The following is a 42,622-nucleotide window of genomic DNA, read 5'->3' on the forward strand; positions in this document are numbered from 1 at the left end:
GGGCCGTCTTCTTCTGCAGTTTCCACACGCCGGAGAGACTGTCGGTGAGGGTGAGGTCGGTGCTGGCGGCGGCAAGACCGGGGGCGGTCTTATCGATCTTGATCTCGTCTTCTTTTTTTACCGATACAGCGTTTTCTTTGGAGCTCTCGGCCTGCAGGTACACCGGCTTGCCGGAGAGCTCGTCGGTGTACTGCTGGACCTTGTTCATCTCATCCAGCAGCACCTTGTCGCCGGCATTTTGCCTGTCGGTGATGCCGAACCGGTCGAAGTCGCCGGGGCAGAACTCGATCTTCACGTCCCCGTTGTTCCAGCCGTTTTCGTTGGCTGGGGTGCGGATGTAGTGGTAGTCTTTGCCCGGCTCCAGCTGTTCCTCTTCCGGGGCGGCAGGGTCGTAGGGAATGAGCGGCTGCTCGGGTACCAGTTCGGTGCCAGAGTACTGGCGGGAACCGAAGAAGTCGTCGCTCATGACCTGACCGACGGTGACAGCTTTATTTTGGGGGTTGTTGATCTTTACCCTATAGGTGATGGTATTGCCGGCGGCGGTACAGCCGAACGGTATACCGTCGGCAGCTACATCGATATCTTCGGTGAGGGGCTTGCCGTCTACCACGATCTGCTGGCCCTCGGCCGCGGTGAGGATATCCAGCCCGGCGGTGGGGTATTTTTTGTATTTGTCGTCGCTCTGGGGGACGATGGTGAGATGGTCGTACACTACTTCCTGCCCGGCATCGGGGTGGGTGTTTTTGACGATGGCCTGCACGGTGACTATATCGCCGTCTTTCAGCTGCTTTTTCTGCTCGTCGCTCATTTCGCTGCCGTCGGTGCCAAGCAGCTTGGTACTGACGAATTGCGGCGCATAGTGGGTGTAGCGGGCAGATTTAAAGGCCAGGTCTACTGTTGAATCGGTGGGCAGAGTGCTCGTTTTATTCCAGATAATTGAACCGCTTATGCTCAACCACGCCTTATCCGTATTGGCGATACTGGCCTTCCGCTCAACAGTAATATGGCGGTTATCCAACCCCCAGGTGAGCTTTTTCGTATCATGATCATAAGCCAGCATTATATTTTGTTTCGCTTGCATCTCGGATGCGGTGAGGCCATCGTCGTTTGTATAGCTATCAAATTTGTTTACCCCGTTAACACTGTGAAAATTCCATGAGGATACTGTTTTTTGGTCGCGGTTGCCATCAAGCCCTACCACAAAATACTGGTTAATTTGTTGGTCAGTAGCTGTGACCGGTGGTTTTTCCGGTGTCAAATTCATCGTCGTTATTAAGTAGGTAAGGCTGGGGTGCAGTTTCATCTCGGTCTCGGCCACGATCTCCCAGCTGGCGTTCATAGAGAGGAGGTTTTTACTCGACACGCCTGAACCGGTATAATATCTTGTCTCGGGCTTTTGTGGGTGATCCCAATAAGACTTTACATCAGCCGCGTGCCAGCTGTTGCCGTCAGATAAAAGACCCAGCACACCTGCTGTGTCCTCTTCTGGGTGGCTGTAGTCAAATATCTCTTGCAGGTCAAAGCTTCCCACGAATTCGCTGCTGGAATCGTCTTCGGCTGCGGCCGCTGAAACGGCTGGCAGCCCCGGCGGCAGGCTGCCCACACACAGGGCCACCGCCAGCAGGCCGGCCAGCAGTCGGCCCTTGTTTAATTTTATCGACATGATCGTTCCCTCCTGTTTTTCCACACACAGATATGACACGCTATATTTCTATAATGTCGGGGCGCGGGGAAAAGGGACAACTTTTTTGTAAAATATGGGATACCAGTGTTTTTTGTCGAATCTGCAGGCCGGCAATGTTATAATAGCAGCATATCTGCCATCGGTATGCCGTTTGTGCCGGCGATATATTTCGTTAAGACAGTGGGGGAAGATCGTATGCAATTGACCCATCAGCAATTGGGCGAGCTGCTGGTGCGCGCCAGACGGGGCGACCGGGCCGCCTTTGACGCGCTGTATGCCGCCACCGCCCCCATGCAGGCCGGACAGATACGGCGCTATTTGGGCGACGACAAGGCCACCGATGATATTTTGCAGGGCGTGTACCTGGTGTTATGGCAAAATATTGGGCGGCTGTCGCAGCCGCGGGGGCTGGTGGCCTACCTAAACCGCATCACCTATAACCTGTGCATGAACTACCGCCGCCGACAGGCACGGGAGACCGAGCGCGTGCAGGGGGCAGGAGAGCTGGAGGACATTGCCGACCGCCGCGACCCGGTGGCCGCCTATGACGACCGCGAGGCGGTGCGCACCGCTTTGGGCTGGCTGAGCGAAAACGAGCTGGAGGCGGTGACCCTGCGCTACTTTGAGCAGCTGAAGATCGCCCAGGTGGCAGACAGGATGCACCTTTCGGAGCGGACGGTAAAACGGCTGTTGCGCGCGGCGCTGGACAAGATGCGGCAGGGGCTGCACTTTGTATTCCTCCCCCTCCCTCTGCCCCTGTTGCATTGGGGCGCGGCGCGCCCGGCCGGAGATAAGGGGCGGGCCGCGCGCCGGCTGCTGCCGGCGGGGATAGCGGCGATACTCTGCTGCTTTGGGGCGGCGGCCACGCTGCGGCCGATCGACATACAGGCCACCGTGCAGGACAGCCAGCCGGCGCGGCAGAAAACCGTACAAATACAGCTGCGCGGGCTGACCGGCAACAACCGGGTACAGATGTACGGGCCAAGTGGGAAAGCCGTGGCTTTGACCGAGCGGCGCCGCGGTGCAGTATACACCGCCACCGTGACCGAGGAGGGTGAATACACGGTGCGGGCCCGGTCGCCGGGTGGCACCCAGAGCCAAACGGCGGTGTATGTGCAGGGGGTGGACCGCCGGGGGCCACAGCTGCTGCACTTTATGCAAGACGGCAGCACGCTGACTTTACAGCTGGCGGATGACAGCGACCTGCAGGCGGTGACCTGTGTGGGCAGCGACGGCGGTATATACCCGGGCAAACTGGACCGGGCGGCCAAGAGGGCTGTGTTTTCTATACCGCCGGGCGACTACACGGTGCAGGCGACCGACGTTTTGGGCAACGGATCGACCGGCACGGTGCACATGGACCTGGCCTAAATAAAAAAGAGGGCTGCCCCGCTCTGGCCGGGCGGCCCTCTTTTTATCTGCTGCTGGGTTATGCAGCGGTCATCGATCCTCTTGTTCTGGCGGCGGGGGCGCGACTTTGATGAGCACCTTGAGGATGCGCTGGTCGTCTACCTGGGTGACCTCGACCTCCAGATTCTCGAAGGTGAAGCGCTCGCCTTTTTGGGGGATGTGCTCGAACTCCTCCAGCACCCAACCGCTGACGCTGGTGGCGTCGAAATCGTAGCCGTCGGTGTCAAAGCCCAGCTTCTCGAGCATGTCGTAGACATTTAAGTCGCCGCTGACCTCGTACAGGTCCTCTCCCACCGGGATGATGGAGTAGGTGATCTCCTCGTGTTCGTCCCAGATATCGCCCACCAGCTCTTCGAGCAGGTCTTCGAGGGTGACGATGCCCAGGGTGCCGCCGTACTGGTCGGTGACCACGGCCATGTGCAACTTCTCGCGCTGCAGCTCGCGCAGCAGCTGCGAGATATTTTTGGTGGGGGGCACATACAGCGCCTTTTGCAGGATATCGGCCACCTTAAAATTCTGGCCTTTACACAGGCGCATGACGAACTCCTGCTGGTTGAGGATGCCGATGATGTTGTCTATGTTTTTTTCGTACACCGGGATGCGGGAGTACCGCTCGGCAAAAAACAGGTCGCGTATCTCGTCGATATCGTCGCCCACCTCGACCCCAACCACGTCGACGCGGGGGGTGAGCACCTCGTTGACGGTGATCTCGTCGAACTCCAGCGCGGAGCGCACCAGCTCGCTCTCCTGGCTCTCGAGCACGCCTTCCTGGCCGATCTCCTCGACGATGACTTTGAGCTCGTCTTCGGTGACCGAGGGCTGGGCGGTGACTTCGCCCATTGAGCCCTGCAGCTTTTTAGAGACCACATTTTTGAGCTTGCTGAACATCCACACAAAGGGGGCAAACACCTTCATGAGCACCCGCAGCGTGCCGGCAGAGAACATGGCAAAGCTCTCGGAGTACTCGTTGGCTACCGACTTGGGCAGCACCTCGCCGAAAATGAGCACCACGATGGTCATGACCAGGGTGGACACACCCGCGCCGCTGGCGCCCAGCAGGGCGGTGAACAGCACGGTGCCGATAGAGGCGGAGGCGATGTTGACGATGTTGTTGCCGATGAGGATGGTGGAGATCGCCTTGTCGAACTGCTCGGCCACGTCGAGCGCGCGCGACGCCTTTTTTGAGCCGCCTTTAGCCAGCTTTTTGAGCCGGATGCGGTTGACGGTGGACAGCGCGGTCTCGGACGCCGAGAAAAATGCCGACAGTGCAACTAAAACGACGATGAGCATGATAAACAGGCCTATACTGCCATCTTCCAATGTAGGTAACACTCCTTTTTTATGATGACGGTTGGTGGCGGGCGTGCAAATAGCCCTTACTTGAGATTTGTTCGTATCATTTCTACTATAGCAAAAACCCGCTTATGCTGCAAGAGAAACTACAGGATAGACCGCGTCCAAAAAATATTGGAAAACGGTCGGGCGGCCGGGCGGCGAGAAACGGCCGGGCAGGTTGTGTTTGGCGGCGTTTCATCGTATACTGGGACTGTATGTTTTTTACATCTGCAAAGAGAGGTCTCTATCTATGAACAGAAAAAGAGTCTCGCACATCTTTTACCGGGCGCTGCCGGGCGTGGTGGTGGTGTGCACCGGTGTTTTGCTGTTTGTGCTGTGCATCAACTTTAAGGGCATCGCCCAGTCGATACAGCAGTTCAGCGGTATTTTGACGCCATTTTTTGCCGCCTTTGCCATCGCCTACGTGCTGAGCACCCCGCTCAATTACCTGGAGCGCAAATGGCTCAAGGGCATACGCAGCCCCCGGCTGCGGCGGCTGGTGGCGGCGCTGCTGGTGTACACGATGGCCCTGCTGATCGTGGCCGCATTTATTGCGGTGGTGCTGCCCCAGGTGGTGCTGAGCGTGCGCACGCTGCTGGAGTACATACCCGGCTGGTACAAACAGCTGGAGTCGCTGGTGCGCACCACGCTGGCCGAGCACTCGTTTGACCCGGCCAAGGTCACCGACCTGTTCGCCTCGTGGGAGGTGTACCTGGTACAGGCGCTGGATATCGCCAAGCAGACGCTGCCCAAGCTGCTGGACTTTTCGCTCTCGATCGGGTCGTTCGTGCTCAACATTTTGGTGGCGCTGGTGGCCAGCATCTACCTGCTGTTTAATAAGGAGCGCTTTTGCTCGCAGGCCAAGCGGCTGCTGTACGCCACGGTGCGCCGCAGTACTGCCGACAAGACCATATCGGTGGTGGACCTGAGCCACCGCACCTTTGGCGGCTTTTTATCGGGCAAGCTGATCGACTCGCTGATCATCGGCATCATCTGTTTTGTGGGCTGCAGCCTGATGAAGATGCCGTTTGCCCTGCTGGTGAGCGTGGTCATTGGGGTGACCAACATCATCCCCTTTTTTGGGCCGATCATCGGCGCGGTACCGGCGGCGTTCATCATCCTCATCGCCGAGCCCATCAAGGCACTGTGGTTCGTGCTGTTCGTCATCGCGCTGCAGCAGTTCGACGGCAACTTTTTGGGGCCCAAGATCCTGGGGCAATCCACCGGTCTCTCGGCTTTTTGGGTGATGTTCTCCATCCTTATCGCCGGGCACTTTTTGGGGGTGCTGGGCATGGTCGTGGGGGTGCCCATGTTCTCGGTCATCTATGTGCTCACCAAATCGCTGGTGGAGGAGCGGCTTAAAAAGCGCGGCATGCCCACCGACGCCGAGACCTACAAAGCGGCAGGGCCGGTGGCCCCGGTAGAGGAGGACGTACCCGTCAGGCCGCCGGTGGCCGAGACGTTTGAGCGCTGAGCGGTCGCGGATCGAGACCGGGATGTGGAATTATGTACCGGCCCTGCCGCTTGCCGGTACGCCGGGGCTTTGTTTGGGGCCTTGATCGAGGCTTTTACAAAAAAGAGCACGGCGAAACGCCGTGCTCTTTTTTGCTCTCTATTGCCGCGGGTAGGGCGGCGATGGGCGGCACCTGTTCACTGCCTTGTGAGCAGTACCGCCAGCGTTGGGCTGCTCTGCCGATACGGGGCGCCGGATACGTCGCCGTAGCAGGCACACACCGCAAACCCGGCGGCCTGCACTTCGGCGGCGAGACTCTCGCGGGTAAAGTAGGTATCCCACAGGTAAAAGCGGCGGATCTCGGTTTCGGTGATGACGGCCGTTTGGCGCAGGGTGAGATCGTCGGCAAAGTAGCCGGCACTGTTTACTTCCAGGTGTGCAGCGGGGCTCCAAAATCCACCGGCGGGGTGGTCTTCCCAGCTGCGGCCGCAGGTAAAGTCGCTGTACTGCCGCATGGAGAATACATCCAGCAGCAGTTTTCCACCGGGTCTTAGTGCGCGGTGAATCTTTTGCAGTACGGTTTTTCTATCCTCGCCCGACAGAGCACCGTAGTCGCAGTAGATGAGTGTAGCCAGATCAAAAGCGGCACGGGACGACAGCTGGAGGTAGTTTTGACAGACATAGCGAATATCCAGCCGCTGTTTTTGGGCCGCAGCAGTCGCATAGTTTATGGAGCGGGATGAAAAATCGACACCTGTGACCCGGTATCCCGCCCGGCAGAACCGCTCGGCGTACAGGCCGGGGCCGCAGCCGACATCCAACAGCGACCGGTACTCCTGTGGGGGCAATATTTCTTTGATCCACGCCACCGAGCGGTCGATAAACCGATGGGGACGGCTGGCGCCATCAAATGCAGGGTCGAGATGGGCGGCCAGCATCTGGCTGGATATGTGCGCGTCGGTCCAGATGCTGACATCGCTGGGGGCGTAGGCGGTGGCCGGGGGCTGCAGGCAGGCGGCTAGTTGATGATACATCGCAGTTTTTCCTCTCTAGATAAAAAGGGGTATGAAGATCGTTTTTTGACAATGTGTACCGTTTCGCTCTTTTAAAAAGCGGCCATATTTTACAGGCATGCAGAAGTGTTTTTGCAGTGTGACTTGAAGGGACGAGCATATGCCAGACCTGATGAAAAACAAATACTATCATGTTGATGCGCTCCACGAATTGGCTCTGCGCATAAAGGCCGTATATCCCACATTCGAAGCGGCTGCTTTTATTGCCGACATCATAGATGACACTTGGGACGCACGAAAGCTAAAAGAGCGCATGCGGCGTGTCACCATTTACCTGGGCAGGTATCTACCGGCAGATTATGGCCGGGCGCTCGCTATTATAGATCAGGTCATCGTGCGTTATCCCATCGGGTTTCACCAAAATGCCTGTGCATGTTTTCCTGATTATGTTGAGGTATATGGGCAGGATGTGTGTAACTGGGACCTGTCGATGGCGGCTTTAGAGCGGTATACCCCTTACGCTACTGCCGAATTTGCTGTAAGGCCGTTTATCATACATCACGAAGAACGCATGATGCGGCAGATGTCCATCTGGGCCAGTCATGAAGATGCATTTGTGCGGCGGCTGGCCAGCGAGGGCTGCCGCCCACAACTGCCCTGGGGCCAGGCGCTGCCCAGCTTTAAAAAAGATCCGTCGCCAGTGCTCGGCATCCTGGAACAGCTGAAGACCGATCCATCGGTCCATGTCCGCAAAAGCGTGGCCAACAATCTCAATGATATATCTAAAACACATCCCGACCTGGTCGTAACGATCGCCAGAGAGTGGTACGGAAAGCACCCATATACCGATTGGATCGTAAAACGCGGGTGCCGATCTCTCCTTAAAAAAGGTGATCGGGGCGCGCTGGATATCTTTGGCCTTTCTGCTGTCGACTGTGTAGACATTATCGACTTTTCACTGGGGGCATCGGCCGTCTCGATCGGAGAGAGCCTGCCTTTTTCCGTTTGTATAGAGGCCAAAAGAACAGCTCGGTTACGGCTGGAATACAGCATCGATTATGTAAAGTCGGGCGGCAAAAAGAGCCGCAAAATATTTTTTATATCCGAGATATCCCTAAAGGCGGGACAGAGAAAGCGCTACGACAAAACGCATTCTTTCGCCGATCTAAGCACGAGAAACCACTATCCAGGAACGCATTCTATTGCGCTCATCATCGGCGGCACCCAGCAGGATGTACTGCATTTTGAGGTATTGGCAGCAAAATAGCCTGATCGGCAGGCAGATACGATGTACCGCCGATATTCGGGCCCGCTTTTACCCGATAAAAAGAAAACAGCCACAGATACCTCTCTGCAGCTGCTCGAGACGATGGACAAAATGATAGCAGCAGTAGATCAAGAGGTAAGGCACAAAAACAGAACTGCCAACGCAGTCTGTTTTACCTGTGCTACTGATCTTTGCCGCTCTTTTCCGGCCGGCACCGCTGATCGCTCGGTGCCGGGCACGCCGGATACACATCACCTGTTTCTCCCGTATTTTATAGGGTCTAATCGAAACATTTTGGGAAGGCCACCGGTAAAGATCGGGGGCACGGTGCGGACCCTGTACCGCACCGGTGCTCCCCGACAGCGCTGCGGACCCGGCCGCTCGAGGAACGGTGCCGCCCGAAAGCTCTACACGTCCATGAGGTTGAGGCCGATAGATGCGTCGTGGCGGCGGCCGATCGTCCCGTCCAGACGGCGGAGAAATATCTCGGCGGTGGCACTGATGGTGGCCTCGTTCAGGTGGCCGCCAAATACGCGGCCGGTGTCGTCGGCAAAGGTGGCGTGGATGTGCAGGTAGACCTTGCCATTCATCTGCGAGATATTGCCGATGAGCGAGGTGATCTCCATATCCCGGTCCAGTTCGGTGGGGAAATACTTCTTCTCCCCCACCCGGTAAAGCCCGACCACCGCGTGGTCAGCGGCACCCAGGCCGCTGATGGTACCGGCGGTGATATGCTCTTTTTCGCAGACCGCGGTGATAGAAGTGATGATCTCCTCGCCGATCTGCAGCCGCAGAGCGATGGTATCGCCCAGCACTTGATAAGTCATTTGATCTCCCCCTTATTTTACTTTTAGTAATATTTTTTTGAATTACGCCTTATTGTATCTTGTCTTTTATATCTCGAACCGCAGGACCGTGCCCACGCCGATATGCTGGCTGTGGGGGCAGTGATCGGCAAAGGCGGCCAGACCCAACTCACCGGTACAGTGGCAGACCCCCACAGTCTCGATACCGGAGCGGTTAAAGTACTCGATGGTCTTGGCAGCTCGCTCCTCGTCGGCGGCAATGAGATGGGTGCCGCCCACAAAGGCCTTGACCGGCTTGCCAAAACGGCGGGCAGCAGTTTGACAGATGTTGACCGGCCCGCTGTGACTGCACCCGCTGAGCACCACCAGGCCATCTGCCCCCTCGATGACCAGAGCCATCTCTTCGCGGAAGTCGTCGAGGCAGTACTCGCCGCCGCGGGATTGCAGCTGGCAGCTGTCCAGCGGCTCGAAGGGACAGGTGCGGTCGAAGGCGGATATGAGGTAGGTGTGCCCCTCCTCCCACACCGGGTGTGTCTGGTGGGAGATCATGGCGCAGGCAATGTGGTGGCGGGTGATATACTCCTGTCCGAATGCATTGCCCACATACAGGTAGCTGTGCTCCTGATCCCAGTATTTGGGGGTAAAAAAGTAGCGGTGCACCAGCAGTTTATAATCGTAGCCCATGCCGGCAAAGGCCAAAAAACCACGGGTGTGGTCGTAGTGGGCGTGGGAGAGCGCCACGTACTCGACCGCCGAGAGGTCGAGCCCCAGCTGCGCCGCATTTTGCAAAAAGCGGCCGCTGTCACCGGTATCGAACAGCAGCTTATGCTGCCGGCCATTCTCGGTCACGGTGACCAGGCAGCTAAAGCCGTTTTCGCAGACCAGGCCTTCCTCTTCCCGGCCGGGGGCGGGCTGGTTATCCATGAGGATATGCAGGGTGACTTGGATAGACATGGGAGCTCCTCTCTTTACCGGGCCAGCCGGCGGGCGACGACGATATCGCGGCGGATGGCCTGCGAGACCGGGTGTTCAAAGCTGTCGTACAGCTGGCCGGTGCAGGGTTCGAAACCGCTCTCGGCAAACAGCTGCCGCATCTGGTCGCGGCCGAGCAAAAAGCTGTTCCAGGACAGGGCGATGGCCCCGCCGGGCCTGAGCAGCTGGCGCCAGCCGGGCAGGCAGGTCCTGAGCAGTTGGGTGGGATTGCGGGTCTTGCCGCCGTTCTGCGGGCCGGACACGTTGCCGTGGGCCACGCCGTAGGGCAGATCGCCCACGATGAGGTGGAACTGGCCCTTTTTGTAAATCTGCGGGGCAACGGTGCTGTCGCCGGCGGCAAATATGCACTGCCGGCCGCCCTGTTTTTGCTGCTGCTTATCAGCGGCATAGGTAAACTGGTGCAGCGTGGCGGTAAAGCTGGCGCCTTTGGCGTCTTTTCCACCGCGGCGCTCTTTTTTATAGGTGTGTTTAAAGCGCTCGGTCTGCAGGTATTTTTTTAAGTAGGCCACCGACTCCTGCACCGATTTCGAGGTGATCTCGATGCCGCAGCAGTCCATGCCCTGACGCATCCCCTCGAACAGCGTGGTCCCTTTACCGGCAATAGGATCGAGCAGCCAGAGGTCGGGGGCGTCGGCGTAATCGCTGGAGAGGCGGGCCACATTTATGAGCATACGGGTAAAGAGTTCGTTTGTCTTGCCGGTGTATTTTAAGATGGTGCTGATCCCCTCGTCGAACACCGGCTGCCAGCTGGGCTGTATGGGGCGCAGCAAGCCGTCCGGCGCCCCTGAAAACAGGGCGTAAATATCGGATAGCCGCCACAGTGCATCCAGCGCCGGTGGGGGCAGCGGCTCATCGGCTATAAAGCTGTCGCACACGCCGCCGGCCAGCTGGATGCGCGCAAAGTCGCGGCAAGGCACCGCAAAACGGCTGCAGAGCAGCTGGAGTTCGGCCAGGGCCATCTGCTGGGAATTTTTGAGGTAGACCCGGTTGTGACCGGGGTTGACCAGAATATAGTAGGTGACGGGCGGCACGGCTCGCTCCCCCTCTTTTACACAGATTTGGCGCGCCGCACAGCGCGCGGCGTCCACCGCCATTATAACACATTCGGCCCCGGGCGCACAGGGGCTGCTGCACAATGACCCGCTGTTTATACGGGTGACGACCACGGCGCACATATTTTAGCAGAGGATAAGCCATCTCTGCGTTGCGCTGCGGCGACTAAGCGCTACCGTAAAGGTGCAGGTGCATGGAGGTGATCTTTATGGGTATATCGGTAGCCGCACACGCCAGCTGCGGCCGCAGCAGAGCCTGATCCCGGCAGCGCTGGGGGGCTTGTTGCACATTGCCCGACAGACCGTCTTCAGCTGGCAGCGCGGCAACGGCCGACCGGACCTGAAGGTGATCGGCCGTATCACCACTGCACTGCAAGTCGGCGCCGGCGACCCGTTGGCCTAAGCGGAGCGCGATACCTCTGCGCCAAGGCGGCCGCGGCGCATAAAGAGCGCAGCCATGCCGGGTACCGCGGTGGCACTGGGGCACTGGGGCACTGCGGTGCTTTTTGGCAGGGCGGCCCGGTGACGGCACTTTTCCGGCAGCACCGGCCGCTGTTGGGCCGGATATACGGCTCGGCACCGCCGGTGGCGATATACACTGCCGGCTGCAGCCGGGACAGGTGTGCCCAGGGCTGTGGGTACCGGGCACCGCTTACGGCTATCTGCTGCCGCGGCCGCTATGTTACACGGTACTGGGGGCACCGCTTACTTGGGCGTTTTTTTGCCCAGGACGCAGCAGGGCCCGGCACGGGATACGTGCCGGGCCTTGCTCTATGGTGGCCGCAGCGGCGGCTACCTATATGCAGTTAGATGCTGAGATCGGGAACGGTGGGGTCTACTGTGTTATACACCTCAACGAGTTTGTTCCAGGTGTTGCGGCCGACGATGCCGTCAGCCGGCAGGCCGAAGGCCTCTTGGAACAGCTGCACCGAGTACTTGGTGGAGTTGCCGAAGGTGCCGTCGACCGACTCTCTCTGCACGATGGGATAGCGGGTGGCGACGACGCTGAGGTAGTGCTGGATATCGCGTACCGGGTTGCCGGTGCTGCCGAGGGAGTAGCTGCGGCCGGGGTAGGGTTTGGCCACCGGCTTTACGGGGTTGACGCAGAGCTCCTGACAGAAGGCCTTCCAGGTGGCCCAGCCGACTTTGCCGTCTACGCCCAGGCCCTTGATCTGCTGGAAGATACGCACCGAGTTTTGAGTGGCCGAGCCGTACTGGCCGTCGACGGTTACCGCCGGGATCTGTGCATAGCGGGTCTTGATGGCATTGAGATAGTACTGTACATCGGCCACGTTAGAACCGGAGGAGCCGACGGTGAGTACGTACCCGGGATAGGATTTGCATACGCAACTAGACATGATTGTTCACCTCATAAAAAATTGTGACGAAGATAGGATATGTCTTGTGTACAGGGCCGGCAGCACAGGCGTACCGCGCTACCGGCGGGTTGGCGGCGCTTTTTATTCTCTTTACACCGCTGGTCGCGGGAACCGGCCCCTCGTTTTGCACCGGCACTCAGGGACTTTTACTCGGGGCAGACCATTCTGCTCACCCGCGTTTTGGTGAGGTCCGCGCCACCGCCAAGGCGGTGCGAAGGGCTGTGCCCTGAGAGTGGTCCTCACGCTTTTTGCGCCGCTTTTGGGTGGGATGGATTTTCAGTCCCGATGATGCTCTTAGCTGGCTTTGCGCAAAAAGTTAGATGGTATTATACACCCGGCACATACTGTTCCAAGTTGCCTGGCCGACGATACCGTCGACGGTGAGGCCGAAGTTCTGCTGGAACAGCCGCACCGACTGGGTGGTGGCGGGGCCAAAGATGCCGTCGACGGTGACCCGCGGGATCTGTGGGTAGCCCAGCGAGATGATGTTGAGCATCGACTGGATGTTGCGCACCGCATTTCCGGTAGAGCCCTGGCGATAGGTCCCGCCCGGGTAGGCCGGGCAGGGAGGTTTCACCGGCAGGCCGCAGAACTGCTCACAGATAGAGGCCCAGGTAGCCGGGCCGACGATACCGTCTTGGGTGAGCCCGAACAGCCGCTGGAATACCATGACCGCCTCTTGGGTGCCGGTGCCGAAGATGCCGTCGACCGTGAGCCGCGGGATGAGGATATTGACGGTGCCGATGGCGTTGAGGTAGAACTGCACGTCGCTGACGTTGGTGCCGCGGCTGCCCAGCCGCAGCGGGGTGCCGGGGTAAGTCTTACAGGGACAGTTGACGTCGGGCACCTCGGGCGATACTTCTTTGTAGACCTGGATGAGCTTGTTCCAGGTCTCCTGGCCGACGATACCGTCGGTAGGCAGGCCGAAGTACTGCTGGAAGGCCTTGACGCTGGTGGTGGTGCCGGGGCCAAAAATGCCGTCGACGGCCAGGTCGGGGATCTCGTCGTAGAACTGAGCTACCGACTTGAGCACGTACTGGACCACCTTGACCCCGTCGCCGGTATCCCCCTCCCGCAGGACGGAGGACGGCGGGCTGTCGGGCACGTCGATATCTTCGCCTTCACTGCCCAGCTCGGCCAGCTTTTTGACCGCCACATAGATGTAGGAGATCTTGTACCAGGTGCCTTTGCCGACGATGCCGTCCTGCGTCATGTTGAACGCCTTTTGGAAAGCGCGGACGGCGGCCTCGGTGCCCGAACCGAACTGCCCATCGACCGGGTTGATGACCGGGATAGAGGGGTAGTTGCGGCGGATGCGGTTGAGCTGGTTTTGAATGACGGTGACATCGTAGCCGGAACTGCCCAGCCGCAGCGGCGTGCCGGGGTAGGACTGCTGGATATCCTGGATGCGGTCGCTCTCGTAGAGATAGACCTCGTTTCCGTAGTAGCGGCGCAGGATCTGCAGCGGCGTGAGGCCCTGGTTGGCCAGCGTGACCGTGCCCCACTGTTTGAGACCGGGACAGTTGGTCACCTGGCGGCCGTCACAGTACTCGGCATAAAACGGCTCCTCGCGGCCGGTCTTGCGGATAAAGACGTTGAAGATCTCGTCCACGATGCGGCTGATGTTCTCGAAGATGTTGCGGTTTTTGACGAAGTACTGGTCGTACTGGGTGGAGTTGGTGATCTGGAAATTGTAGCCGCGGCTGGGGTACCACTCGGTATACACCCGGTTGAGGGCCAGCGAGATCTGGCAGTAGATGTTGGCCCGCAAGGCATTTTCGGGCCAGGTGGGATAGATCTCGCTGGAGGCCACATTTTTGATATAGTCGCGGAAGCTGACAGTCACGTTTTCAGCTGAGGCGTTAGTGGGACGGCCCAGGTGGACGGTGATGTTGGTGGGGATGATGGGCTGCACCAGGATACGGCTCTCCGGCGGGGCCGTAGAGTAGCAGGGACAGGGCAGCGCCTGTTGGTTGGGTGGGATATTATAATACTGGGCGGGCGCCGCGTGGCTGCCCGTGTCGTCGGGGATCATCTGCACTTCCTGTAGGGCGGTGCGCTGATCGAATATCTGTAGGTTTTTGATGGTGAAAGGCAGGTACCTGTCGGCCTCGATCACCACGTCGTAGGTCTCGTACGCTGCGCCCCGATAGCTCTCGTCGAGAGAGAGGGCCATATCCGGCGCAGTGAGCGATATGGGTTGGGTGTTGCCGTCGGCATCGGTCACCAGCTCCCGGTCAAAGACGATCTCGCCGTTTTCCTCACGGGTAACGGTGACCCGTACACTCTGTACCGGCAGGGCGTTCTGTGCTGTCTTGATGCTAAAAATCAGTTGTCCTGTGCCCAAAACAATTCCTCCTGTTCGGTTTGCATTTCGCCACAGCGGCTGCCCGCCTGCCGCCAGGGTCATCACATTCTATGCCCGCCGGGCAGAGAGGGTTCACCGTTTTGACAAGGGCCATAGGCACATGGTATGATAGCTGCGATGTGGCCGCCCCCAAGGTGCGGCCCGCTTTGCCCACAAAGGAGGGACCGACTATGCTGCGGGTAGACAAGACAGCAGTGATGAATATGGAAAATGCCCTGCGGGGCGCGCGCAATCCGCTCAACAGCTGGGCGCGGTCGGACAGCGCTTACGGCGACGACGGCCAATACCTACTGGGGGAAAATGACCTGTCGCTGGCTATGCGGCTGGCCCGGGCCGGCTCGGATCACCGCAAATTTATGCGGCAGATCTTCGTGTCGGTAGACATTACCGCCCCGCTGTACTGGTGGAAAGAATTTGATACCTACAAGGTAGGCACGGTGGCCAACTCCACCTCTACCATGCACAAGATACACGCTAAGCCCTTTTCGGCCGACGATTTTAGCTGCGACCGGATGAATGACGCCGCCCGCGCCTGTTTAGACGGGGTGATCGCCTGCCTGGAGCAGCTGCGCCAGCAGTACTTGCAGACCAAGGATAAAGAGATCTGGTACTCGATGATCCAGCTGCTGCCCACCAGCTATGAGCAGATGCGCACCGTGACCATGAATTACGAAAATCTGGTGAGCATGTACTACGCGCGCAAGGACCACAAGCTGGCCGAGTGGCATGTGTTTTGCGACTGGATCGGCTCCCTGCCCTACGCCAGAGAGCTGATCACCGATATCCGCAATGAAAAATAGAGAACTCATCCATCACGTATCACGTACAAAGAGAACTGCCGGCTTCTTTGCCGGCAGTTCTCTTTGTATTTTTTGATGGACGATCAGGTGCGGCGGGCGCGAGCAAACGCCCGCCCGATAAGCCTGGTGAGCTCGGCCAGCAGCAGCACCGAGCCCGCCAGCGCTACAATTTTTACCCACATGTACAGCGGCAGCGGGACTGTGCCGAAAAAGGAGCCGCCAAACTGGGTGATGATCACCTGCAGCAAAAAGGTGCCGGCAAACGCCCCCAGCATGAGCCGGTTGGCGCCCAGGTTTTTAAAGATGCTGTCGCTGCCCAGCTCGCGGCTGTTAAAGGCGTTGAGCAGCTGAAAGACCACGAAAAGAGTAAACAGTATCGTTGGCTGTTGGCGCGGCGTGCCGCCCAAAAAGCCTGTCCAGTGCTGGGCCATGAACACCGCCGAGATGAAGATGCCGTTTACCGCGATACGCGCCAGCATGCCGCCGGAGACGATACTGGCGCTGCGGCTGGTGGGCCGACGACGCATCAGATCGCCGCGCATCGGCTCGAGCCCCAGTGTCAGGGCCGGCGGGCCGTCCATGATGATATTGATCCACAGCAGTTGCAGGGCAGTAAACGGGGCGGCGAACCCCGACAGGATGGAGCAGAGCACCACGATGACCGAGGAGAGGTTGACGGTGAGCTGAAACTGAATGAAGCGCTGAAAATTTTCGTAGATGCCGCGGCCCCACTGCACCGCCTTGACGATGGTGGAAAAGCTGTCGTCGAGCAGCACGATGTCGCTGGCCTCTTTTGAGACCTCGGTGCCGGAGATGCCCATAGCTACCCCCACGTCGGCATTTTTGATAGCCGGCGCGTCGTTGATACCGTCGCCGGTGACAGCCACCACATCGCCCTGCGCCTTGAGGGCGTCGACCACCCGCATTTTGACCACCGGCGTGCTGCGGGCGATGACCCGGATGCGGGGCAGCTCTCGGGCAAGCTGCGCATCGGTCATGTTTTCGATCTGACGGGCCTCGACGGCGACGTGATCACCGTCTAAAAGGCCCAGCTCGTCGGCGATGGCCCGGGCGGTGACGATGTTGTCGCCGGTGAGCATCTTCAGCTCGATGCCGGCGCTGCGGCAGCGCTCCACCGCCGCATACACATCCCGCCGCAGCGGGTCGGTGATGGCGACGAAGCCGTCAAATATCATCCCCTGCTCGATCTCGCCGCGCTCGGCGTCAAAGTCGGGACGGCTCTGCAGCTCCTTATGGGCAAAGCCCAGCACGCGGCAGGCCTTTGCCTGAAAACGGGCTATCTGGGCCTGCGCCTCCTGCCGCTCGCTGTCGTCTATGGCGCACATCGAGAGGATCTTCTCTGGGCTTCCCTTACTGTAGGCCAGGTACCTCTCCGCCGCCGCCAGCACGGTGGTCATGTTTTTGCGCTCGGAGGTAAAGGGGTAGACATGTACCGGGCTGCCGCTGTTGCGCAGGTCACAGTAGCGGCAGCCGGCTTTTTGTGCCGCCACCAGCAGCGCACATTCGGTGGGGTTGCCGATAAACTGGGCGCGGCCGTCCTCGACACGGATATCGGCGGTGGAATTGACACAGAAGTTTTCCAGCAGGTATGTATCGTGCAGGTCCTGGGGCCTTACCAGCCGGCGGTGCGCGTACACGTCGGTGACGGTCATACGGTTTTCGGTGAGGGTACCGGTCTTATCTGAGCAGATGACACTTATGCAGCCCACCGTCTCACAGGCGATCATTTTTTTGACCAGCGCGTTTTGCCGGGACATTTTGATGACGTTGATGGCCAGCGACACCGCCACGATGGTGGGCAGGCCCTCGGGGACCGCGGCGACGATGAGCACGATGCTGGTGATAAATGCCTCGGACACGGTATCCAGCGTGGCGGTGCCCTGAGAGAGAAAGATGAGCAGCTGGATGATGAACACCACCGCCGCTGCCACCGAACCCATGACGGTGATGCGCTTACCCAGCGCCGCCATCTTCTCCTGCAGCGGGGTGCTGCTCTTGTCGACCGACGCCAGCTGCCGGGCGATCTGGCCGAATTCAGTGGCATCCCCCACCCCGGTGACCACCAGTTTGCCGCTGCCGCCGGTGATAAAACAGCCGGAATAGAGCATGTTGCCGCGCTCGGCGACCGGGGTGTTTTCGTCAGTGATAACAGTCTGGGCGCTCTTTTTGACCGGGGCGCTCTCGCCGGTGAGCGGCGACTCGTCGGCCATGAGAGCGACACTCTCGAGCAGGCGGCCGTCGGCGGGCAGCTTGTCCCCGGTCTCGACCAGCAGGATATCGCCCACCACGATGTCTTTTTGCGGGCAGAGCAGCACCTCGCCGCCGCGCAGCACCCGCACCCGGGTATCTGCCCCGATGCGGCCCAGCGCCTCGAACGCCTTGGCGCTGCGCCCCTCCATCACCACGGTGATGACGGTGGACAGAGAGATGGCGGCAAAAATGCCGATACACTCTAAAAAGTCGGCCTGGCCGCCGGTAAAATACCGCACCAGATTGACCCCCAGCGTGATACAGGCGGCTAAGATGAGCATGACGATCATCGGCTCGGTGGCGGCGGCGAAGATGCGGCGAGCCAGCGTGGGCGGTTTTTCGCGGGTAAAGCTGTTGGCGCCGTGACGGCGGCGGTTCTCCTCCACCGCGGCGGAAGTGAGACCGGTAGATGGATCGACCTGCAAGCGGGCCAGCAGATCGGCAGTAGTGGCGGTATGAGCGGTCATAAAAGTTTCCTCCCATAAAACTTTTACAATAGAAAAGACCCAGGTACAGCCGCAGTGACTGTACCTGGGTCTTGACGCTAAACTAAAAAAGACGCATGTACTACCGGTAACGGCCATACATGAGTCTCGTACATTAAGGCAAGCCAGACCGGACAGACCGGTCAGTATGTTGACTTGCCACGCAAATCGCGCCTACTACTCCCCCATGGGTGTTTTCTGTTTTCAATTGTTTTGTCATCATACCAGTATTTCTCAGCTGTGTCAACACCAAACTTTCAGTTTTACCGGTTTTTGGGACGGTCTAGATCGCTTGCAGGCCACTAAATTCGCGCAGGGTGGCCTCCAGCGCCTGCTGCCACAGGCTGTCGTCGAAAATGAGGTCTTGCCGGCCGGCGATGAGCTGGGCAAAGTGGCGGGCCAGACCGGGATTTTTGACCAGCAGTGGGCCCAGCTGCCAGGTGGCCAGCAGATTATTGCAGATGGCCCCCTCGGTGCGAAAGCCGGCGGCAGAGTCTGCCTGCGGGTCGCAGTCGAGCGGGCGGCTGGTGTAGAGCAGCTGGCAAAAACGGCGGTCAGCACTGGCGGCAGACCACTGCTGTGCGGCGGTGCGGTTTACAAAGCCGTAGGTGCGCAGATCGAGGCCGGTAAAGCGCTCGATAGCGGTGACATCGCTGACGAATACCTCGCCGCTGTCAGCGGTAGTGTAGGCAAACAGGCCCAGCCCCTCCTCGGGCGGGCGGCCGGCGGCAAACTGCGCGCTTTGGCCCAGCGCCATGACGGCGCCCCCGCAAAACAGCATGGGCACCCCGCGCTGCACCGCCTGCATGAACTGCGGCCGGTACTGCCGCAGGTGCTGTGTAGCCGCCTGCAGATTGCGGGCTTTGCCCGGACCCATGTACACGAAGTCGCAGCTGTCAAAGTCGAGCGCGTCGCCCAGGCTCTGGCAGCGCAGTACGCAGTTTATCTGGTTTTGTGCAAAGATATACTGCAGAGCCATCATGTTGCCGCGGTCGCCGTACAGATCGAGCAGGTCGTCGTACAGCCAGAGCAGGGTGACTTCTCTTTTATCGCTCACGGGCAGATCACCTCCAGTATCGAGTGGGCATCGTAAATCTCGGTGAGGATAAACAGGTCGCCGGTGGTATCGGCCACCACCGGGGCCAGCTGGCGCACCTCGGGCTGGATGCGCACCTGATCGGGACGAAGGCCGGCCACCTGCAGCCGCACGGCCAGATCGAGAGCTCGCGGCCCGGTGCAGACCACCTGCTCCACCTGGCCCACCAGCCGCTCAAAGCTGATATCGTACAGCCAGGTCGTGTCTTTATGGCCGGTGTGGTTGATGTTGTTGACCAGAATAATGGCCGTTTTGCCGCCGGGACAGTCGCGCTCGAGCAGGTAGGAGATAGACTGGTCGAACGAGACGGGGTTTTGGTTTTTTGACAGGATCATAGTGGCCTGCCGGTCGCCTACGGCAAAGGTCTCCAGTCGCTCTTTGCTCACCGTAAAGGTGGAGGCGGCAGCGACGGCGCGATCGAGCGGCAGCCCGACACTGCAGCACAGGGCAATCGCCCCGGTGATATTGAGCACGTGAAACAAACTGGGGTAGCTGGTGTGTACCCGCTGGCCACCTACCGCAAAGTCGCCGGTGGCGGGGTCAAAGTCTGTGGCCAGATACTGGGGCTTGGGGCTCTGGTAACCGCAGCTGGGGCACCGGTACTGGCCGATGTGGTTATAGTGGTAGTAGCTGTACTGCATGCGGCCCAGACAGCGGGGACAGACCCGGGCGTCGTGGGTGAGGTTGGGGCTCTCATCGGTCGACAGGGGGGTCTTGGCCAGCCCGTAGTACACGCGGCTGTTGTGGGGGGCCAGATCGCCGCTGATGGGATCGCAGCTGTTGAGCACCAGCTGCACATCGGGGCCGATGGCCTGATGCAGTTTATCTACGATCACATCGACATTGCCGTTGCGGGTGAGCTGGTCGCGAAACAGGTTGGTGACCAGCGGGTAGTCGGGGGAAAACCAACGAAAGATCAGCCGGGAGTAGCGCTCGTCCACCTCGAGCACGATAAAATCTTGTCGGGCGCGGCCGTGCAGATCGCTGGCGCACAGCAGCGTGGTGGCGACGCCGCCGGTGAGGTTGGAGCCCTTGGCGTTGCCGGCCACCGAGTAGCCATTTTGGGTGAGGATATGAGCCACCAGATTGGCGGTGGTGGTCTTGCCGTTAGAGCCGGTGACGGCCAGCACCTTGCCGTTAAACCGGATGCGGGCCATCAGGTCGGGGCAGATCTTCAGGGCGACCTGCCCGGGCAGGTTGGTGGCTTTGCCCAGCAGCCCGCCCAGTTTGGCCAGCAGTTTGCCCACCAGTAGAGCCAGTGTAAATCTCATGTGTTTAGATCCCTCTTTTTTTGCCGGGCACGCGGCCCGGCCACACTTCCTTGCGTTTACCGTACCGTATATTTTTACAGCCCAATGTGATGGGTGTTTGACGGCGAGTCATCTTTGGTAACTGCACTATTTTTTTGCAGTATACCAGCTGCCGCGTGTAAAAACATGCACAAAATGGGGAGGGTAATCGCTTTAGGCGGGGCGGCGATCAAAAAAGCCGGGCCCGCGACAGCTGTCGCGGGCCCGGCAGGGCACAGTGTGGACGGATATGACACGGGTGGGGGTATTTTTAACTCGAGGGAGGGGCGGCGGGGAACAGAAAGACATTTTGGCGTTTTAGCGGGCGGGCATCACAAAGCCAGCCAGAGCGGTGTTGAGAAAATCGTGAAAGGGTCGCATTTTTAAATAGATCTCGACAGCATCGTCGAGAAACGACCCGCTCTGCAGCTGGCTGTCGGTGAGCTGGCACTCGATATACCAGCTCTTATTTTTGAGGTATGCGGCCTGAGGATGGCCGGGGTCGTAGCCGCGGGGCACGTTTTTGAGAGCGGTGCCGCCGACGGTAAAGTGCCGCCGAAAATCGGGGTCGGCAATGATCTGCTGCCAGTCGTCGCCGTGGGCGGCGATGTGGTCGCGCACCATAGAAGTGGCGCCTTTTAGCATGTCGGCAAACAGGCCGCCGCCGAGAAAAGAGCGGCCGCCCGGGCGGAGGTAGAGAAAGTACCCCACCGGGATGGGCTGTTTGCCGGACGGGCCGATATGGGCGCGAAAGGCGGGATTATAGGGGGATTTATCGCGGCTAAAACGGGTGTCGCGCATGAGCTTAAAGGTGAGCGCTTTGGCCGGCATAAGGGGGATCGCGCTGTCGGCGCGATGCAGGCGGCACACCAGCTTTGCCACCAGCTGCTCGAAACACTGCTTGGCCTGCATGTACTGCGGGCGGTGCTGCAAAAACCAGTCGCGGCAGTTATTTTGTTCGAGTTGGGCGAGAAAGTCGAGCATCTGCTGCATGTTCACGCATCTCCCCCCTGCCCGTTTACAGCGGTGCGAAAGCTCTTGCTGCGCACCAGCTGGTGCACCCAGTCAGACACCTGCTGCGGCGAGCGGTAATGGGGCAGGTCGGCAAAGACCTGGGAGAGAGCGTCGAGCTCTTCCATGGCGCCGGTGTGGACGGTTGCTTGTGGGCTGGCCGGATGCAGGGCACAAAAACCCGGGTCCTGCGGGTCGATGCGGTGGCTGGCGACAGCGTAATCGACCCGGTCGGCACAGCGGCAGGGCCCGCCGCCCAGGCCGCAGTAGGCGCCCAGAAAGGCGGCCATTTTTTTGCGGGTGCGGGAGAGATTTTGCCGGTAGGCCTGGGGGGTGGTGCCGAGTATTTGGGCGGCGGTGCGGCTGTCGAGGCCGAACATGGTGCCCAGTATGTACACCGCGCGGCTGGGTGCATCGAGACACTGCAGCATGACGCAGGTACAGGAGAGCTTGAGCTCGCGCGCCAGCAGCGCCCGGTCGACGCCGCCGCTGAGGTCGGGCAGGCCGTGCGCGCGGTCGGACAGGATATCGGCGCCGTACTCCTCAAAGCTCAGGGGATGGTCTTTAAACATGCCTTTTTGGCAGCTTGTCAGGTGGTTGACGGCGATGCGGTACACCCAGGTGGACAGCGCGCTGTCGCCGCGGAAAGAGGACAGGTGGGTCATGACCTTGATGAGGATCTCCTGCGCGGCATCCTCGGCGTCGGGGATGGTGCCCAGCATGCGCAGCGAGAGGTTAAAGACCATATCCTGTACGCTGTGCAGCACCTGTTCCAGCGCCTGTTCGTCGCCGGCGACGGCGGCGGCGAGCAGCTGTTTTTCGTGTGTTGTAGACATCATTATTTATACACCTCCTTTTTATTAGACTGGGCGGCAGCACATTTGTGACAGAATAGAAATTGTTAATTTTTTGTAAATACGGCCACTTTTTTCGCTATTTACAGCAAAAAGCCGCAGCGCGCAGAACACTGCGCGCTGCGGCGGCAGCCGGGCTATGATCTGGAGCCGACGGCTGGTAAGTTTTTACTGGCAGAGGGGAGCCGGCTGGTCGGGGTACTCGGCCCGCAGCTTTTTGGCCAGGGCGGTCATCTCGTCGCGCAGCTCATGGGACATATCGAACACCGGGCCGTACTGGCGCACGTTGTAGTGGGCGGTGATGTTGGCCATGATGCCGGCCATGATGGGGTCTTCCCCCTCACACAGGGCCACCAGCGCGGTGGCGGTGGAGGAATTGCCGCAGCCGGTGGGGTCGACGATGTCGCCGTCCCAGCGCAGGCAGGGCACGAACCAGTGCTGATCGCCGGCGATGCTGTAGAGCCCCTTCTCGCCTACCCGGAACAGGGTGAACTCCACATCCAGCTCTTTTAATTTGGCCAGGCACTCCTCCTCGGTCTCGACGCCGAAAAGGCTTTTGGTCTCGGGGAGGTTGATGGAGAAGTAGTCGACATACTGCAGCGTGTCGAGGATGCGCTCCAGATTTTCGGGCACGCAGCAGCTGGTGCCGATCTCCCACATGACTTTAAAGCAGTGGCTGTTTTTGAGCTTGCCGATCTCGGACCAGAAGAAGTGGTCGAGACCGCGGCAGATGTTGAGGCCTACGATGCCGCCGCACACCCGCTCTACATCGGCGGCGGTGGGGGTGAGATAGCCGAAGTTGTTCCAGCCGTACACCTTGGTGCCGACAATGCTGTTTTCGTAATAGGTGCCGTCGGGCCGGTACTGGACGTAGTTGTAGGTGGTGTGGTCGGTGAGCAGGCGGATCCCCTCACGGGAGAGATGGTTCTTTTCAAACCAGGCGCCGTAGTGTTTGTCCATATCGGTGCCGGCGCCGCAGATGATAGAGCTGTCGTCGTGCCACAGGCGCAGGCCCTCGATGCCGTAGGCGGTGCCGCCCATCACGTCGTTTACCACCCGGCCGTCGACGAATTGCAGGCGGTTGGTGATGAAGTTGCCCACTGCTGCGTATTTCATGGTCATTCCTCCTTATCGGTTTGGCCTTACAGGCCGTAGCGCTCTCTGTACTGCTGGTAGGTCTTTTGGGCCAGCTGCTCGGCCTCCCTGCGCACGGCGGCCAGGTCTTTGCAGGGGCCGTACTGCATGACGTTGTAGCCGGCCGAGATGTTGGCCATGATACCGGCCATGACCGGGTCTTTGGTCTTGTGGTAGGCGTACATGGCCGCCCCGGTGGAGCAGTTGCCGCAGCCGGTGGCGTCGACTTGATCCATGAGAATGGAGTCGATGAGCCAGTGGTTTTGGCCCTCGATGGTGTACATGCCCCGCTTGCCGATGCGCATGATGCTAAAGGGGACCCCCAGGCTCTTCATACCGCGCAGCACCTCCTCCTCGGTGTCGACACCGAAGAGGACCTTGGCCTCGGGGTAGTTGATGGAGAACATCTCGATCTGCGAGCAGATCTGGCGGATGCGCTCCAGATTTTCGGGCACGGCGGAGGTGGCGCCGATCTCCCACATGAAGGTAAACTTCTTTTTGCGCTTGACCTCTAAAAGCTGATCCCAGAAGGTGTGATTTTCCAGGGAAATGGGGAAATACAGCACCGAATCCTGGTCGCAGGCGGCCTCGAACTGGTAGGGGTGCATCTCTAAAAAGCCCATGTTGATGGCGCCTTTATGCGCGCCGTGGACATACTCCCAGTCGTAGGTGCCGTCGTCGTGGTAGGTGAGGTAGTGGTGGGTGCAAAAGTCGCTCATGACGGTGATGCCCTGATAGGTGGCGCTGTTTTGCCGCATCCACTGACCGTAGTATTCATCGTAGTCGCTGCCCACGTTGGTGAGCATTTGACAGTCGTCATCCCACAGCTTGATGCCGGCGTAGGCAAAGATGGCCGGGCCGCCGATATGGGTGCCGCTGGTGGTGCCGTCGGGGTATTTGACGGTATCGAGCATAATGTTGCCAGAACAGATATATTTCATGATACTTCTCTCTTTACAGTGGTCGCCCCGACGGGGCCTACAGATCTTGTTTATTGAGGCCGTGCTGCTGCAGATAGTCAGCGTACATCTGCTGGGCGGTCTCCTCGGCGCGGGTGCGCATCTCGGGGGTGAACTGCTGGGTGAGACCGAACTGGCAGATGTTATAGCCGGAGGAGATATTGGCCATGATGCCGGCCATGACCGGGTCGCGGGTGACGTAATAGGCGTACATGGCCGCGCCGGTGGAACAGTTGCCGCAGCCGGTCTGGTCGATGAATTTGCCCATATCTACGCTGGGGATGAGATAGTGCTTGTCGCCCTTGATGGTGTACATGCCGTTTTTGCCGTCGCGCATGATGATAAACGGCACCCCCAGCGTTTTGAGGGCCGCCAGCGCGTCTTCGCGGGTGTCGACGCCAAAGAGGGACTTGGTCTCGGGGTAGTTGATGGAAAACTGCTCTACTTTGCAGTCGCTGATGATCTTTTTGATGCGGTCGAGGTACTCGGGGGTGCTGGTGACACCGGAGGCCTCCCACATGAACTCGAAACCGTTTTTCTCTTTGATGCGGGCAAACTCCTCCCAGAAGACGGGGTTGTAGGCGTCAAAAAAGAAGTAGACCGCCTTGGCGCCTTTGGTAAACTGCTCAATCTGCTCGGGTTTTACTTCCATGTAGCCCATCTCGGTGGCGTAGTCGTGTGGGGCCAGATTGGAGGCGCCGTAGGTGCCGTCCTCATTATAGGTGAGGATATTGTTGTGGGTGGTCTCGTGCACCACGGTGATGCCGTCGGTGCAGACCTGGTTTTTGCGGATCCAATCGCCGTAGAGGGCATTGTAGTCCTCGCCCACATTGGTGATCATTGAGCAGCTGTCGTTCCAGATGCGGATGCCGGCATAGGCAAACGGGGACGGGCCGCCCATGTGGTACTCGGTGCAGCTGCCGTCCTGGTTCATGATGCTGTCGGTCATGGTGTTGCCAATTGCGATAAAGTCCATTTCATCACCTCAATAGTCGTTTTGCCGGATACCGGCACAGCGTGATCGATGTTTGCTGGGAGCCGCGGTACGGCGGGGCGCCGACCGCATGAAAACCCTGTGCAGGGGCGGCCTGCACAGGGATGAGGGCTATTTTTCAGCTGGACAGAGCGCCTGCCGCCCGCCAGTTGTTTTGCGTAATTTTACTTTACTAGAAATGCATTTTAAAGTCAATAAGCATAAAAGGCATTTTAAATTGCTGTTCATTTTTAGCACTATGTATAGTATTTGCATTCATTTTTTAGAGTTCACGCCAAAACAAATTTAACGGGTCCGCTAGAAATGTGGGCCGAGACCAAAAAGTTTGCACAAAAAAAGGGCAGCTGTTTTGACAGCTGCCCGACCGGGGCAAAAATTGGGCGCAACAGCGGCTGCTGGGCAGCCCATATACAGGGGCAAAGCGGCGGCCGCGCACCGCGGCATCACTCATCACTGCATCGACACGCCCCCACCCCCCCACCCCCCCACGACCGCCGCAGCGCGCCCCAGGCCGGGGCAAAGACCACGCCAATTCCGGCAGCAAAACAGAAAAGAGCCGGGGCGCCGCTGCGGGCGCCCCGGCTCTGGCATGAACACTGGCCGTGCAGAGGCCGCTCAGCTGACGCTGGCGCGGCGGGTGGCCAGGTAGGAAAAAACGGAAAACACGGCGCTGATGGCCAGGAAGAAGAGCACCGGCAGGCCCATTTGCAGGCCGCCCTCTGCAAAGCCCAAGGCCTGCGACAGCACCTTTAGCAACCACCGGGTCGCGGTGCCGCCCAACAGCTGAAAGTCGAGTACCGGAAACAGCACCAGCACCGCCAGCGGCAGGATGAGCATAAACAGCAGCCGCTGCAGGCGGCCCAGGCGCTGGTACAGCGCGGCCATGAAGTAGGTGATGGTGGCGATGGCAAAGTAGAGACTACAGCCCCACAGGAGCTGCCAGATAAGGCCGGGCAGCTGGCTTTGGCCGTAGAGCTGGGTAAAGGTGCTGCGGTAGCCCCAAAGCGGCAACAGCAGGCGGCTGTTGAGCACATCTATCGCCGCCGCCAGCAGCGACACCACCGCGAACTGGCAGAGAAAGCTGCGCAGCATCGATTTGCGGGAGTAGCCGTTTTGGATGAGAAAACGAAAGTCTTCGGAGAAGGTAAAGACCCCCAAAAAGCCCATAAAGACAGCGGTGCTGGTCTCGAGCCCCGCTACGCCGAGCTGCCCGTCGGTGGAGACGGCGACGATGGCGGCCACGGCGATGATCGCGTAGATGACCCCGTAAAAAATGGCCAGCGCCTTGCCGCTGGAGCGCAGCTGGTAGCCGATAGATGCTTTTAGGTTCACTGTTCCCCCTCCTTTTTGGTGAGCTCGACAAAGAGCTTTTGCAGGTTGAGTTTAGAGAGCTCGAGACCGCTGTCGCAGAGCGCCTGCCGGTCGCAGCTGCCCAGAATATAGGCTGTTTTGAGCCCGCCGAGCACATCTTCGCCGATGACCTTTTTGCCGGCGGCATAGGCGTCGACATCGCCGGCCTTACCGGATACACAGTAGCCGCTATCGAGCAGCGACTGCACCGACTGGCTCATGAGCAGACGGCCCTCGTCGATGATGGCGATCTCCTCGATGAGGTTGGCCACCTCCTCGATAAGGTGGGTGGCGATGATGATGGTGCGGGGCTCGTCGGCGTAGTTTTTGAGCAGGAGGTGATAAAACATCTCGCGGTGATTGGCGTCGAGGCCCAGCACCGGCTCGTCTAAAAACAGGTAGGGCACATCCAGACACAGCGCCACGATGAGCTTGAAGATGGAGGTGTAGCCGGTGGACAGCTCTTTGACCCGCTTTTTGATGTTGAGGCCGAACTGCTGGGCCAACACCTGCGCCTGTTGGCGGTCAAAGCTGCCGTAGAACCGCTCGCTCCAGCGAAAGACATCGCGCACCCGCATGTCTTTGGGGTAGAGGTTTTTTTCGCTCATCATGTAGAGCTTTTTTTGGGCGCGGTCGTTTTCACAGGCGGGCTCGCCGTCGATGAGCACCTGACCGCTGTCGGCAAACAGCCGGTTGGCGGCGATGCCCAGCAGGGTGGATTTGCCCGCCCCGTTACGCCCCAGCAGGCCGTAGATCTTGCCCGGCTGGAAGGTGAGCGAGACGTTTTGCAGCGCCACGTTGTCGCCAAATCGCTTAGTCAGCTCCTGTATCTGTATCCCGGTCATCGGTATAACCCCTTTCTATCAGTGCCACGACCTGCTCGCGAGTCAGGTCGAGTTTTTTGGCCTCGGCCACCAAGCTGGCCACGTAGCGGTCGAAAAAACTCTGTTGCCGCTTGGCCCGTATACGCGCGCAGGCGCCTTCTTTTACAAACATGCCCAGACCCCTCTTTTTAAATAAGATCTCCTGCTCGACGAGCAGGTTCATCCCCTTGAGCACGGTGTGGGGGTTTATCTGCCACTGGGCCGATATTTCGGTCGTGGATGGCACCTGCTGCCCCTCGGGGAACACACCGGTGAACACGGCGTCTTCTATTTGATCGGCTATCTGCAAAAAGATGGGCCGGTCACCGCTGGTATCGATCTGCAATCCGCACGCCGCCTTTCTGGTTTGATGGTTTGTTACTCATGTAACTAACTGACTAAACTATACCACGGCCGGGAACTGCTGTCAAGGAAAATATTTTAGACCCAAAACTGCGCCCGGTGACACTTATTATATAGGGGAGCTCTTTTAGGGGGCCTGGGGGGCGGCAGTGCCCCTGCGGCCGGGCGGGGATAAGAGCGCCGTGCTCCCCCCGCTCTTATCCCCGCCCCCCACCTGTAGACGGCAAAAAGAGGAGGATCTCTATGCGACCCATCAACGACTGCGACCTGCCCCCCACCGGCGACCAGACCCTGCACCTTTTGGAGGACTTGGCGGCGGCGGTAAAGCTGCCCTACCTGTCGGATCTGCGGGCCCTGACTGTCTACCCGCTTTTGCTGTGTGCGCTGGACGGGATCTTACCGGCGCAGTACGCGCCGGCCGACTGGCGCGACGCCCTGCACTACTTTGCCGGCAAGCAGGCGCCCCTGTCCGCTACGGCGGCGCAGATAAAAGAGCTGCTGGTGGGCTACCTCTCGCGCGAGCTGGACCGGGCGGCACAGCCGCCGGCGAGCCGGCATTGACCGACCTGTATGATGACTGGCCTCTGCGCGGGCGGCGGGTGCTGTCCGCGCTGTTTTGGGCTCGCCCGGCCACACCCCCACACACAGTGGCCAGACGGGCTATATGCTCCTTCTGCTGTGGTCGGCACAGCAAAAAAAGACACCCCCAGGGGTGTCTTTTTTTATAGCCGTAGACATGCTGTGCATGTATTTGACGCGCCCGGCGGGCACAGAGGAAGCGAATGGTCAGAGGGGGCTGAGACAGCCGGCCGGACATGTGTCAGGGCCGGCCCTGCTGCATGGCATTGGCCAGCTGCCGCAGGGCCGCGACATCGCGCAGGGTATAGCTGTGACCCTGCTTTTCGAGATAGCCGCGGCAAACGAAGTCGCTGAGCGTCTGCTGCAGGTGGCGGTAAGAGACCCCCAGGTACTCCGCCGCGTCGACGTTGCGCTCGCGGTACTGGTCGCCGCAGGCGGCGGTGAGCAAAAACTCGGCCAGCCGGTTGGCCAGCGGATAGCCGTGGGTGCGCACGATGGTGCGCTCCATGCGCCGGCTCTTTTCGCCCAGGTAGGTGCCGAGAAAGCGGAGGAACTTGACATCGTTTAACAGCGCGTGACGGCAGGTATCGAAGGGCAGCACCAGCAGCCAGCAGTTGGTCAGGGCGCGAATACCCAGCGTCTCGCCCGGGACGCCGAGCAGCTCCAGCTCGCCGAAAAAGCAGGTGGCCTGCGGAAAGTCCAGCAGCACCGATTTGCCGTTGGGCAGGCTCTCGGACAGGCGGGCGCGGCCGGAGACCAGATAGATCAGCCGGTCGACCGGGTTTCCCTCACGCAGGATGTGCGCTCCCCGCGCGGCGCGATACAGCCGCACCACCTCCGCCACCGGGAAGGAGAAATAGTCGCCAAAGCCGGAGCGATCGATAAATCGCTGCCGCAGCGGCTCATCAAATACCTCTTTCAAATAAATCGGCCCCCTTTTTGCCAAAACTCGGAGATTTCTCCTATCTGCAGCATACGGCAAAACGTACAATAAAGTCAATGGAAGAGCGCGGTGTTCACGCCGCATGACAAAAAGGAGATCACTATGGAAAAACGCAAGATCATTTTGGACTGTGACCCGGGCCACGACGACGCGATCGCCATTTTGTTGGCAGCCAGCCACCCGGCCATCGACCTGATGGCCATCACTGTGGTGGCGGGCAACCAGACTTTGGACAAGACGCTGCCCAACGCGCTGCACGTGTGCCAGTACCTGGATATCGATGTGCCGGTGTACGGGGGCATGCCGCTGCCGCTGGTGCGAAAACAGGTGGTGGCCGATATGATCCACGGCGAGAGCGGCCTGGACGGCCCCGTGTTTGAGCCGCTGCAGCGCCAGGCGGAGGAGGAGAACGCCGTCAACTACATCATCCGCACGCTGATGGCCTCGGACGGAGACATTACGCTGGTGCCGGTGGGGCCGCTGACCAACATTGCCGTGGCCATGCGTATGGAGCCGCGCATCATCCCCAAGATCCGGGAGATCGTGCTGATGGGCGGCGCCTACGGGCTAGGCAACATCACCCCGGCGGCCGAGTTCAACCTGTATGCCGACCCGGAGGCGGCCGACGTGGTATTTCGCTCGGGCGCGCCCATTGTGATGATGGGGCTGGACCTGACCAACCAGACGGTGTGCACCCCCGACATCATCGAGCGCATGGAGCGGCTGGACAACCGGGCCGCCCACCTGTTCGGCGACATTATGCGCTTTACACTCAAGACCGCCCACGAGTGCTTTGGCCTGGATGCCGGCCCGATGCACGATGTGACCTGTGTGGCCTACCTGATCGCACCGGAGCTGTTTACCATGCGGGACATGTACACCGAGATAGACCTGGAACACGGCCCCAGCTACGGGCGCACCGTGTGCGACTGGTCGGGCTATATGGGCAAGACGCCCAACAGCAAGGTGGGCATCACGCTGGACCTGGACAAATTTTGGGACATGGTGGAGGGGGCCATCTCGAAATTTGCCTGATAGCTGCGCCGCTATGAGCGCACATCAGCTGCTGTCATTTTTTTAAAAAGGAACCGCCGGGCAATGCTCGGCGGCTCCTTTTTGTACGGGCGGCGGTGGGGCGGTGACTCACCGGCCTTAAAGGGCCAGGTGGACCCCCAGCTGGTATGCGGGCGCGGCAGCAGTGGGGCGGGACCCGACAGCCGGTAAAGCGTGCATTTGTGTACTATGGGCAATGCAGCCGCTTTTTTTGCACCACTTTGCGGATAGAATGACCGACAGCGGTGTGTTATGATGTGCATAACCTGTAAGACAGTGGCCTGCCGCGCGTGCCTGACCGGCGGCCACGGCGGCGCGGCACGCGCCACGACCATAAGGAGCGCACAGCTATGAACAGTGTTTTAGACAGCATCTTTACCCATCAAAAGCCCATTATCGGCATGATCCATCTGCGGCCGCTGCCCGGTTCGCCGCTGTATGACCCGGCCAGCATGGGCATGGACCAGATCATCGCCACGGCGGTGGAGGAGGCCAAGATCTTGCAGAGCGCCGGGGTGGACGGCCTGCAGGTGGAGAACATCTGGGACTACCCCTACCTGAAAGACCAGCAGATCGGCCACGAGACCTCTACCGCGCTGGCGGTGGCGGCGCGCAAAGTCATTGAGGCGGTGGACATTCCGGTGGGGCTCAACTGCCATTTAAACGGCGGCGCATCGTCGCTGGCGGCGGCGGTGGCCTGCGGCGCCAAGTGGATACGGGTGTTTGAGTTCGTAAACGCCTATGTGTCGCACGCCGGCATCACCGAGGGGATCGGCGCCCGGCTGGCCCGCATGCGGGTGCAGCTGCAGGCCAAAGAGGTAAAATTTTTCTGCGACGTAAACGTAAAGCACGGCAGCCACTACATGATACACGACCGCACGGTGATGGACCAGGCCAAAGACAACGAGGACGAAGGGGCGGAGGTGCTCATCGTCACCGGGTTCGAGACCGGCAAAGCCCCCACCGCAGACAAGGTGCGGGCCTGTAAGGGGCACGTGCATCTGCCGGTGCTGCTGGGCAGCGGCACCACCACCCAGAATGCCCGTGAGCTGCTTTCGGTAGCCGATGGGGCCATTGTGGGCAGTTGGTTCAAGACCGACAACAACTGGAAAAACCCGGTGGAGTACCAGCGCACCCGTGCCTTTATGGAGCAGGTGGAACTTTTGAGAGAGGAGCTGTAGGCTTTGGCGGCAAAACAGGGCATTTTGGAGATGGGCAGCATCGTGATGGACCACACCATGTATGTGGACCGGCTGCCCACCGTGGGCCAGTCGCTGATGACCGACAACTTCCACCGCTTTCCCGGCGGTAAGGGCAGCAATCAGGCCATTACCGCCGCCCGATTTGGCGGACAGGTGCGCTTTATCGGCCGCATCGGCACCGACGCCACCAGCCGCGAGATGGACGGTTATCTGCGCCGGGAGCAGGTGGATATGGCGGGGATGATCGTGGACCCGGACACTACGGTGGGCATGGCCATCGTGCTGGTGGATAAGCAGGGCAACAACTACGTGGTGTTTGACCCGGCGGCCACGCTGCGGCTGACGCCCCAGGACATTGAAAACAGCCGACAGCTGTTCGTGCCCGGCGACCTGCTGGCCCTGACTATGGAATTTGAGCGGGAGACGGTGTATGCGGCGATCCGCATGGCGCACCGGCAGGGGATGCGGGTAATGCTGGACCCGCTGGCCATCCCACTGTCGGAGTTTCCAGCCGACATACCGCCCATGGTGGAATTTGTTAAGCCCAACGAGACCGAGGCCAGCGCCCTGACCGGTATAGAAGTCTGCGACCCGGATACGGCGCGCCGGGCCGGCGAGGTGCTGCGGCAAGCTGGCTTTGCCCGGCCCATCGTGTCGTTGGGCGCACAGGGCATACTGGCCTGGGTGGATGGGCAGCCGGTGCATTTGCCGGCCCCGGCGGTATCAGCTATCGACAGCACCGGCGCCGGCGATGTGTTTATCGGCGCCTTCTGCGGCGAGCTCACCCAGCACGGCGACCTGCTGCAGGCGCTGCGAATGGCGGTGGCGGCCGCGGCACTGAGCACCACCAAAATGGGGGCACAGACCTCGATACCCCGGCGGGAGGATGTGCTGAGAGCGCTGCAGGAGCAATAAAAAGAGGCACTTTGTGCCTCTTTTTATTGCTCCTGGGGGATGCTGAAAGCGGATGGCCTCCGGCGCTGGGCACGACGGGCGAAACGTAACCGCCGTTTTTGTGCTTGCAAGGGGCGTGGCAGCAGATCGGCAGGTGGCAGCGAGCCGTATGCCGACTGGCCGCGGCGAGCGGTATCGGCGGCCACCAGTACCCATCTAAGATAACTGATACAGGGCAGCAGAACGAGGAGTTAAAGCCAGGTGGCGCGGTGGCGCCTGCTCCTGCCGTTTTGTCTATCGGGGCATTTGGCAAGGCGGGTGCAATGCAGGGCAGATATTTGCTGCCTGTATCAGGACAAAAAATAAAGCAAGCAGAAACAAAATGTTCCTGCTTGCTTTGGTGCGCCAGAAGGGACTCGAACCCCTGACCTTCTGATTCGTAGTCAGACACTCTATCCAGCTGAGCTACTGGCGCAACTACGGTGCCTATCTATAATACATCGCAGCCCGGGGTTTGTCAAGTAAAATCCCCACTTTTTTTGGTGCGGCTGGGCGGTACACATTTATGGTGCCCGGAGACCGGTATCGGCGTACGCTTTCAGGTAGCGCTATCGGCTCTTGACCATCTCCAGTGCCTTTTGGAAGGTGTTCTTATCATTTTGATAGGTGAGCCGTTTCATGACCTGACCGGGAGTAAAAAAAGAGGCTTCGATGATCTCTTCCTCCTGGATGCGCACCGGGTCGTCGCCGTCGATCTCGCAGAGGAAATACACCACGTCTTTTTTCACGTCGCGCCCTATTTTATAAGAGACCATCTCGCGAAAGCCCTCCAGCATGTGCACGTGTACGCCGGTCTCCTCCCAGATCTCGCGCTTGGCGGTCTGCTCCTCGGTCTCCCCCGCCTCTACATGGCCTTTGGGAAACGCCCAATGCCCGCCTTTGCGGTGCTTTATCAGCAAAAATTGCAGGTTGCGGGGCTCGCGCTTGAAAACGACGCCCCCGCAGGATTTTTCTTTTCTCATCCGCTATCCCTCCGTACTGTAGTGCCCGGGCCGCTGGCTGCCGCAGGGTGGGCGGCGGCCCGGCACCTCTTTAAACGCTCTCAGTAGAGTTATTATACCACAGCGCCGCCCTTAAAACCAGACGGCCGACCCGGCGGCTGCTAAAAAGGCCGACAGCAACCGCGTGCTGTCGGCCTTTTATGTCGTTGCTCGCCGTGCGGGCGGGCTCTAGCTCTTTTTGTGCTGGGTCTTGGCGCGCAGGGAGTTAGAGAGGATCTTTTTGCGCAGGCGGATGGATTTGGGGGTGACCTCCACCAGCTCGTCGTCGCCGATAAACTCCAGCGCCTCTTCCAGACTCATGATGTTGGGCGGGGTAAGGCGCAGCGCGTCGTCGCTGCCGGAGGCGCGGGTGTTGGTCATCTGCTTTTTCTTGCAGACGTTGACCACGATGTCCTCGTCTTTGGGGGTGCTGCCCACGATCATCCCCTCATATACCTCGGTCTGGGCGGGGATGAACAGGGTGCCGCGCTCCTGGGCGTTATACAGGCCGTAGGTCACCGCCGTACCGGCCTCGTAGGCCACCAGACTGCCCGTCTGGCGGATGGGGATATCGCCTTTATACTCCTCGTAGCCCTCGAAGATGGTGTTGAGGATGCCTTCACCTTTGGTATCGGTCAAGAACTCGCTGCGGTAGCCGAACAGACCGCGGGAGGGGATGAGGAACTCCAGCTTCATGCGGCTGCCGGCGGGGCTCATCTCGAGAAGCTGGCCCTTGCGGTAGCCCAGCTTCTCCATCACGCTGCCCACGCATTCCTCCGGCACGTCGATGGACACCCGCTCCACGGGCTCCATGCGCTTGCCGTTCTCCTCGTGGTACAGCACGCGGGGCGGGCTGACTTGCAGCTCGTAACCCTCGCGGCGCATGGTCTCGATGAGGATGGACAGGTGCATCTCGCCGCGGCCGGCCACGTTGAAGCTCTCGGTGGTGTCGGTGTCGGATACCCGCAGCGACACGTCTTTGAGCAGCTCCTTGTACAGCCGGGACCTGATCTGGCGAGAGGTGACGAACTTGCCCTCACGGCCGGCAAAGGGGCCGTTGTTGACCGAGAAGGTCATCTCGACGGTGGGCTCGGAGATCTTGACGAACGGCAGCGCCTCGACGGCGTCGGGCTGGCAGATGGTGTCGCCGATCGAGATGTCCTCGATGCCGGAGAAACAGACGATATCGCCCACCTGGGCCTCATCCACCGCCTCGCGCTGGAGGCCCGAGATCTGGTACAGATTGACGATGCGGCCCTTTTTGGGCTCTTTGTCGCCGTGGTAGTTGCAGACCATCACGTCTTGGCCCTGGCGCAGCGTGCCGCGCTTTACCCGGCCGATGGCGATACGGCCCACATACTCGTTGTAGTCGATGGTGGAGACCAGCGCCTGGGTGGGGGCCTCGGGGTCGCCCTCGGGGGCGGGGACGTCTTTCAGGATCTGCTCGAACAGCGGGGTGAGGTCGGTGCCGGCCTGGCTGTAATCCAGCGAGGCGGTGCCGTCGCGGCCAGAGCAGTAGACAAAAGTGCTGTCGAGCTGCTCCTCGTTGGCGTCGAGCTCCAGCAGCAGTTCTAAGACCTCGTCCTCTATCTCGGATGGGCGGGCGTCGGGGCGGTCGATCTTGTTGACCACCACGATGACCTTATGGCCCAGCGCCAGCGCCTTTTCCAGCACGAAACGGGTCTGGGGCATGGGGCCCTCGAAGGCGTCGACCAGCAGCAGCACACCGTCGACCATCTGCAGCACCCGCTCGACCTCGCCGCCAAAATCGGCATGGCCCGGGGTGTCGATGATGTTGATCTTGACGCCGTTATACACCACTGAGGTGTTTTTAGACAGTATGGTGATGCCGCGCTCGCGCTCGAGGTCGCCGGAATCCATGACGCGGTCCTGCACGACTTGGCCCTCGCGGAATATACCGCCCTGTTTGAGCATCTCGTCTACCAGAGTGGTCTTGCCGTGGTCGACGTGGGCGATGATCGCTATATTTCGTAAGTCTTCTCTAATCAAGCTGGTACTCCTCCTAGCTGTGATGAAACGTCCGCTGCTTTAACTTTGTTATTATACTACATCCGCGCCGATAAAGCAAAATTTTTTACAAAACACAGTGCAGTTTTTTAGACAATATAGCTGTATCTAACGGCGCGGGCAGCGGCTCTGCCGCCCCGCGGGAGGACACCTATGTACCGGCCTGTCAGAAGTCGCGGATCAGCCGCACCACTTTGCCCAAAATGGCCACCGTCTCGGGGTAGATGGGGGACATGCTGTCGTTTTCGGGCTGCAGCCGCACCCGGCCGTCGCGCTCTACATAAAAGGTCTTGACCGTCGCCTCGTCTTCGATAAGGGCCACCACGATCTCGCCGTTTTCGGCGGCGGGGGTCTGGCGCACCAAGATGATGTCGCCGTCGAGGATGCCGGCGTTGATCATGCTCTCGCCCTTGACGCGCAGGGCAAACACCCCTTCGGTGGTGTGCAGGTCGTCGGTGACGATATAGCCCTCGACATTCTGCTGGGCCAGTATGGGGGTACCGGCGGCCACCGTGCCCACCAGCGGCACCTGGCTGGTGCCAAAATCGCGCAGGCGAATGCCGCGGTTGGAGCCGCGCAGGATCTCCACCTGGCCCTCGGTCTCGAGCATCTTGAGGTATTTGTGGGCGGTGCAGGTGGATTTAAAGCCCATCTCGGTGCAGATCTCGCGCACCGAAGGCGGGATGCCCTGACCGATGCGCTGGCGCAAAAAGGCCAGCAGCCGCTGTTTGTTCTGCTCTACTTTTTCCATCTTGCAGTCCTCTCTGTATCTGTTTCTGCCCGCTTTTTAAAGTTCAAAAAATCAGGCAGGTTTCTTCACTTTTTATTTACACATCATTCACAACCCTAAAAATAACACTGCTATAATATAGGCAAGCCTAAAGACAATGCCGCAAATGTTTTTAGGGCTGCACTATCCTCCTCAAAAGCACCCCTCAGGCTTTTGATGCCGCCAACAGCAGCTGCTGTTGGCGGTATTTTTTTAACGGAGCGCCCGAGGGTGGGGTGGTGGTCAGTCGTCGTGCTGATGCACGCCGTTTTTTAGCCGCACGGTACGGCGGCGGGCGCGGCGCCGCAGCTGCCAAAAGAAAAACAGTACTGCCAGCGCGCCCAGACCCAACAGCCCAAATAGGGCCGGTGACTGCAGCCGGGTGAACCAGTTGCTGCCGGCGGCGGGATAGGTGGGCTGCAGCTGCGGGGTACCGGGCACCTGCGGATCTAAAAAGCCCTGCGCGGGGCTGTATACCTGATAGCGCTGGCCGCGGTATTCTAGAAAGGCGCCGCCGTCTTGCAGTGTAAAATCGCACAGCGCCCCGCGGGAGTTGGCAAACACGGTGAGGCAGGCGCTCTGGGCGCTGGCCGCGCCGTCTGGCTCGGTGATCTGCAGCGGCAGCTCGGTGCTGCTGGCGCGGTAGGCGCCCATGTCCACCTGATAACTGCCGCCCTTTTTTTGCAGAGACAGCAGCACCCGGTCACCCGCTGCAAATGCGGACAGCCCCTTTACGGTAATGGTGGCTGCCACCTGCTCGGAGTGCAACGGCGATGCGCCGCGCTGGGACTTGCTGCTGCGCAGCAGCTCCCGCACCTGCACGGTGGCGGTGTCGCCGCTCATTTTGTCGATCTGCCCCAGCACCACCACGTCTTGCCCGTTGTGGGTAAAGGCGTACAGTGCATCATCAGCAGCCGCGGCTGCGAGCAGGCACAGCACCGCCAGGATACAGGCTGTGGCCAGTGCCGACCACCATTTTTGTGCCGTTTTGCTGTGCATGGACGTCTCCCCCATCGAAATGGCCGCTGCAAAGATCGCCGCCAGCCGTGTATGACATATTTAAAAGTAATCTCAGTATACCAAAAACTCGTACCAGGTGCAAACTATCGTTTGCTTTTGCTCGGCTGCCTTTACAAGTATTTGCATATCTGGTGGTAAACATCTGTTTTTCCACAACATATTCCACAGCTGTGGAATACTTGCCAATGGTATAACCACTTTGCGGACCGGTCCCTGTAAAAATTTTGCCCCACTCGGCGTAAAGTTTACTTTTTTTCACACGTTTTACACAGAAATCGTTTATAATAGTAGATACTGCGCAGACGTATCTGCCCATTCTATGTTGTAACAGCATATAAAAATAGGAGTGTTTTATGGCCAAGCATACTTTCACACGCAAACTGGCGGCAATCGCCCTGACGGGGGCGCTGTCCCTGACGCTGCTGAGCGGCTGTGTCAAAAATTCGTACCTGGTAGTCGGTAAGCAGACGGTGAACATGCCGGTCGTCATGAAGGTGGGCAGCCACAACGTGTCGATGGAGGAATACCGCTACTTTTACCTGAACACCAAATACCAGCTGGACGGCGGCGACGACTCGGTGTGGGAACAGGAAGGCGCCGACGACAAGAAAGAGCTGCTGCGGACCCATGTGGAGGATACCATCAAATCCAACTATGCGCTGATGGACCTGGCCAAGGAAAAAGGGGTGAGCCTGACCGCTGACGAGCGCAAATCGATCAGCGACAATCTGGCCTCGATCAAGGAGAACTACGAGAGCGAGGAGGCCTTTGAAGAGGCGCTGGCACAGAATTACCTGACCGAAGAGGTATACCTCTCGATGGGCGAGATGTCTACGCTGCAGCAAAAGCTGACCGAGAAGCTGACCGGCGACGGTGGCGAGATACCGATGGGCGACGATGTGGTGACCCAGTATGTCAAAGACAATTACGTGCGCGCCAAGCATGTGCTGATCACCTCTGCTACCGAGAATGCTGAGCAGGTGGCAAACGAGGTGGCCCAGAAAGCAGCTGCCGGCGAGGATTTTGACAGTCTCATCAGCACCTACGGCGAGGACCCGGGCATGACCCAGAGCCCGGATGGCTACTACTTCACCAAAAATGAGATGGTCGCCGAGTTTGAAGAGGCCGCCTTTGCCCTGCCGGAAAACAGCGTCAGCGGCGTGGTGGAGTCGAGTTTTGGCTACCACATCATTCAGCGTCTGCCGCTGGACGACGCCTACATTCAGGAAAACTTGAGCACCTACACCAGCACCTATAAAACCGCCAAGGTATACGAGCAGATCGAAAAGGTGATGGATGGGTATAAAGTGACCTACGATAAAAACTACGATCTGATTGATGTAGACACCGTGAAATAGGTCGTACGGAATACCAGCAATAAAAAGAACCGCCTGGGCGGTTCTTTTTTCGTTCACGATGAAGAAGTCAGCAGAAAGGTATGGCAGCAACGAAGCTATGCGCTGCTTGCCCTGTAAAGCGGGCAGCCAGCGGTTGCTCCGAAGAAGACCGCCAGATGTGCAGCGCCATAACAGGAACGGGTATCCCACCGACATACTGCCCCACTGTTCTACACACCTACCGACATGCGGCGGTTCTCAAGACTGCGGCAGCAGGTCCGGCATTCGGCAAGAGCAGTGTTGCAGTGACTGGACTGCTGCGCTGTACGCCGTTATTTTGGTACCGCCCATACAATTTTGTGTGGATACGATAACTGGGGACTTTCTATTGATTTATATTCAGGCCGCTGGTATTTTGCATGTGGTGTACAGACAGCGGCAAAGAGGAGCGGCTGTTAGCCGCAGGGCCGTTGGTTCGAGCCCAACAGGGGGAGCCAAAACATTCTCTTGCCCAAATGGGGGAGAATTTTTTATTAAAAAGCAGATTTTATAAAAGAGTGCCGGGGTAGTTTACAGGTAGTCGACCCCGGCGCTCTTTTTATGTGATAGAAGTATATAGCATGTTATACCCCCACTACGGTAGACATCTTAAGCCATAAGCGTTTGATCAGGCATACAGTCCATTTTATCGCACAGCAAAGAAATGTAGGAGGCAGCAGCTATGAAACACCTGATCGGTTTTGCCGCGGAAATACCTGCTGATAAAAGAGAGGAGATGTCTGCGCCTGTACAGCCACGCCAATGCGCGCTGGTCAAGTCTGTAGTAAGTGTATTCTCCAACAAATAAGTGGCCAAACAGTATGGACCGATCCCCCCAGACCCTGTGTGTGCGTATCACTCGTTATGCCATCTATATCGAGGGGGGAGCGGCGGCTATTGCCAGTCGAGCGGAACACAAGTTTTTTTAAGCATTTGCCGGTCCGGCTCCATGATCGACAAATTCGGCCCGGCCTAATTGTAGGGGGGACACATGATCGCCATGATGGGTCCGGGCAGATAACACCACTGGGTAAAAATATAAATCGCTTTTACACCGCTCTATTTTAAGTGGTAGCGGCTATTTATACTACGACACTGCTTGTTTTACTGGCCAAATTTTACCGACCGCTGTGGCAGCCATAAGCGCGCTATCTGTGGTTATCAACCCTTTTTACGATATGATGTTGCCGGTGGGACCGATATCTGTGTTTTCACTTTTGTATCTTCTGAAATTCCACCAGATAGCCGTTGGGATCGGTAATAAAAAAGGAGTAGACGGGAAAGACTGCATGCATGGCCGGCGGGTTTTGCACGATAGCGGCATTACCGGCCATCAGACGGCGATATTCGGCGTCGACAGCGGCGTTGTCAGCACAGTTGAGCGAGAGCACCACCCCGGTGGCCATGGGCCGGTCATCGCCGTATGCGCAAAAGCCCCAATAGCCCCGGCCGGTATCAAAGATCACACAGCCCGGCATCTGCTCTGCTACCTCAAGGCCCACTGTCTGGGTGTAAAAGCTGGTGGTCTGGGTCAGGTCGCGGCAGGGCAAAAAACAAATGCTGGACTGATACATGTCGTTCCTCCTAACAGTTGTGGGTGGGTCGTATTTTGCGCAGGTAAAATACAGTAAGGCGATGACTGGTCAGGTAAGCTGTAGAGTGGTAAATCTCTCTGCACGCCGTACAGTGTTCTACTGCACCTCTCTTTTTTACAAATATACCGGCAGCCGAAGCAAACAGCTGGTGAGGGACTACGCGGTGTATCGGGGAGCAGACGGCCTATAACAGCGCTCCCCTGTAGTGGCCTTTAAAGGTGCTGTTGAGGACAGTATAGCGCATCGTGCAGCACAGAGCAAGCGGGCCGCAGGCTCGGCGGCTGCTTTCCTATCGAACGGCGGCACATGAGGGATAGATAGGGGCAGGAGCACCGCTGCTGCGCTAAGGCGGCCATCTCGCCCTGTGTATTTCAAATCATCTATCCCCAGAGGGTTGGTTTTTGCACTGTATACAGCCTGGACCCCACTCCACCACTATAGTCCACTCACTTTTTCTTATTGCCACTTTTCGCCCCATTTGCGGTCTCTCCCATCACCGAGTGGTCTTTCCGACTCCCTGCGTCCATCTGCCTGGCGGCTGTCCACGCCCGGTCTAAACCGTCATGCTGCCGCTCTCTCTGCTGTCGACCGCCAAGGTGTAAAAGGGTCCTTTTTCAATTGCGGCAAAGTAGTGGGCCGCATTGTACTGGTCTACATAATACTTCTCGATGAACACCAACGCATTGCGCAGCTGCAGCATGGCCGCCAGCTCGTGCTTACAGGTATAGCTGCAAAAACAGTCGCACAACAGATCACTGATCTCCCGGCCATGGCAGGTAAACTCCACCTCATACATCGTGCTGCCCTGCACCAGTGCACGGCCATATGGCCCGTCTAGGCAGATATACTTGACCCGGTCTTCCAAATAATACGTGTAACCGCGGTCGGCGATCGCGCTGCTCACCTGCAGGTCATCCAGGTGGTCCAGGTCGCAAATTGTCTCGCTATCGTGCCCAGTTACATAGGTCTCTTCCTGTTCAAGCGCTTTAAACCAACTGCGCACCTTGCTGTAGGGCAGTGTCTCGCGCGCAAAGGTGACCAGGTGCGAACCCGCCAAGTAAATGGTGCCGTGTACCTCCGTATCTGCTACGGCGACTACGCGCCGGTAATCTGACAGCTTTATTTTAAAGTGATAGCTGACCTGTACAACGCGGCCGTACAGTCCTTCCAGCTTGCCATCTACATATACCAGATCACCGCAGTACAGGTCAAAGGAGTCGTTGTAATAGCCCAGTGTCCTGTTTTTTGTTGGAAAATACACCTGTACCACAGACTTGACCGGTGGTACGCGTTGGCTTAGCTGTACAGACGCAACAGACGCAGACACCACCGCTCTTTTATCAGCAGATATTTCTGCGGTAAAACTGACCGGTTGTTTCATAATAACGGACTGTATGCCTGATCAAAAATTTATGGCTCAAAATATATACCGTGGTGGGGGCATAACGCGCCATATACTTCTATTGCAAAAAAGAGCGCCGGGGGTCGACTACGTGTACATCTACCCCGGCGCTCTTATAAAAATTGCTTTTTGTCACGTAAAAAATTCTCCCACCCATTTGGGCAAGAGAATTTTTGGCTCCCCCTGTTGGGCTCGAACCAACGACCCTGCGGTTAACAGCCGCATGCTCTACCGACTGAGCTAAGGAGGAATATATAAAAGTTTGCACGGAACAGAAAAAAGAACACGTACAAACTACTGGACAGCTTGCAAGTATTCTTTCTAAAAAAAGAGTTTCTATGCAAACTCCCTTAAATTTCATGTAAGTCGGCGTCTACCTATTTTTCCAGGCAGCTTCCCGCCAAGTATCTTCGGCACAACATAGCTTAACTTCTGTGTTCGGGATGGGAACAGGTGGATCCTATGCGTCATCAACACCGACTCTATATATGA

At 58.9% G+C, this 42,622-nt stretch carries 36 protein-coding genes, 2 tRNA genes and 1 rRNA gene; 10 read left to right on the forward strand and 29 right to left on the reverse strand.

Going from position 1 to position 42,622, the window contains the following annotated elements; genetic code table 11:
• On the reverse strand, window positions 1-1,663 hold a 1,663-nt coding region (locus C6Y32_RS14340), incomplete at its 3' end, for a hypothetical protein (protein WP_129589465.1).
• A 216-nt stretch (window positions 1,664-1,879) separates the two neighbouring features.
• Between C6Y32_RS14340 and C6Y32_RS14345 the strand changes: the two genes are divergently transcribed.
• Window positions 1,880-3,055 carry an RNA polymerase sigma factor gene (locus C6Y32_RS14345; protein WP_164998305.1) on the forward strand — a complete coding sequence of 392 codons (1,176 nt, stop codon included), beginning with the start codon at window positions 1,880-1,882 and terminating at the stop codon, window positions 3,053-3,055.
• Window positions 3,056-3,124: 69 nt separating this feature from the next.
• Here C6Y32_RS14345 and C6Y32_RS14350 read toward each other — a convergent pair whose 3' ends face one another.
• Window positions 3,125-4,414 (reverse strand): HlyC/CorC family transporter, encoded by a 1,290-nt coding sequence (locus C6Y32_RS14350; RefSeq protein ID WP_243206577.1) that lies wholly within the window; start codon window positions 4,412-4,414, stop codon window positions 3,125-3,127.
• 265 nt (window positions 4,415-4,679) lie between these two features.
• Here C6Y32_RS14350 and C6Y32_RS14355 point away from each other — a divergent pair, with 265 nt between their 5' ends.
• Window positions 4,680-5,903: an AI-2E family transporter gene (locus C6Y32_RS14355; RefSeq protein ID WP_105205965.1), complete on the forward strand. Its 1,224-nt coding sequence runs from the start codon at window positions 4,680-4,682 to the stop codon at window positions 5,901-5,903.
• A gap of 176 nt (window positions 5,904-6,079) precedes the next feature.
• Here C6Y32_RS14355 and C6Y32_RS14360 read toward each other — a convergent pair whose 3' ends face one another.
• Complete coding sequence (locus C6Y32_RS14360; protein ID WP_105205966.1) at window positions 6,080-6,916, reverse strand: class I SAM-dependent methyltransferase; 837 nt, start codon at window positions 6,914-6,916, stop codon at window positions 6,080-6,082.
• Between the two features lie 139 nt (window positions 6,917-7,055).
• On the opposite strand from C6Y32_RS14360, the gene C6Y32_RS14365 reads away from it, so the two are divergent.
• Window positions 7,056-8,162, forward strand: coding sequence for a DNA alkylation repair protein (locus C6Y32_RS14365; protein ID WP_105205967.1), 1,107 nt, complete (start codon window positions 7,056-7,058; stop codon window positions 8,160-8,162).
• A gap of 407 nt (window positions 8,163-8,569) precedes the next feature.
• On the opposite strand, the gene C6Y32_RS14370 is transcribed toward C6Y32_RS14365, so the two are convergent.
• The 5 genes from C6Y32_RS14370 to C6Y32_RS14395 all read right to left on the reverse strand — a co-directional run bounded on the left by C6Y32_RS14370 (window position 8,570) and on the right by C6Y32_RS14395 (window position 14,739).
• A complete protein-coding gene (locus C6Y32_RS14370; RefSeq protein WP_105205968.1) occupies window positions 8,570-8,989 on the reverse strand; it encodes a PPC domain-containing DNA-binding protein in 420 nt (139 codons plus the stop codon).
• Window positions 8,990-9,055: 66 nt separating this feature from the next.
• Complete coding sequence (locus C6Y32_RS14375) at window positions 9,056-9,922, reverse strand: MBL fold metallo-hydrolase (protein ID WP_105205969.1); 867 nt, start codon at window positions 9,920-9,922, stop codon at window positions 9,056-9,058.
• Between the two features lie 14 nt (window positions 9,923-9,936).
• The gene (locus tag C6Y32_RS14380) at window positions 9,937-10,992 is read right to left on the reverse strand and encodes a TRM11 family SAM-dependent methyltransferase (protein ID WP_105205970.1); all 1,056 of its coding nucleotides are present in this window, start codon (window positions 10,990-10,992) and stop codon (window positions 9,937-9,939) included.
• Window positions 10,993-11,819: 827 nt separating this feature from the next.
• A complete protein-coding gene (locus C6Y32_RS14390; RefSeq protein WP_105205972.1) occupies window positions 11,820-12,371 on the reverse strand; it encodes a peptidoglycan-binding domain-containing protein in 552 nt (183 codons plus the stop codon).
• Window positions 12,372-12,708: 337 nt separating this feature from the next.
• Window positions 12,709-14,739 carry a peptidoglycan-binding domain-containing protein gene (locus C6Y32_RS14395; RefSeq protein WP_243562797.1) on the reverse strand — a complete coding sequence of 677 codons (2,031 nt, stop codon included), beginning with the start codon at window positions 14,737-14,739 and terminating at the stop codon, window positions 12,709-12,711.
• Between the two features lie 191 nt (window positions 14,740-14,930).
• Between C6Y32_RS14395 and C6Y32_RS14400 the strand changes: the two genes are divergently transcribed.
• Entirely contained in the window at window positions 14,931-15,560 is a 630-nt protein-coding gene (locus C6Y32_RS14400; protein ID WP_105205974.1) for a hypothetical protein, read from the forward strand.
• Between the two features lie 83 nt (window positions 15,561-15,643).
• Here the strand turns inward: C6Y32_RS14400 and C6Y32_RS14405 are convergent, their stop codons facing one another.
• The 11 genes from C6Y32_RS14405 to C6Y32_RS14455 form a co-directional block, all read right to left on the reverse strand.
• Window positions 15,644-18,298 carry a calcium-translocating P-type ATPase, PMCA-type gene (locus C6Y32_RS14405; protein WP_105205975.1) on the reverse strand — a complete coding sequence of 885 codons (2,655 nt, stop codon included), beginning with the start codon at window positions 18,296-18,298 and terminating at the stop codon, window positions 15,644-15,646.
• 301 nt (window positions 18,299-18,599) lie between these two features.
• A complete protein-coding gene (locus C6Y32_RS14410) occupies window positions 18,600-19,373 on the reverse strand; it encodes a hypothetical protein (RefSeq protein ID WP_105205976.1) in 774 nt (257 codons plus the stop codon).
• Window positions 19,370-20,683, reverse strand: coding sequence for a MurT ligase domain-containing protein (locus C6Y32_RS14415; protein ID WP_105205977.1), 1,314 nt, complete (start codon window positions 20,681-20,683; stop codon window positions 19,370-19,372). The genes C6Y32_RS14410 and C6Y32_RS14415 overlap by 4 nt, the downstream gene beginning before the upstream one ends.
• A gap of 336 nt (window positions 20,684-21,019) precedes the next feature.
• Window positions 21,020-21,694, reverse strand: coding sequence for a DUF2461 domain-containing protein (locus C6Y32_RS14420; RefSeq protein ID WP_306418984.1), 675 nt, complete (start codon window positions 21,692-21,694; stop codon window positions 21,020-21,022).
• Window positions 21,695-21,696: 2 nt separating this feature from the next.
• Window positions 21,697-22,551 carry an RNA polymerase sigma factor gene (locus tag C6Y32_RS14425; RefSeq protein ID WP_105205979.1) on the reverse strand — a complete coding sequence of 285 codons (855 nt, stop codon included), beginning with the start codon at window positions 22,549-22,551 and terminating at the stop codon, window positions 21,697-21,699.
• Window positions 22,552-22,734: 183 nt separating this feature from the next.
• Window positions 22,735-23,682 (reverse strand): PfkB family carbohydrate kinase, encoded by a 948-nt coding sequence (locus C6Y32_RS14430; RefSeq protein ID WP_105205980.1) that lies wholly within the window; start codon window positions 23,680-23,682, stop codon window positions 22,735-22,737.
• A gap of 26 nt (window positions 23,683-23,708) precedes the next feature.
• Window positions 23,709-24,641: a carbohydrate kinase family protein gene (locus C6Y32_RS14435; protein WP_105205981.1), complete on the reverse strand. Its 933-nt coding sequence runs from the start codon at window positions 24,639-24,641 to the stop codon at window positions 23,709-23,711.
• A gap of 37 nt (window positions 24,642-24,678) precedes the next feature.
• Window positions 24,679-25,635, reverse strand: a complete 957-nt coding sequence (locus C6Y32_RS14440) for a carbohydrate kinase family protein (RefSeq protein ID WP_105205982.1) — start codon at window positions 25,633-25,635, stop codon at window positions 24,679-24,681.
• A 633-nt stretch (window positions 25,636-26,268) separates the two neighbouring features.
• Entirely contained in the window at window positions 26,269-26,985 is a 717-nt protein-coding gene (locus C6Y32_RS14445) for a hypothetical protein (RefSeq protein ID WP_105205983.1), read from the reverse strand.
• On the reverse strand, window positions 26,982-27,848 hold the full coding sequence (locus C6Y32_RS14450; protein ID WP_105205984.1) for an ABC transporter ATP-binding protein: 867 nt from the start codon (window positions 27,846-27,848) through the stop codon (window positions 26,982-26,984). The genes C6Y32_RS14445 and C6Y32_RS14450 overlap by 4 nt, the downstream gene beginning before the upstream one ends.
• Window positions 27,817-28,212, reverse strand: coding sequence for a GntR family transcriptional regulator (locus C6Y32_RS14455; protein ID WP_105205985.1), 396 nt, complete (start codon window positions 28,210-28,212; stop codon window positions 27,817-27,819). Before C6Y32_RS14455 ends, C6Y32_RS14450 begins: the two co-directional genes overlap by 32 nt.
• 260 nt (window positions 28,213-28,472) lie before the next feature.
• On the opposite strand from C6Y32_RS14455, the gene C6Y32_RS14460 reads away from it, so the two are divergent.
• Window positions 28,473-28,790 (forward strand): hypothetical protein, encoded by a 318-nt coding sequence (locus C6Y32_RS14460; RefSeq protein ID WP_105205986.1) that lies wholly within the window; start codon window positions 28,473-28,475, stop codon window positions 28,788-28,790.
• Window positions 28,791-29,049: 259 nt separating this feature from the next.
• Here C6Y32_RS14460 and yeiL read toward each other — a convergent pair whose 3' ends face one another.
• Window positions 29,050-29,730 (reverse strand): transcriptional regulator YeiL, encoded by a 681-nt coding sequence (yeiL, locus tag C6Y32_RS14465; protein ID WP_164998306.1) that lies wholly within the window; start codon window positions 29,728-29,730, stop codon window positions 29,050-29,052.
• A 123-nt stretch (window positions 29,731-29,853) separates the two neighbouring features.
• On the opposite strand from yeiL, the gene rihB reads away from it, so the two are divergent.
• From rihB to C6Y32_RS14480, 3 genes are all read left to right on the forward strand, one after another.
• Complete coding sequence (rihB, locus tag C6Y32_RS14470; RefSeq protein WP_105205988.1) at window positions 29,854-30,786, forward strand: ribosylpyrimidine nucleosidase; 933 nt, start codon at window positions 29,854-29,856, stop codon at window positions 30,784-30,786.
• 368 nt (window positions 30,787-31,154) lie between these two features.
• On the forward strand, window positions 31,155-31,985 hold the full coding sequence (locus C6Y32_RS14475) for a BtpA family protein (RefSeq protein ID WP_105205989.1): 831 nt from the start codon (window positions 31,155-31,157) through the stop codon (window positions 31,983-31,985).
• A gap of 3 nt (window positions 31,986-31,988) precedes the next feature.
• Window positions 31,989-32,921 (forward strand): ribokinase, encoded by a 933-nt coding sequence (locus C6Y32_RS14480; protein ID WP_105205990.1) that lies wholly within the window; start codon window positions 31,989-31,991, stop codon window positions 32,919-32,921.
• Between the two features lie 377 nt (window positions 32,922-33,298).
• On the opposite strand, the gene C6Y32_RS14485 is transcribed toward C6Y32_RS14480, so the two are convergent.
• From C6Y32_RS14485 to C6Y32_RS14505, 5 genes are all read right to left on the reverse strand, one after another.
• Window positions 33,299-33,375, reverse strand: a tRNA-Arg gene (locus C6Y32_RS14485).
• Window positions 33,376-33,508: 133 nt separating this feature from the next.
• A complete protein-coding gene (locus C6Y32_RS14490) occupies window positions 33,509-33,922 on the reverse strand; it encodes a bis(5'-nucleosyl)-tetraphosphatase (RefSeq protein WP_105205991.1) in 414 nt (137 codons plus the stop codon).
• A 207-nt stretch (window positions 33,923-34,129) separates the two neighbouring features.
• Complete coding sequence (gene typA, locus C6Y32_RS14495) at window positions 34,130-35,950, reverse strand: translational GTPase TypA (protein WP_105205992.1); 1,821 nt, start codon at window positions 35,948-35,950, stop codon at window positions 34,130-34,132.
• 184 nt (window positions 35,951-36,134) lie between these two features.
• A complete protein-coding gene (gene lexA, locus C6Y32_RS14500) occupies window positions 36,135-36,719 on the reverse strand; it encodes a transcriptional repressor LexA (protein ID WP_105205993.1) in 585 nt (194 codons plus the stop codon).
• Window positions 36,720-36,980: 261 nt separating this feature from the next.
• The gene (locus tag C6Y32_RS14505; RefSeq protein WP_105205994.1) at window positions 36,981-37,736 is read right to left on the reverse strand and encodes a hypothetical protein; all 756 of its coding nucleotides are present in this window, start codon (window positions 37,734-37,736) and stop codon (window positions 36,981-36,983) included.
• 374 nt (window positions 37,737-38,110) lie between these two features.
• Here C6Y32_RS14505 and C6Y32_RS14510 point away from each other — a divergent pair, with 374 nt between their 5' ends.
• Together C6Y32_RS14510 and C6Y32_RS15790 are read left to right on the forward strand one after the other, a co-directional pair.
• Entirely contained in the window at window positions 38,111-39,115 is a 1,005-nt protein-coding gene (locus C6Y32_RS14510) for a peptidylprolyl isomerase (protein ID WP_105205995.1), read from the forward strand.
• 700 nt (window positions 39,116-39,815) lie between these two features.
• A complete protein-coding gene (locus C6Y32_RS15790; protein ID WP_279386216.1) occupies window positions 39,816-39,941 on the forward strand; it encodes a hypothetical protein in 126 nt (41 codons plus the stop codon).
• Window positions 39,942-40,344: 403 nt separating this feature from the next.
• On the opposite strand, the gene C6Y32_RS14515 is transcribed toward C6Y32_RS15790, so the two are convergent.
• From C6Y32_RS14515 to rrf, 4 genes are all read right to left on the reverse strand, one after another.
• A complete protein-coding gene (locus C6Y32_RS14515; RefSeq protein WP_105205996.1) occupies window positions 40,345-40,707 on the reverse strand; it encodes a VOC family protein in 363 nt (120 codons plus the stop codon).
• 574 nt (window positions 40,708-41,281) lie between these two features.
• Window positions 41,282-41,989, reverse strand: a complete 708-nt coding sequence (locus C6Y32_RS14520; RefSeq protein ID WP_243562799.1) for an SWIM zinc finger family protein — start codon at window positions 41,987-41,989, stop codon at window positions 41,282-41,284.
• Between the two features lie 315 nt (window positions 41,990-42,304).
• A tRNA-Asn gene (locus tag C6Y32_RS14525) sits at window positions 42,305-42,380 on the reverse strand.
• A 114-nt stretch (window positions 42,381-42,494) separates the two neighbouring features.
• Window positions 42,495-42,611: ribosomal RNA gene (gene rrf, locus C6Y32_RS14530) — 5S ribosomal RNA — on the reverse strand.
• Between the last annotated feature and the right edge of the window lie 11 nt (window positions 42,612-42,622).

It is taken from the genome of Neobittarella massiliensis (ex Bilen et al. 2018) (assembly GCF_900289145.1).
GTDB classification, from domain to species: domain Bacteria; phylum Bacillota; class Clostridia; order Oscillospirales; family Ruminococcaceae; genus Neobittarella; species Neobittarella massiliensis.

Excerpts from the sequence above, each read along its gene's own strand:
- C6Y32_RS14360 (WP_105205966.1), bottom strand. The coding sequence starts at position 6,916 with ATGTATCATCAACTAGCCGCCTGCCTGCAGCCCCCGGCCACCGCCTAC.
- C6Y32_RS14505 (WP_105205994.1), bottom strand. The coding sequence starts at position 37,736 with ATGCACAGCAAAACGGCACAAAAATGGTGGTCGGCACTGGCCACAGCC.
- C6Y32_RS14390 (WP_105205972.1), bottom strand. The coding sequence starts at position 12,371 with ATGTCTAGTTGCGTATGCAAATCCTATCCCGGGTACGTACTCACCGTC.
- lexA (WP_105205993.1), bottom strand. The coding sequence starts at position 36,719 with ATGGAAAAAGTAGAGCAGAACAAACAGCGGCTGCTGGCCTTTTTGCGC.
- C6Y32_RS14405 (WP_105205975.1), bottom strand. The coding sequence starts at position 18,298 with ATGACCGCTCATACCGCCACTACTGCCGATCTGCTGGCCCGCTTGCAG.
- C6Y32_RS14345 (WP_164998305.1), top strand. The coding sequence starts at position 1,880 with ATGCAATTGACCCATCAGCAATTGGGCGAGCTGCTGGTGCGCGCCAGA.
- C6Y32_RS14365 (WP_105205967.1), top strand. The coding sequence starts at position 7,056 with ATGCCAGACCTGATGAAAAACAAATACTATCATGTTGATGCGCTCCAC.
- C6Y32_RS14450 (WP_105205984.1), bottom strand. The coding sequence starts at position 27,848 with ATGACCGGGATACAGATACAGGAGCTGACTAAGCGATTTGGCGACAAC.
- C6Y32_RS14415 (WP_105205977.1), bottom strand. The coding sequence starts at position 20,683 with ATGAGATTTACACTGGCTCTACTGGTGGGCAAACTGCTGGCCAAACTG.
- C6Y32_RS14460 (WP_105205986.1), top strand. The coding sequence starts at position 28,473 with ATGCGACCCATCAACGACTGCGACCTGCCCCCCACCGGCGACCAGACC.
- rihB (WP_105205988.1), top strand. The coding sequence starts at position 29,854 with ATGGAAAAACGCAAGATCATTTTGGACTGTGACCCGGGCCACGACGAC.
- C6Y32_RS14400 (WP_105205974.1), top strand. The coding sequence starts at position 14,931 with ATGCTGCGGGTAGACAAGACAGCAGTGATGAATATGGAAAATGCCCTG.
- C6Y32_RS14490 (WP_105205991.1), bottom strand. The coding sequence starts at position 33,922 with ATGAGAAAAGAAAAATCCTGCGGGGGCGTCGTTTTCAAGCGCGAGCCC.
- C6Y32_RS14355 (WP_105205965.1), top strand. The coding sequence starts at position 4,680 with ATGAACAGAAAAAGAGTCTCGCACATCTTTTACCGGGCGCTGCCGGGC.
- C6Y32_RS14435 (WP_105205981.1), bottom strand. The coding sequence starts at position 24,641 with ATGAAATATATCTGTTCTGGCAACATTATGCTCGATACCGTCAAATAC.
- C6Y32_RS14510 (WP_105205995.1), top strand. The coding sequence starts at position 38,111 with ATGGCCAAGCATACTTTCACACGCAAACTGGCGGCAATCGCCCTGACG.
- C6Y32_RS14425 (WP_105205979.1), bottom strand. The coding sequence starts at position 22,551 with ATGATGTCTACAACACACGAAAAACAGCTGCTCGCCGCCGCCGTCGCC.
- C6Y32_RS14420 (WP_306418984.1), bottom strand. The coding sequence starts at position 21,694 with ATGCAGCAGATGCTCGACTTTCTCGCCCAACTCGAACAAAATAACTGC.
- C6Y32_RS15790 (WP_279386216.1), top strand. The coding sequence starts at position 39,816 with ATGAAACACCTGATCGGTTTTGCCGCGGAAATACCTGCTGATAAAAGA.
- C6Y32_RS14515 (WP_105205996.1), bottom strand. The coding sequence starts at position 40,707 with ATGTATCAGTCCAGCATTTGTTTTTTGCCCTGCCGCGACCTGACCCAG.
- C6Y32_RS14430 (WP_105205980.1), bottom strand. The coding sequence starts at position 23,682 with ATGAAATACGCAGCAGTGGGCAACTTCATCACCAACCGCCTGCAATTC.
- C6Y32_RS14475 (WP_105205989.1), top strand. The coding sequence starts at position 31,155 with ATGAACAGTGTTTTAGACAGCATCTTTACCCATCAAAAGCCCATTATC.
- C6Y32_RS14375 (WP_105205969.1), bottom strand. The coding sequence starts at position 9,922 with ATGTCTATCCAAGTCACCCTGCATATCCTCATGGATAACCAGCCCGCC.
- C6Y32_RS14370 (WP_105205968.1), bottom strand. The coding sequence starts at position 8,989 with ATGACTTATCAAGTGCTGGGCGATACCATCGCTCTGCGGCTGCAGATC.
- C6Y32_RS14440 (WP_105205982.1), bottom strand. The coding sequence starts at position 25,635 with ATGGACTTTATCGCAATTGGCAACACCATGACCGACAGCATCATGAAC.